52 protein-coding genes (2 of these 52 running past the window's edge) are annotated in these 57,671 nt (G+C 70.4%); 46 read left to right on the forward strand and 6 right to left on the reverse strand.

Annotation, left to right across the window (positions count from 1 at the left end; translation table 11 throughout):
• Positions 1–364 carry the 5' portion of a peptidylprolyl isomerase gene (locus AOM04_RS09615; protein WP_062464568.1) on the reverse strand. It extends 443 nt beyond the left edge of the window, so only the first 364 of its 807 coding nucleotides appear in the window; the start codon lies at positions 362–364; its stop codon lies beyond the left edge, outside the window.
• Positions 365–432: 68 nt separating this feature from the next.
• On the opposite strand from AOM04_RS09615, the gene hisS reads away from it, so the two are divergent.
• Complete coding sequence (gene hisS, locus AOM04_RS09620) at positions 433–1,797, forward strand: histidine--tRNA ligase (RefSeq protein ID WP_062464569.1); 1,365 nt, start codon at positions 433–435, stop codon at positions 1,795–1,797.
• 56 nt (positions 1,798–1,853) lie between these two features.
• Positions 1,854–3,629, forward strand: coding sequence for an aspartate--tRNA ligase (gene aspS / locus AOM04_RS09625; protein WP_062464570.1), 1,776 nt, complete (start codon positions 1,854–1,856; stop codon positions 3,627–3,629).
• Between the two features lie 173 nt (positions 3,630–3,802).
• On the opposite strand, the gene AOM04_RS09630 is transcribed toward aspS, so the two are convergent.
• A complete protein-coding gene (locus AOM04_RS09630) occupies positions 3,803–4,717 on the reverse strand; it encodes an EamA family transporter (protein WP_062464571.1) in 915 nt (304 codons plus the stop codon).
• A gap of 71 nt (positions 4,718–4,788) precedes the next feature.
• Here AOM04_RS09630 and AOM04_RS09635 point away from each other — a divergent pair, with 71 nt between their 5' ends.
• The gene (locus tag AOM04_RS09635; protein WP_062464572.1) at positions 4,789–5,682 is read left to right on the forward strand and encodes a LysR family transcriptional regulator; all 894 of its coding nucleotides are present in this window, start codon (positions 4,789–4,791) and stop codon (positions 5,680–5,682) included.
• Positions 5,683–5,695: 13 nt separating this feature from the next.
• Here AOM04_RS09635 and AOM04_RS09640 read toward each other — a convergent pair whose 3' ends face one another.
• On the reverse strand, positions 5,696–7,954 hold the full coding sequence (locus tag AOM04_RS09640; protein WP_062464573.1) for an MMPL family transporter: 2,259 nt from the start codon (positions 7,952–7,954) through the stop codon (positions 5,696–5,698).
• A gap of 145 nt (positions 7,955–8,099) precedes the next feature.
• On the opposite strand from AOM04_RS09640, the gene AOM04_RS09645 reads away from it, so the two are divergent.
• Both AOM04_RS09645 and AOM04_RS09650 read left to right on the forward strand, forming a co-directional pair.
• Positions 8,100–9,644 carry an S-layer homology domain-containing protein gene (locus AOM04_RS09645; RefSeq protein ID WP_062464574.1) on the forward strand — a complete coding sequence of 515 codons (1,545 nt, stop codon included), beginning with the start codon at positions 8,100–8,102 and terminating at the stop codon, positions 9,642–9,644.
• A 55-nt stretch (positions 9,645–9,699) separates the two neighbouring features.
• Complete coding sequence (locus AOM04_RS09650; protein WP_062464575.1) at positions 9,700–11,028, forward strand: replication-associated recombination protein A; 1,329 nt, start codon at positions 9,700–9,702, stop codon at positions 11,026–11,028.
• 54 nt (positions 11,029–11,082) lie between these two features.
• On the opposite strand, the gene AOM04_RS09655 is transcribed toward AOM04_RS09650, so the two are convergent.
• Positions 11,083–11,376 carry a DUF4287 domain-containing protein gene (locus AOM04_RS09655; protein WP_062464576.1) on the reverse strand — a complete coding sequence of 98 codons (294 nt, stop codon included), beginning with the start codon at positions 11,374–11,376 and terminating at the stop codon, positions 11,083–11,085.
• Positions 11,377–11,749: 373 nt separating this feature from the next.
• Between AOM04_RS09655 and rpsD the strand changes: the two genes are divergently transcribed.
• The 19 genes from rpsD (at position 11,750) to aroB (ending at position 32,448) form a co-directional block, all read left to right on the forward strand.
• The gene (gene rpsD, locus AOM04_RS09660; RefSeq protein WP_062464577.1) at positions 11,750–12,376 is read left to right on the forward strand and encodes a 30S ribosomal protein S4; all 627 of its coding nucleotides are present in this window, start codon (positions 11,750–11,752) and stop codon (positions 12,374–12,376) included.
• A 153-nt stretch (positions 12,377–12,529) separates the two neighbouring features.
• Complete coding sequence (gene alaS, locus AOM04_RS09665) at positions 12,530–15,202, forward strand: alanine--tRNA ligase (RefSeq protein ID WP_062464578.1); 2,673 nt, start codon at positions 12,530–12,532, stop codon at positions 15,200–15,202.
• A gap of 43 nt (positions 15,203–15,245) precedes the next feature.
• Complete coding sequence (gene ruvX, locus AOM04_RS09670; RefSeq protein WP_439645069.1) at positions 15,246–15,662, forward strand: Holliday junction resolvase RuvX; 417 nt, start codon at positions 15,246–15,248, stop codon at positions 15,660–15,662.
• Positions 15,655–16,788, forward strand: a complete 1,134-nt coding sequence (gene mltG, locus AOM04_RS09675; RefSeq protein ID WP_062464580.1) for an endolytic transglycosylase MltG — start codon at positions 15,655–15,657, stop codon at positions 16,786–16,788. The genes ruvX and mltG overlap by 8 nt, the downstream gene beginning before the upstream one ends.
• Positions 16,789–16,792: 4 nt before the next feature.
• Positions 16,793–17,638: a shikimate dehydrogenase gene (locus tag AOM04_RS09680; RefSeq protein ID WP_228373679.1), complete on the forward strand. Its 846-nt coding sequence runs from the start codon at positions 16,793–16,795 to the stop codon at positions 17,636–17,638.
• A gap of 75 nt (positions 17,639–17,713) precedes the next feature.
• Positions 17,714–19,372 (forward strand): GspE/PulE family protein, encoded by a 1,659-nt coding sequence (locus tag AOM04_RS09685; RefSeq protein WP_062464581.1) that lies wholly within the window; start codon positions 17,714–17,716, stop codon positions 19,370–19,372.
• 333 nt (positions 19,373–19,705) lie between these two features.
• Positions 19,706–21,106 carry a type IV pilus twitching motility protein PilT gene (locus AOM04_RS09690; protein ID WP_228373680.1) on the forward strand — a complete coding sequence of 467 codons (1,401 nt, stop codon included), beginning with the start codon at positions 19,706–19,708 and terminating at the stop codon, positions 21,104–21,106.
• Positions 21,107–21,120: 14 nt separating this feature from the next.
• Positions 21,121–22,365 (forward strand): type II secretion system F family protein, encoded by a 1,245-nt coding sequence (locus tag AOM04_RS09695; protein ID WP_062464583.1) that lies wholly within the window; start codon positions 21,121–21,123, stop codon positions 22,363–22,365.
• Between the two features lie 98 nt (positions 22,366–22,463).
• A complete protein-coding gene (locus AOM04_RS09700; RefSeq protein WP_062464584.1) occupies positions 22,464–22,907 on the forward strand; it encodes a prepilin-type N-terminal cleavage/methylation domain-containing protein in 444 nt (147 codons plus the stop codon).
• 102 nt (positions 22,908–23,009) lie between these two features.
• Complete coding sequence (locus AOM04_RS09705; RefSeq protein WP_169816435.1) at positions 23,010–23,462, forward strand: type IV pilus modification PilV family protein; 453 nt, start codon at positions 23,010–23,012, stop codon at positions 23,460–23,462.
• Positions 23,462–24,082: a pilus assembly FimT family protein gene (locus AOM04_RS09710; RefSeq protein ID WP_062464586.1), complete on the forward strand. Its 621-nt coding sequence runs from the start codon at positions 23,462–23,464 to the stop codon at positions 24,080–24,082. The genes AOM04_RS09705 and AOM04_RS09710 overlap by 1 nt, the downstream gene beginning before the upstream one ends.
• Positions 24,083–24,088: 6 nt before the next feature.
• On the forward strand, positions 24,089–25,963 hold the full coding sequence (locus AOM04_RS09715) for a polymer-forming cytoskeletal protein (RefSeq protein WP_062464587.1): 1,875 nt from the start codon (positions 24,089–24,091) through the stop codon (positions 25,961–25,963).
• A 10-nt stretch (positions 25,964–25,973) separates the two neighbouring features.
• Positions 25,974–26,759 carry a prepilin peptidase gene (locus tag AOM04_RS09720; RefSeq protein ID WP_082104562.1) on the forward strand — a complete coding sequence of 262 codons (786 nt, stop codon included), beginning with the start codon at positions 25,974–25,976 and terminating at the stop codon, positions 26,757–26,759.
• Positions 26,760–26,818: 59 nt separating this feature from the next.
• The gene (gene pilM / locus AOM04_RS09725) at positions 26,819–27,877 is read left to right on the forward strand and encodes a type IV pilus assembly protein PilM (protein ID WP_062464589.1); all 1,059 of its coding nucleotides are present in this window, start codon (positions 26,819–26,821) and stop codon (positions 27,875–27,877) included.
• Positions 27,874–28,635 carry a hypothetical protein gene (locus AOM04_RS09730; RefSeq protein WP_062464590.1) on the forward strand — a complete coding sequence of 254 codons (762 nt, stop codon included), beginning with the start codon at positions 27,874–27,876 and terminating at the stop codon, positions 28,633–28,635. Before pilM ends, AOM04_RS09730 begins: the two co-directional genes overlap by 4 nt.
• A gap of 1 nt (position 28,636) precedes the next feature.
• Positions 28,637–29,527 (forward strand): hypothetical protein, encoded by an 891-nt coding sequence (locus AOM04_RS09735; RefSeq protein WP_062464591.1) that lies wholly within the window; start codon positions 28,637–28,639, stop codon positions 29,525–29,527.
• 109 nt (positions 29,528–29,636) lie between these two features.
• On the forward strand, positions 29,637–30,821 hold the full coding sequence (gene aroC, locus AOM04_RS09740; RefSeq protein WP_062464592.1) for a chorismate synthase: 1,185 nt from the start codon (positions 29,637–29,639) through the stop codon (positions 30,819–30,821).
• Entirely contained in the window at positions 30,821–31,345 is a 525-nt protein-coding gene (locus AOM04_RS09745) for a shikimate kinase (RefSeq protein ID WP_062464593.1), read from the forward strand. The genes aroC and AOM04_RS09745 overlap by 1 nt, the downstream gene beginning before the upstream one ends.
• Positions 31,342–32,448, forward strand: a complete 1,107-nt coding sequence (gene aroB / locus AOM04_RS09750; RefSeq protein WP_062464594.1) for a 3-dehydroquinate synthase — start codon at positions 31,342–31,344, stop codon at positions 32,446–32,448. Before AOM04_RS09745 ends, aroB begins: the two co-directional genes overlap by 4 nt.
• On the opposite strand, the gene AOM04_RS09755 is transcribed toward aroB, so the two are convergent.
• Complete coding sequence (locus AOM04_RS09755; RefSeq protein WP_156160686.1) at positions 32,438–34,279, reverse strand: hypothetical protein; 1,842 nt, start codon at positions 34,277–34,279, stop codon at positions 32,438–32,440. The genes aroB and AOM04_RS09755 overlap by 11 nt on opposite strands.
• Positions 34,280–34,492: 213 nt before the next feature.
• Between AOM04_RS09755 and aroQ the strand changes: the two genes are divergently transcribed.
• Genes aroQ through nusB form a run of 3 tightly spaced genes read left to right on the forward strand, consistent with a single transcriptional unit; the run spans position 34,493 to position 35,964 of the window.
• Complete coding sequence (gene aroQ, locus AOM04_RS09760) at positions 34,493–34,933, forward strand: type II 3-dehydroquinate dehydratase (protein ID WP_062464596.1); 441 nt, start codon at positions 34,493–34,495, stop codon at positions 34,931–34,933.
• A 45-nt stretch (positions 34,934–34,978) separates the two neighbouring features.
• Positions 34,979–35,542, forward strand: coding sequence for an elongation factor P (efp, locus tag AOM04_RS09765; RefSeq protein WP_062464597.1), 564 nt, complete (start codon positions 34,979–34,981; stop codon positions 35,540–35,542).
• Complete coding sequence (gene nusB / locus AOM04_RS09770) at positions 35,542–35,964, forward strand: transcription antitermination factor NusB (protein WP_062464598.1); 423 nt, start codon at positions 35,542–35,544, stop codon at positions 35,962–35,964. Before efp ends, nusB begins: the two co-directional genes overlap by 1 nt.
• A 347-nt stretch (positions 35,965–36,311) precedes the next feature.
• Here the strand turns inward: nusB and AOM04_RS09775 are convergent, their stop codons facing one another.
• The gene (locus AOM04_RS09775) at positions 36,312–36,875 is read right to left on the reverse strand and encodes a hypothetical protein (RefSeq protein WP_062464599.1); all 564 of its coding nucleotides are present in this window, start codon (positions 36,873–36,875) and stop codon (positions 36,312–36,314) included.
• Positions 36,876–37,113: 238 nt separating this feature from the next.
• On the opposite strand from AOM04_RS09775, the gene AOM04_RS09780 reads away from it, so the two are divergent.
• From AOM04_RS09780 to ribD, 19 genes are all read left to right on the forward strand, one after another.
• Positions 37,114–38,493: an HNH endonuclease signature motif containing protein gene (locus AOM04_RS09780; protein ID WP_062464600.1), complete on the forward strand. Its 1,380-nt coding sequence runs from the start codon at positions 37,114–37,116 to the stop codon at positions 38,491–38,493.
• Positions 38,494–38,603: 110 nt separating this feature from the next.
• Entirely contained in the window at positions 38,604–39,131 is a 528-nt protein-coding gene (pyrR, locus tag AOM04_RS09785) for a bifunctional pyr operon transcriptional regulator/uracil phosphoribosyltransferase PyrR (RefSeq protein ID WP_062464873.1), read from the forward strand.
• Between the two features lie 2 nt (positions 39,132–39,133).
• On the forward strand, positions 39,134–40,093 hold the full coding sequence (locus AOM04_RS09790; RefSeq protein WP_062464874.1) for an aspartate carbamoyltransferase catalytic subunit: 960 nt from the start codon (positions 39,134–39,136) through the stop codon (positions 40,091–40,093).
• On the forward strand, positions 40,090–41,394 hold the full coding sequence (locus AOM04_RS09795) for a dihydroorotase (protein ID WP_062464601.1): 1,305 nt from the start codon (positions 40,090–40,092) through the stop codon (positions 41,392–41,394). Before AOM04_RS09790 ends, AOM04_RS09795 begins: the two co-directional genes overlap by 4 nt.
• Positions 41,391–42,518, forward strand: coding sequence for a glutamine-hydrolyzing carbamoyl-phosphate synthase small subunit (gene carA / locus AOM04_RS09800; RefSeq protein WP_062464602.1), 1,128 nt, complete (start codon positions 41,391–41,393; stop codon positions 42,516–42,518). Before AOM04_RS09795 ends, carA begins: the two co-directional genes overlap by 4 nt.
• The gene (gene carB, locus AOM04_RS09805; RefSeq protein WP_062464603.1) at positions 42,511–45,807 is read left to right on the forward strand and encodes a carbamoyl-phosphate synthase large subunit; all 3,297 of its coding nucleotides are present in this window, start codon (positions 42,511–42,513) and stop codon (positions 45,805–45,807) included. The genes carA and carB overlap by 8 nt, the downstream gene beginning before the upstream one ends.
• Positions 45,808–45,941: 134 nt before the next feature.
• Entirely contained in the window at positions 45,942–46,781 is an 840-nt protein-coding gene (pyrF, locus tag AOM04_RS09810; protein WP_062464604.1) for an orotidine-5'-phosphate decarboxylase, read from the forward strand.
• A gap of 27 nt (positions 46,782–46,808) precedes the next feature.
• Positions 46,809–47,123, forward strand: a complete 315-nt coding sequence (gene mihF / locus AOM04_RS14580) for an integration host factor, actinobacterial type (RefSeq protein ID WP_062464605.1) — start codon at positions 46,809–46,811, stop codon at positions 47,121–47,123.
• Positions 47,120–47,674 (forward strand): guanylate kinase, encoded by a 555-nt coding sequence (gene gmk / locus AOM04_RS14585; RefSeq protein WP_062464606.1) that lies wholly within the window; start codon positions 47,120–47,122, stop codon positions 47,672–47,674. The genes mihF and gmk overlap by 4 nt, the downstream gene beginning before the upstream one ends.
• A gap of 37 nt (positions 47,675–47,711) precedes the next feature.
• The gene (gene rpoZ / locus AOM04_RS09825) at positions 47,712–47,987 is read left to right on the forward strand and encodes a DNA-directed RNA polymerase subunit omega (protein WP_062464607.1); all 276 of its coding nucleotides are present in this window, start codon (positions 47,712–47,714) and stop codon (positions 47,985–47,987) included.
• A gap of 4 nt (positions 47,988–47,991) precedes the next feature.
• Entirely contained in the window at positions 47,992–49,215 is a 1,224-nt protein-coding gene (gene coaBC, locus AOM04_RS09830; protein ID WP_062464608.1) for a bifunctional phosphopantothenoylcysteine decarboxylase/phosphopantothenate--cysteine ligase CoaBC, read from the forward strand.
• A 10-nt stretch (positions 49,216–49,225) separates the two neighbouring features.
• Positions 49,226–50,395 carry a methionine adenosyltransferase gene (gene metK / locus AOM04_RS09835; protein ID WP_062464609.1) on the forward strand — a complete coding sequence of 390 codons (1,170 nt, stop codon included), beginning with the start codon at positions 49,226–49,228 and terminating at the stop codon, positions 50,393–50,395.
• 23 nt (positions 50,396–50,418) lie between these two features.
• Complete coding sequence (locus AOM04_RS09840; RefSeq protein WP_156160688.1) at positions 50,419–52,362, forward strand: primosomal protein N' family DNA-binding protein; 1,944 nt, start codon at positions 50,419–50,421, stop codon at positions 52,360–52,362.
• 17 nt (positions 52,363–52,379) lie between these two features.
• Positions 52,380–53,315, forward strand: coding sequence for a methionyl-tRNA formyltransferase (gene fmt, locus AOM04_RS09845; RefSeq protein ID WP_062464611.1), 936 nt, complete (start codon positions 52,380–52,382; stop codon positions 53,313–53,315).
• A complete protein-coding gene (locus tag AOM04_RS09850) occupies positions 53,312–54,643 on the forward strand; it encodes an RsmB/NOP family class I SAM-dependent RNA methyltransferase (protein ID WP_062464612.1) in 1,332 nt (443 codons plus the stop codon). Before fmt ends, AOM04_RS09850 begins: the two co-directional genes overlap by 4 nt.
• A gap of 36 nt (positions 54,644–54,679) precedes the next feature.
• Complete coding sequence (locus tag AOM04_RS09855) at positions 54,680–55,657, forward strand: acetylxylan esterase (protein ID WP_062464613.1); 978 nt, start codon at positions 54,680–54,682, stop codon at positions 55,655–55,657.
• A 1-nt stretch (position 55,658) separates the two neighbouring features.
• Positions 55,659–56,879: an AGE family epimerase/isomerase gene (locus AOM04_RS09860; RefSeq protein WP_062464614.1), complete on the forward strand. Its 1,221-nt coding sequence runs from the start codon at positions 55,659–55,661 to the stop codon at positions 56,877–56,879.
• 20 nt (positions 56,880–56,899) lie between these two features.
• On the forward strand, positions 56,900–57,565 hold the full coding sequence (gene rpe, locus AOM04_RS09865; RefSeq protein WP_062464615.1) for a ribulose-phosphate 3-epimerase: 666 nt from the start codon (positions 56,900–56,902) through the stop codon (positions 57,563–57,565).
• Positions 57,558–57,671, forward strand: the 5' end (the start) of a protein-coding gene (ribD, locus tag AOM04_RS09870) for a bifunctional diaminohydroxyphosphoribosylaminopyrimidine deaminase/5-amino-6-(5-phosphoribosylamino)uracil reductase RibD (RefSeq protein ID WP_062464616.1). 897 nt of this gene lie beyond the right edge of the window; only the first 114 of its 1,011 coding nucleotides appear in the window; the start codon lies at positions 57,558–57,560; the stop codon falls past the right edge of the window. Before rpe ends, ribD begins: the two co-directional genes overlap by 8 nt.

Consider the following 57,671-nt stretch of genomic DNA (forward strand, 5'->3'; position numbering starts at 1 on the left):
GCGTCAGCTCGAGGTCGCCCTGGTTGGTCGCGATGGTCGCGTCCCAGGTGCGGTCCGCGGCGTAGGACGGGTCCGGCGGCGCCGGCGACGCGGCCCAGCCGGACGCGACGGTCACGCCGTAGTCGTCGCTCGCGCTCGGCGTGGGGGTGGACGATGCGGCGGCCGCGCCCGCGTCGGACGTCCTGTTCGCGTGCATCGCCGCGAGCAGCACGGCGAGCCCGCCGCCCAGCACCAGCGCGACGGTCAGCACGATCGCCGTGATGCGGATGACGCGCTCACGGTGGCGCTGCTTGGCGGCGATCCTTCCCTCGTACGCGTGCTGCTTCCGCGCCGCGTTCGCCTTGGCCTGCTTCTTGGTCGTCATCGGGCCTTCCTCGTCCGGGCGATGTGCCAGGTCAGTCTAGGTGGGCGGCATGCGGAACAATGGCGGGCATGGCACGCGTGCAACCCCTCTCCGGATTCCCCGAATGGACCCCGCAGGAGCGCCTCGTCGAGGCGCATGTGATCGGCACCCTCCGCGAGGTGTTCGCGCTGCATGGCTTCGGCGAGATCGAGACGCGCGTGGTCGAGCCCGTCGAGCGCCTCGCGGGCGACTCGGACGCGTCCAAGGAGATCTACGCGATCGGCCGCCTCAACGCCGATCCCGACGCTGACCGCAAGGAGGCCAAGCTGGGCCTCCACTTCGACCTCACGGTGCCGTTCGCGCGCTATGTCGAGGAGAACCAGGGTCGCCTGCAGTTCCCGTTCCGCCGCTACCAGATCCAGAAGGTGTGGCGCGGGGAGCGTCCGCAGGAGGGCCGCTTCCGCGAGTTCTACCAGGCGGACATCGACGTGGTCGGCCGGGACACCCTGCCCGAGCACCTCGAGGCAGAGGTCGCGATCGTGATGGCCCGCGCGCTTCGCGCCCTGCCGCTCCCGCCCGCCCGCATGCACCTCAACAACCGCGGCCTGGTCGAGGGCTTCTACCGGGGCGTCGGCATCGTCGACGTCGCCGGCGCGCTGCGCAGCGTCGACAAGCTCGACAAGATCGGCCCCGACGGCGTGCGCGAGGAGCTCCACGGCAAGGGCGTGAACCCCGAGGCCGTCGACGCGATCCTCGAGCTCGCGGCCATCCAGACCCCGGACGGCTCGTTCGTCGACCTGGTAGAGGCGCTGTGGGACCACAGCCCGATCGTCGAGGGGGCGGACGATGCGCGCGAGCAGTTCGATCGCGGCGCCCGGTCGCTCGCGGCGCTCGTGGACGCGGTCAACGCCGCCGTGCCCGAGACGGCGATCGCGGACCTGCGCATCGCGCGCGGCCTCGACTACTACACGGGCGCCGTCTACGAGACGGTGCTCGAGGGCCACGAGGACCTCGGCTCGATCTGCTCCGGCGGCCGCTACGACTCGCTCGTCGCGGGCGGCGGCTTCCCCGGCGTGGGCATGTCGATCGGCGTGAGCCGCCTCGTGAGCCGCATGCTCGGAGCGGGCCTCGCGACCGCGTCGCGCTCCGTGCCGCAGGCCGTCCTCGTGGCGGTCACCGACGAGGAGCACCGCGCCGCCTCGACTGCGATCGCGGACCGCCTGCGCACGCGCGGCATCCCGACCGAGGTGTCCCCGAACGCCGCCAAGTTCGGCAAGCAGATCCAGTACGCCGACCGCCGCGGCATCCCGTTCGTGTGGTTCCCCGCGGCCGGCGATGGCACCAGCCCTGACGGCGAGGTCAAGGACATCCGCTCGGGCGAGCAGACGCCCGCAGACGCCGACGCCTGGGTGCCCCCGACCGAGGACCTGAACCCGCGCATCGTCCGCGGCTAGACTGAGACCCGCTCTTCACAACCCCGCGCTACCCGCGCGTAAGAAAGGCAAGCAACTTGCTCCGCACGCATCTCGCTGGAAACCTGCGCGCCGCCGACGCCGGCGCCACCGTCACCCTCGCCGGCTGGGTGGGCCGCCGCCGCGATCACGGCGGTGTCGCGTTCATCGACCTGCGTGACGCCTCGGGTCTCGCGCAGATCGTGATCCGCGAGGAGGTCGCGCACGCGCTGCGCACCGAGTACGTCATCCAGGTCACCGGCGAGGTGCGCCTGCGCCCCGAGGGCTCGGCGAACCCGAACATGCCGTCGGGCGAGATCGAGGTGTCCGTCACGGACGTGACGATCCTCAACGAGTCGGCGCCCACGCCGTTCCCGATCGACGAGCACGTCACGGTCGGCGAGGAGGCGCGCCTCAAGCACCGCTACCTGGACCTGCGCCGCCCGCAGCCGCGCGCGAACATCGTGCTGCGCTCCGAGGTGAACAAGGCCGCGCGTCGCGTGCTCGAGCGCAACAGCTTCCTCGAGATCGAGACCCCGACCCTCACGCGCTCCACCCCCGAGGGTGCCCGCGACTTCCTGGTGCCCGCGCGCCTGTCGCCCGGCTCCTGGTACGCGCTCCCGCAGTCGCCGCAGCTGTTCAAGCAGCTGCTCATGGTGGCCGGCATGGAGCGGTACTACCAGATCGCCCGCTGCTACCGCGACGAGGACTTCCGCGCGGACCGCCAGCCCGAGTTCACGCAGCTTGACATCGAGATGAGCTTCGTCGACCAGGACGACGTGATCGCGCTGGGCGAGGAGCTGGTGCGCGAGCTGTGGGCGCTCATCGGCTACGAGGTCCCGCTGCCGATCCCGCGCATCACCTACAACGACGCGATGGCGCGCTTCGGCTCCGACAAGCCCGACCTGCGCTTCGGGCTCGAGCTCACGGAGCTGACCTCCTACTTCAAGGAGACGCCGTTCCGCGTGTTCCAGGCGGAGTACGTCGGCGCGGTCGTCATGCCGGGCGGCGCGTCGCAGCCCCGCAAGACGCTCGACGCGTGGCAGGAGTGGGCCAAGCAGCGCGGCGCCAAGGGCCTCGCGTACGTGCTGGTCCAGGAGGACGGGACGCTCGGCGGCCCCGTCGCCAAGAACCTGTCCGAGTCGGAGCTCGCCGGCCTGGCGGCCGAGGTGGGCGCCAACCCCGGCGACTGCATCTTCTTCGCCGCCGGCAAGACCGGCCCGTCGCGCGCGCTGCTCGGCGCCGCGCGCAACGAGATCGCGCGCCGAGTCGGCCTGATCGACGAGGACCGCTTCGAGTTCTGCTGGGTGGTCGACGCCCCGCTGTTCAAGCCGGTGGACCTCGAGGACGACGACGTCGCCCTCGGCCACTCCGCCTGGACCGCCGTGCACCACGCGTTCACGAGCCCCAAGCCGGAGTTCATGGACACGTTCGACACCGACCCGGGCCCGGCGCTCGCCTACGCCTACGACATCGTCTGCAACGGCAACGAGATCGGCGGCGGCTCGATCCGTATCCACCGCCAGGACGTGCAGCAGCGTGTGTTCAAGGTCATGGGCATCGGTGACGAGGAGGCCCAGGAGAAGTTCGGCTTCCTGCTCGACGCGTTCCGGTTCGGCGCCCCGCCGCACGGCGGCATCGCGCTCGGCTGGGACCGCGTGACGGCGCTGCTGGCGAAGGCGGACTCGATCCGCGACGTCATCGCGTTCCCGAAGTCGGGCGGCGGCTACGACCCGCTGACCGCCGCTCCCGCGCCCATCACGCCGGAGCAGCGCGCCGAGGCCGGCGTCGACTTCGTCGCCGAGGACGAGGCTGAGGAGACCGTCGAGGCGTAAGCCTCCTCACCGTGCGTCGCGAGGGCGGGATCCCTGAGGGGTCCCGCCCTCGTCGCGTCTCCGCCCCTGACCCTGCTCCACACGCCGGATGCAGTTCCGGGCATCTACGTCGAGGTTTGCCGCGCGAGTTGCAGCGAGATGGACGATGCGCGGGCTCGGCGTGTGGGGCACGGTCAGGTGGTCGCGGGCGTGGGCACCGGGTCAGCCGCCGGACGATGAGCGGCGCGGGTCGGCCGTGACGCCCAGAGCACCCCGCCGATCACCAGCGCGCCGCCCGCGAGCTCGAGCCACCCCGGCACCTCGCCGAGCGCCAGCCACGCGGTGACGATCCCCACGACCGGGACCAGCATCGAGAACGGCGCGACGCGTCCCGCGGGGTGGCGGGCCATGAGCCACACCCAGATCCCCGAGCCCAGCAGCGTGCCGAGGAGCACCGTGTACGCGAGCCCGAGCCACGCGGGAACGGCCGCGGCGGTGAAGGCGCTGGTCAACGACGCGCCGATCCGCGCGGGCCCCTCGACCGCGAGCGACAGCGCGAGCATGGGCAGCGGCGGCACCACCGACATCCACAGCACCAGGTGCAGCGGCTTCTCGGCGCGGGCCTGGCGCGAGGCGAGGTTGCCGAACGCCCAGCCCAGCGCCCCGAGGATCACCAGGAGGAACGGGCCGAGCGGCGCGCCCCAGCCGTACGCGAGCCCGACCACCGCGAGGCCGGCGGTCGCGACCGCGACGCCCGCGACCGCGCGCGGGGTCAGCCGCTCCCGCAGCAGCACCGCGCCGAGCACCACCGTGAACGGCGCCGAGGCCTGCAGGACCAGCGACGCGAGCCCGGTGGGGAAGCCCGCGGCCATGCCCAGGTAGAGGCCGAGGAACTGCACGGTCCCGAACCCGAGCCCGTAGCCGATCAGCCACCGCAGCGGCACGTCCGGACGCGGTACCAGGAGCATCGTCGGGATCGCGATGATCGCGAAGCGGAGCGCCACCAGGAACAGGGGAGGGAACTGGGTCAGCGACGCGTGGATCGCGAGGAAGTTGAGCCCCCACAGGATCGCGACGGCGACGGCGAGGAGGGTGTGGCGCAGCGGCATGGCGCCAGCGTGCCAGGGCTCGCAATGAAGGACCAGCGCATCCTGGTGAAGCGACGATGTAGGTTGCCTACATGGAAGTGAGGCATCTGGAGCTGCTGCGCGAGCTGAAGGAGCGCGGCACGCTCGGCGCGGTCGCGGCGGCGACCTACCGGACGCCCTCGGCGTTGTCGCAGCAGTTGCGGACCGCTGAGCGCGAGCTGGGCGTCGCGCTCGTCGAGCCCGCCTCACGCGGGCTCAGGCTCACGTGGGCGGGGGAGATCCTCGCGTCTGGCGCCGACGACGTCCTCGCGGCGCTCGCCCGCGTCCAGGGCGCGCTCGACCAGGGCCGCGGGGAGCCGAGCGGCACCGTGCGCATCGGCACCCTCCCGAGCGCGGGCGCCGCGCTCATCCCCGGGCTCATGGCGGGCCTGGCCGGCACGCACCTGCGCATCGAGCTCGAGGACTTCGACCTCGCCGAGGCCGACTATGCGGGCCGCACCCTCGACCACGACCTCGTGATCGCGCACAGCCTCAGCTCCGATGTCCCCACGGGAGCGGAGGGCCTGTTCTCCCGCGTCGTCGCGCGCGAGCCGATCGACGTCGCGGTGCCCGCCGCGCATCGTCTCGCGTCGCGCGCCTCCCTGACGCCCGAGGACGTCACGGAGGAGCGCTGGATCGCGGTGCCGCGCGGCTTCCCGTTCGCGACGGTGCTCGAGTCGGTGGAGGCGGCGACGGGGGCGACGCTCGAGAGGATCGTGGAGATCCGCGACAACCGGCTGGTCGAGTCGCTCGTGGGCCGGGGGCTCGGGATCGGGCTGCTGCCGCGGTTCTCGACGCCGCCGTCCGACGCGTACCGCCTCATCCCGCTCGCCGGCGTCCGAGCGACGCGGGCGATCGTCGCGATCGGCCGTCCCGACCGTGTCGAGCGGCACGCGGTGCGTGCGGTGCTCGACCGGCTCGCGACGGTGGGGGAGTCGCTCGCGTAGGGACGCCACGCGCTCAGTGATGCAGCCCCATGCGCTCGTGCAGCCGGCGCAACGGCCCCGGCGCCCACCAGTTCCAGTCGCCCAGCAGCGTCATGGTCGCGGGGACCAGGAACATGCGCACCACGGTCGCATCGAGCAGCACCGCGAACGCGAGACCGACGCCGACCTCCTTGATCATCAGCAGGTCGCCCAGCGCGAAGCCGAGGAACACGAGCACGACCACCGCGGCGGCGGAGGTGATGATCCGGCCCGAGCGCTGGAGCCCCTTGCGCACCGCGGCGTCGTTGGGCTCGCCGGCGTCGACGTACTCCTTGACGCGGGAGAGCAGGAACACCTCGTAGTCCATCGCGAGCCCGAACCCGAAGGCCGCGATGATGACGGCCACGTACGTCTCGATGCCGCCGGTCGAGGTGAACCCGAGCGTCCCCTCGAGGTGCCCCTCGCCGAAGATCCACGTCACCACGCCGAGCGTCGCGAGGAGCGACAACGAGTTGATGACGAGGGTCTTGAGCGGCACGAGCAGCGACCCGGTCATGAGGAACAGCAGCACCAGGGTCGCCACCACCACGAGCGCTCCGGCGAGCAGCGCTCCCTCGATGATCGCGGCGAGGAAGTCGATCTGGGTCGCGGCGACACCGCCGACCTCGAGCGCGACCGGCTTCGGCAGCGCGCGGATGTCCTTGACCGCCTGCACGGCGGCAGGCCCCGACGGGTCGGGCGCGTCGAGGCGCACGCCGACGAAGGCCTCGCCGTCGAGGGTCTCGGGCGCGTCGATCTTGCGCACCCCCGACACGGCGGCCACCTTCTCCAGGTAGGCGGTCAGCGCGGACGGATCCGCGAGCGTGTGGATGGTGATCGGCGCCTCGCCCAGGTCGGGGAAGCCCACGCGGAACGCCTCGACGAAGTCGCGCCGCTCGTTGCCCGGCGGCAGCGCCTCGATGTCGGAGTTGCGCAGCTGGATCTGCAGCACGGGGCTCGCGAGCACCAGCAGCAGCAGCGTCGCACCCGTCACCACGAGCCACGGCCGCCGCTGACCCCACCCCGCGAGGCGCGAGAAGGCGCCCTCGTCGCGGTCGACGTTGGACGTCGCGGCGATGATCCGGCGCAGGCCCGGCACCCGCGACAGCACGCTGGGCCCGGTGATGCGCGGCGCGAGCAGGTACAGGACCGCCGGCACGATGGTGAGGGCGGCCACCATCGCCGTGAGCACCACGCCCACGGCGGCGCCGCCCATGCCCTTCATGATGACGGGCTTGAACAGCAGCAGCCCGCCCACCGCGATCGTCACGATCAGCGCCGAGAACGTCACGGTCCGCCCGGCGGTCGCCATCGTGGACTCGATCGCGCGGTCGCGCGTCTCGCGTGGGTCCCCGCCGAGCCGGTGCAGCTCCTCCCGGAACCGCGACACGATGAGCAGCCCGTAGTCGATCGACAGGCCGATCCCGAGCACCGTCACCACGTTGACCGCGCTCTGGTCCAGGTCGAGCAGGTACGAGAATCCGTACAGCACCGCGAGGCCGCCCGCGATCGAGGCGATCGCGCCCGTCAGCGGCGTCGCGGCCGCGAGGAAGCCGCCGAACACGAACACCATCACCAGCAGCGCCGCCGGCAGCGCGATCATCTCCCCGGTGCGGAGGTCGTGCTCGAGCTGTCCTGTGAAGTCGTTGAACACCAGGGGGTTCGAGGACGTGTCGACCACGACGTCGGGGTTGCTGGGGCGCATCTGCTCGACGGCCGCGGCGACGATCCGCGCGACCTCCTGGTGGGTCGCGAGAGGGTCCACCGACCCGAAGTCCGCGAAGCTCACCTGGATGAGGAAGCCCGTGCCGTCCTTGTCCACGAGCGCCTTCGCCTGCGCCTGGGCGTCCGTGCCCGAGGACGATGCGCCGGCCGCCGCCGCGTCGAACGCCGGCCCCGGCACCACCCCGAACGGCGACGCGACGGTGACCACCCGGTCGATCCTGGCGATCCGCGCGGCGGCGTCGGCGACGCCCTGCGCAACCGCCGCATCGTCCATCGAGACGTGGCGGACGTACGAGGTGACGGGCGGGCCCTGGTCCGCCGGCGCGGTGCGCAGCTGGGCCTCGTAGACGGCCCACGAGTCGGAGCCCTCGACCAGCGGCGGGCCCGTGGTGACGCGCTGGAAAAGACCGTCGCCGTTCACGCCGACGGTCGCGAGCGCGTAGAGGCCGAGCGTGCCGACCACCGCGAGCACCACCACGAGGCGCGGTGCTCGCGCGATCAGGCGCCCGACCCGGGCGAATCCCCCCATGCGCCCAGGCTAGGCGCGCCCCCCGACAGCCGGAAGGGGTGCCTCCACAGGCTCGACGGCGCGGAGGGTCGGACGGACACGGATCCTACGAACCGCTACATTCGGGACACGGCGGATCCCGCCGGTGATCAAGGGGAGAGGGTCGATGGCGAGCAGCACGCGTACCTGGAGGGCACGGATCGTCGGGGCGGCGCTCGCCCTGGCCGTGACGGGCACGCTCGCGGTTCCGGCCGCGGCCGCGGAGCCCGTCACCTACGTCGACGCCGCGGACTCGGGTCACGCGGCCGCGATCACGTGGATCGGCGCGCAGGGGATCTTCCCCGGCGACCCCGTCGACGGAGGTCGCGCCTTCCATGGCGGCAAGGCGATCACGCGCGCCGCGATGGCGTCGTGGCTGTACCGCTACGCGGGGGAGCCGGCCTTCGACGCGCCCGCCACCGCGACCTTCAGCGACGTCCCGGCCGGGAGCAAGGGCTCCGTCGCGATCGAGTGGGCGGCCTCCCGCGGCATCATCGACGGGTACGCCGACGGCACGTTCCGTCCCTCGCGCGGCACCACCCGCGACGGCCTCGCCTATGCCCTCAAGCGCCTCACGCGCGGCAGCGTCCCCACGGGCTCCGCGGTCTACGCGGACTCCAAGGACGCGCGGCACCCGGGCGCGGTCGAGTGGGCGGCGTCCGAGGGGCTCGCCGACGGCTGGCTCACCTGGCGCGGCCGCGAGTACCGGCCGTCCCTCGCGGTGACCCGCCAGACGCTCGCGCTGTTCCTCTACCGGCTGTCGCACGACGCGGCCCCCATCACCGCGGTCAAGCGCACCGTCGAGGCGCAGCAGAAGGTGTGGATCACCTACTCGCGCGTCAACCTGCGCAAGGAGCCCACGTGGAGCTCCGCCGTCGTGGTGTCGGGCCTCAAGGGCGCCCCCGGCACGTACCTGGGCAACGCGTGGAACGGCTGGAAGCGCGTGAAGATGGGCGGCATCGTCGGCTGGTCGCCCGCGAAATACCTCACCACCACCCAGCCGACCGCGGCCAAGACCAAGGTGGGCATCAAGCTCTCGCAGCTGTACTTCCGGTCCGGGCCGTCGAACGGCTATTCCGTGGTGACCACGGCCGGACGCGGCACGCGCGGCACGTTCACCGGGGTCATCAAGGGCACGTGGTGGCTCGTCGACATCAACGGCAAGCGCGCCTGGACGCCCGCGACGCACCTCAACACGGTCACGACGTACAACCCCGCCGCGATCCTCAAGGTCGCGCACGGCCAGGTGGGCTACCGCTCGCCCAACTGGAACCACAACAAGTACAACGACTGGCTCGGCGAGTACCGCTCGTGGTGCCACGTGTACGTCGCGTGGGTGTTCGACAAGGCGGGCTTCGCGCAGGGCGTGCCCAAGCGCTCGAAGTTCCAGGAGTGGGTGGGCCTGCTGCGCGACGCCGGCGTGCTCGACACGACCCCGCGCGGGAACATGCAGAAGGGTGACGTGGTCCTGGTCGACTGGTACCCCTACGACGGCCCGACGCACACCGGCATCGTCGACCACGTGGACGGCGAGTACGTGTGGCTCGTCGAGGGCAACACCCCCGACGGCTCGGGGGACCCGACCCGCGGCGTCTTCTACCGCAAGCGCGCGATCGTGGACATCTACGCCGTGTTCGACCCCGACGACTACGCGCGCGTCAACGGCTTCTGACCCCGGGGACGATGCGGTGGCCGGGCCTGTCGGTGGCGGCGCCTACGCTGGGCGCATGGATCTGTTCGACGCGGCTCGCACCGACGCGTCCGGCGTGCCCGAGACGCTGGGCAACGCGCCGCTCGCGGTGCGGATGCGCCCGCGGTCGCTCGACGAGGTGGTCGGCCAGCAGCACCTCCTGACCGAGGGCTCGCCCCTGCGCCGGCTGATCGGGGAGGACGCGCCCGCCACCTCCGTGGTGCTGTGGGGTCCGCCCGGCACCGGCAAGACCACGCTCGCGTACCTCGTGGCCGGCAACAGGCGCTTCGTCGAGCTGTCCGCGGTGACGGCGGGCGTCAAGGACGTGCGCGCCGTGGTCGACGACTCGAAGCGCCGCATCGCGACGGGGGAGCGCGAGACCGTGCTCTTCGTCGACGAGATCCACCGCTTCACGCGCTCCCAGCAGGACGCGCTGCTGCCCGCCGTCGAGAACCGCTGGGTGACGCTCATCGGCGCGACCACCGAGAACCCGTCGTTCTCCGTGGTGGGGCCGCTGCTGTCGCGGTCGCTCCTGCTCGTGCTGCAGCCGCTCGCGGCGCCGGACATCACGGCGCTGCTGGCGCGCGCCGTGTCCGACGCGCGGGGGTTGGGCGGCTCGGTGACCCTGGACGATGCGGCGCGCGACCACATCCTGCGCGTCGCCGGGGCGGACGCCCGCAAGGCGCTCACGCTGCTCGAGTCGATCGCGCAGGCCGCCGGGCCGGGCGGGGTGGTGTCCGCGGAGCTCGCGGAGGCGACGATGGACGCCGCGCTCGTCGCCTACGACAAGTCGGGCGACCAGCACTACGACGTCATCAGCGCCTTCATCAAGTCCGTGCGCGGCTCGGACGTCGACGCCGCGCTGCACTACCTGGCGCGCATGGTGGTGGCGGGGGAGGACCCTCGGTTCATCGCGCGCCGGCTCGTTATCCTCGCCGCGGAGGACATCGGCATGGCGGATCCTCAGGGGCTCGTCATCGCACAGGCGGCCGCGGATGCGGTGAGCTTCATCGGAATGCCGGAGGGGCGCATCGTGCTCGCGGAGGCGACCACGTACCTGGCGAGCGCGCCGAAGTCGAACCGGTCGTACCGCGCCATCGACGCCGCGATCGCGGACGTGCGCGCGGGCAAGGCCGGCGTGGTGCCCGAGCACCTGCGCGACGCGCACTACGCGGGAGCTGAACGGTTGGGGCATGGGCAGGCGTACGTGTACGCGCACGACGCCCCGCACGGCGTGGCCGCCCAGGAGTACCTGCCCGAGTCGCTGCGCGGCTCGCGGTACTACGAGCCCACCGAGCACGGCTACGAGCGCACCCTCACCGAACGGCTGCGCACCATCCGGGGGATGCTGGGGCGGCGGGACTGAGCGGTAAGGCGCGGCGGGCGTGTCGCCGCGGCGCGAACCAGCTCGCCAGCGGCCTCACCAGTCCGCGGGCATCGAGTCCTTGCCGTCGAGCCACAGGCGGTCCGACGGGTCCGAGTGGGTGCCGCCCGAGTTCACGTGCTTGTCCGAGATCTGCGGGCCCTTGGTGATGACGTGGACCATCGCCATGGCGTGGCCGCGGCCCAGGCCGTAGTCGTCGCGCAGCCACTCCACGATCGGTGTCGCCTTGGTGTCGGGCCCGAAGCCCTTCTCGGTCGCGAGGTCGAGCAGCTGGCGCGGCGTGAGGCCGGTCTTGGTCTCGACCGCGTCGAGGTACGCCTGGAAGGACATGGGTGCACCGTAGGCAGCCGCCGCGCGGCGGGGCAAGAGGAGTTGAGGACAACTTTGAGCACCAGCACCGGAGACACCCATGGAAGTTGGTGCGGATCCTCAAACTTATCGGGGGAGCGCCGTGGGGCTCTGGGCGGGCGACAATGGTCTACCCATGCGGAGCGAGGATCCTCGAAAAGCGACCAAGGCCTACCCATTTCGGGAGGGCCGGCCGGCGGGCACGCCAGGGGCACGCCGGTCCTACCCCGACCAGCACCCACCTGCTATCCTTGTTCAGCCCTCGCGGACGGTTGGCTGCTGTCGCCGCGAACTCAGCAAATAACGATCATTTCTCCGGTCGCATCCGCGCGCCCGGGGAGCTGTGAAGGAAATCATGACCTCTGTTCAGAAGGCACGTCGCCAGGTTCGCCTGTCGCGCAGCCTCGGCATCGCCCTGACGCCGAAGGCTGTCAAGCACTTCGAGAAGCGCCCGTACCCCCCGGGCGAGCACGGCCGCACCGCCCGCCGCAAGGAGAGCGACTACGCCGTCCGCCTGCGCGAGAAGCAGCGTCTTCGCGCGCAGTACGGTCTCCGCGAGAAGCAGATGACCTCGACCTACGCCGAGGCGAAGAAGGAGTCCGGTCTGACCGGTGAGGCCTTCGTCGAGCTTCTGGAGATGCGTCTCGACGCGCTCGTGCTGCGTGCGGGCTTCGCGCGCACCATCCTTCAGGCGCGTCAGTCGGTCCTGCACCGCCACATCCTCGTGGACGGCAAGATCGTCGACCGCCCGTCGTTCCGTGTGAAGCCGGGCCAGACCATCCAGGTCAAGCCCAAGGCCGTCACCATGGAGCCCTACATGGCTGCCGCCGCCGGCGCGCACCGTGACGTGCTCCCGCAGGTGCCCGAGTACCTCAACGTCACGCTTGAGAAGCTCACCGCGACGCTCGTCCGTCGTCCGAAGCGCGCCGAGGTCCCCGTGACCTGCGACGTGCAGCTGGTCGTCGAGTACTACGCTCGCTAAGGCGCACCCGCGGGGCCCGCAAGGGCTCCGCTAGCAGTGGCCGCGGTGCGCCGCCCTCCGGGGTGGTGCACCGCGGCTTTTTCTGCACGATGCAGTGCGGGCCGGGCGCGTCCAGCGCCGGCCCCCGGACACGAGAAGGACCAAGAACCAAGCATGCAGACCTCTGAGATCGCCACGCGGTGGGTCGACTACTTCGCGAAGAACGACCACCACATCGCGCCGAGCGCCTCGCTCGTGTCGCCCGATCCGTCGCTGCTGTTCACGGTCGCCGGCATGGTGCCGTTCATCCCGTACATCATCGGGACCGACACCTCGCCGCACCCGCGCATCGCCTCCGTCCAGAAGTGCATCCGCACCAAGGACATCGAGGAGGTCGGCAAGACCACCCGCCACGGCACGTTCTTCCAGATGCTGGGCAACTTCTCGTTCGGCGACTACTTCAAGGAAGGCGCCATCAACCTCGCCGCGGAGTTCCTCACGGGACCCGAGAGCGAGGGCAAGATGGGCTTCGACCTCGACCGGTTCTGGGTGACCATCTGGAACGAGGACGACGAGGCCTTCAGCCACCTCACCAACGTCGGCGTCGACCCCGCGCGCATCGTCAAGCTGACGCGCGAGGAGAACTTCTGGGACACGGGCCAGCCGGGTCCCGCCGGCCCGTGCGCCGAGTGGCACTTCGACCGCGGCCCCGAGTTCGGCCCCGAGGCCGTGGGCGGCACCGTGGACCCGGGCGGCGACCGCTACCTCGAGGTGTGGAACCTGGTGTTCGACCAGTTCCTGCGCGGCGAGGGCGCCGGCAAGGACTACCCGCTCATCCGTGAGCTCGACCAGAAGGCCATCGACACCGGCGCCGGTCTCGAGCGCCTCGCGTACCTCAAGCAGGGCGTGTCCAACATGTACGAGATCGACGAGGTGTTCCCGGTCATCGCGAAGGCGCAGGAGCTCTCGGGCCGCACCTACGGCGCGGATGCGACCGACGACGTGCGGATGCGCTACCTCGCGGACCACGTGCGCTCGTCGCTCATGCTCATCAACGACGGCGTCACCCCCGGCAACGAGGGCCGCGGCTACGTGCTGCGCCGCCTCATCCGCCGCTCGGTGCGCGCGATGAAGCTCATGGGCGTCGACGACCGCTCCATGCCGGAGCTGCTGCCGGTCTCGCTCGACGCGATGAAGGCGTCGTACCCCGAGCTCGAGGCCAACCGTGCGCGCATCGAGGCCGTCGCCTATGCCGAGGAGGACGCGTTCCGTCGCACCCTCGCGTCCGGCACCACGATCTTCGACGTCGCCGTGTCCAAGGCCAAGGACGCCGGTTCCACGGCGCTGTCGGGCTCCGACGCGTTCGAGCTGCACGACACGTACGGCTTCCCGATCGACATCACCCTCGAGATGGCGGCCGAGCAGGGCATCCAGGTGGACGAGGCGCGCTTCCGCGACCTCATGAAGGAGCAGAAGGAGCGCGCCCGGGCCGATGCGAAGGCCAAGAAGGGCGGCCACGCGGACGTCGGCGTCTACAACGGCATCAAGGAGGAGCGCGGGCTCACCGAGTTCCGCGCCTACCAGGAGCTCACCACCGCCACCGAGATCACCGCGATCCTCAAGGACGGCGTGACCGTCCCGGTCGCGTCCGAGGGAGAGACCGTCGAGGTCGTCCTCCCGCAGACCCCGTTCTACGCGGAGTCGGGTGGCCAGGAGGCGGACTCCGGCGAGATCCGCTCCGCTCACGGCACCCTGCGCGTCATCGACGTGCAGCGCCCCGTCAAGGGCCTGATCGTCCACACCTGCCAGGTGGTCGAGGGCCAGGTCGCGCAGGGCGACCAGGTCTCCGCCGAGGTCGACCCCGAGTGGCGCCTCGGCGCCCGCCAGGCGCACTCCGGCACGCACCTGCTGCACGCCGCGCTGCGCGAGGTGCTCGGCCCCGACGCGCTCCAGTCCGGCTCGTACAACAAGCCCGGCTACCTGCGCCTCGACTTCTCGTGGCCCTCGGCGCTGTCGCACGAGACCCGCTCGGAGATCGAGGAGGTCACCAACCGTGCCATCCGCGCCGACCTGGGCGTGAGCGCGCAGCACATGACCCTGCCCGAGGCGAAGGCCTGGGGCGCGGTCGCGCTGTTCGGCGAGACCTACGACGAGACGGTGCGCGTCATCGAGATCGGCGGCCCCTGGTCGCGCGAGCTCTGCGGCGGCACGCACGTCGAGCACTCGAGCCAGGTGGGCATGGTCGCCGTGTCGACCGAGTCCTCCGTGGGCTCCGGCTCGCGCCGCATCGAGGCCTTCGTGGGCATCGAGGCGTTCCAGAAGCTCGCGGCCGAGCGGGCGCTCGTGTCCGAGCTCACCACCACGCTCAAGGTGCAGCCGGGCGAGCTCCGCGGCCGCATCGAGAACGTGCTCGAGCGCCTCGCCGACGCGGAGAAGCAGCTCAAGGGCTACCGCCAGCAGGCGATGCAGCACGCCGCCGGCTCCCTCGTGGACGCCGCGGCCGACGTCGCCGGCGTGCGCGTGGTCGCCGTCCAGTCGCACGATGCGGCCGAGGCGGACGACCTCCGCACGCTCGTCACCGACGTGCGCGCCCGCCTGGGCGAGTCCACCCCCGCGGTGGTCGCCGTCGCGGCGGAGATCGGCGGCCGCCCGCAGATCGTGATCGGCACGAATGCCGGGGCGCGCGACGCGGGGCTGAAGGCCGGAGACCTGGTGAAGGTCGCATCGTCCATCCTGGGCGGCGGTGGCGGCGGCAAGCCGGACCTCGCGCAGGGCGGCGGCCAGGACGCCTCCAAGATCGCGGACGCCCTCGCGGCCGTCACCTCGACCGTGGCGGCGCGTGGATAGGGGCGCACGCCTCGGGGTCGACGTCGGCACCGTCCGCATCGGCGTGGCGGCGTCCGACCCCGACGGCCTCATGGCATTCCCCGTCGACACCGTGCAACGCGGCGACGGGGACGTCGAGGCCGTCGCGGCCCTCGCCGAGGAGCGCGCATGCATCCGCGTGTTCGTCGGGCTGCCGCGCAAGCTGTCGGGGAGCGAGGGCAGCAGCGCGGAGGACGCGCGCGCCTTCGCGGCCCGGCTCGCGGAACTGACCTCCGCGGACGTTCGTTTGATCGACGAGCGCTTCTCGACCGCCACCGCATCCCAGGCGATGCGGAGCGCGGGACGTAGTGCCAAGAAGCAGCGACAGGTGATCGACCAGGCGGCCGCCGTCGTGATCCTGGAGAACGCCTTGGACGTTGACAGGAACGGTAACCTCGGGGCAGTGACCATCGAGGTTCCGCGCAAGGGGAATGATGACTGACCTTTTCGAGGCCGAGGCGACCAGCACCACGTCTCTTGACCTGCGCCGCCTCCAGCGGCAGAAGCGACGCGCCGCGCGCCGGCGCATGACGCTGCTCGTCACCGCGGTGGCCGTCGTGCTGCTCGCGATCGGCGGCTCGATCGCGCTGAACTTCATCAAGGGGATCGAGACCAGCGGGTCCTCCACGGCGGCGGACTACGACGGCCCGGGCCAGGGCAACGTCCAGGTCATCATCGAGCCCGGCGCGTCCGGTGCGGACATCGCCGCGACGCTGTACGACGCGGGCGTCATCGCGTCCAAGCAGGCGTTCATCGCCGCCGCGAACGACAACCCCGACTCGACGTCGATCACCGCGGGCTACTACTTCATGCACAAGGAGATGAAGGCGGAGTACGCGGTCGACGCGCTGCTCGACCCGGCCAACCGGGACGTGCGCTCCATCACCATCCCCGAGGGCAAGACGCTCGACTACTACTACGAGAAGATCGCCAACCTCACCGGTAGCAGCAAGGACGACGTGAAGGCGGCCGCGAAGGACACCGAGGCGCTCGGCCTGCCCGCCGAGGCGAACGGCAACCTCGAGGGCTGGCTGTTCCCGTCGACCTACGAGTTCAACCCCGGCGTCACCCCGCAGGAGGTGATGACCAAGATGATCGCGCAGACCGTCAAGGTGCTCGACGACTACGGCGTCGCCCCCGAGGACCGCGAGCGGATCCTCACCGTGGCGTCGCTCGTGGAGCGCGAGGCGAAGCTGGACGAGGACCGTCCCAAGATCGCGTCGGTCATCTACAACCGCCTCGACGCGGACATGAAGCTGGGGCTCGACTCGACCGTGAAGTACCTCTCGCCGTCGGACGGCGTGTGGACCACGGACGAGGAGCGCAACATCGACTCCCCGTATAACACGTACCTGTACAAGGGCCTCCCGCCCGGCCCCATCGCGGGTCCCGGCGAGGCGTCGATCAAGGCGGCCGTCAAGCCGGCCCAGACCGACTTCCTGTTCTTCGTGACCGTCAACCTCGACACGGGCGAGACGCTGTACGCCAAGGACTACCCGACGCACCAGGCGAACGTGGCGAAGCTGCAGGAGTGGTACGCAGCGCACTCCGACTCGTCCGGCAACTGATCCCGTGAGCGGCGTGACCGGCATGCGCCGGGCGGGCGTGCTCGGCCACCCCATCGGGCACTCGCTGTCGCCGGTGCTGCACCGGGCGGCGTACGCCTCTCTTGGTCTCGAGTGGTCGTATGACGCGTACGACGTTCCGTCCGGTTCTCTCGCCTCCTTCCTGGCGGGGATGGACGATGCGTGGGCCGGGTTGTCGTTGACCATGCCGCTCAAGGTCGAGGCGCTGCCGCTCATGGACTTCACCGAGTCCATGGCCAAGCTGGTCGGCGCGATCAACACGGTGCTGGTGCAGTCCGTGGGCGGCGGCCGCCAGCTCGTGGGCGCCAACACGGACGTCTGGGGCATCCAGGCGGCGTTCCGTGAGGCCGGGGTGTCCTCGGCCGGCTCGGGGCTGATCATCGGTGGGGGAGCGACGGCGACCTCCGCGATGGCGGCGCTCGGCGCGCTCGGCGTGACCGCTCCCTACGTGGCCGTGCGGTCGCGCGGGCGTGCGGGCGGGCTGCTGCGCGCCGCCACCAAGATGGGGGTGACGCCGCGGTTCATCGACCTCGCGGACGTCGCGACGCTCGCTCCGTCGCTCGACGTCGCCGTGTCCACCGTGCCGGCGGACGCCGGGGCGACCCTCGCATCGTCCCTGGTCACCGTGCGTGAGGGCGCGGCGCTGCTCGACGCGATCTACGACCCGCTGGTGACGCCGCTCGGGGCCGCGTGGGCCGCGCGGGGCGGGACGCGGATCGGCGGCGAGCGCATGCTGCTGCACCAGGCGGGGGAGCAGGTGCGCCTCATGACCGGTCATGACGCGCCGCTCGACGCGATGGGCGCCGCGCTCGACACGACACTCCGGAGGTAGCCGCTTCAGTTCCTCGATGTTCTGCCGATGGTACTTTCGGCACGAATTTCCATCGAGGGTCATGAGGGGGCGCCGGTGAAGCAGCTGGGAACCATCCTGCTGGAGGGCGGCGCGCTCAGCGAGGAGCAGCTCGTCGAGGCGATCGACGCGCAGCAGGAGCGGGGCCAGTCGCTCGGCCGCACGCTCGTCGAGATGGGGTACATCTCCGAGGGGCAGCTGGTGCGCGCGCTCGCCGCGCAGGTGGGCATGGATTTCATCGAGCTCGCCGACTATCCCGTCGACCGCGCGGCCGTCGCGCTGGTGCCGGGCGCCGTCTGCCGGCGCCACATGGTGCTGCCGGTCGAGGTCGGGGACGGCCTGATCAAGGTCGCGATGTCCAACCCGGGCAACGTGGTCGCGGTCGACGACATCTCCACCATCACGCGCATGCGGGTCATCCCGGTGGTCGCGGCGCACGACGACGTCGCCAACGCGATCGACAGGTACTGCCGCTCCGACGCGGAGATGGAGGACCTGCAGGAGCACATCGAGACCGATGTGGACGTGGCGGACGAGGACCTGTCCTCGGCGGCGGACGACGACGCGCCCATCGTGCGGTTCGTCAACCTGCTCATCACGCAGGCCGTGCAGGACCGCGCGTCCGACATCCACATCGAGCCGGCCGAGCACGACTTCCGGGTGCGGTACCGCATCGACGGCGTGCTCCACGAGATGCAGCGCGGCCCCAAGGCGATCCAGGGCGGCGTGATCTCGCGCCTGAAGATCATGTCGGACATCGACATCGCGGAGCGACGCAAGCCGCAGGACGGCCGCCTGTCCGTCAACCACCAGGGCCGCAAGATCGACCTCCGTGTCGCGACGCTGCCGACGGTGTGGGGCGAGAAGGTCGTCATGCGTATCCTCGACAACTCGACGGCGAGGCTCGCGCTCGAGGACCTGGGCATCCGCGAGCGGAACCAGGCGATCTACTCCGAGGCGTACACCAAGCCCTACGGCATGATCCTGGTCACCGGCCCGACGGGTTCGGGCAAGTCGACCACGCTGTACGCGACGCTCAACCAGATCTCGCGGCCCGAGGTCAACGTCATCACGGTCGAGGACCCTGTCGAGTACCGCATCCCCGGCATCAACCAGGTGCAGGTCAACCCGAAGGCGGGACTGACGTTCGCGGCCGCGCTGCGGTCCATCCTGCGTGCCGACCCGGACGTGGTGCTCGTCGGCGAGGTCCGTGACGGCGAGACCGCGCAGATCGCGATCGAGGCGGCGCTCACCGGTCACCTGGTGCTGTCGACGCTGCACACCAACGACGCGCCGTCCGCGATGACGCGACTCATCGAGATGGACATCGAGCCGTTCCTCGTGGGGTCCGCGATCGACTGCGTGGTCGCCCAGCGACTCGCGCGCCGGCTGTGCGACCACTGCTGCGTGGAGCAGACCGTGAACGCCTCCGATCTGCCGCCGGCGATCAAGTGGGGGAGCGGCGCCGTGCCGACCATCATGCGGCCCGAGGGCTGCCAGCGGTGCTCCAACACGGGCTACCGCGGGCGCGTGGCGCTGCACGAGATCATGCCGATCAACGAGGAGATCGAGCGGCTGACGGTGGCGCGAGCTTCCTCGGCGGAGATCGGCCACGCGGCCGTGGACGCGGGCATGGAGACGCTCATCCAGGATGGGTGGGCGAAGGTGCTCGAGGGAACCACGTCCCTTGAAGAGCTTCTCCGAGTTGTGAAATAAGCCACATCTCTACAGACACGCCACGTATCTACCGATATTTCTATGCGAAGGACCCGCTAGATTGCGGTTCCAGTTGAGGGAGGACAAGTGAACGAGTTCACTCCGGGCGCAGAGCCCTGGCGGCCGACGCCGCCGCCCGCGGCTCCGGTCGCCGGCGCTGAGGGTGCTGGTTCCGTGGCTCCTTCCACGCCTGGTGCCGGGGTTCCTTCGACGCCGGCCGCAGGCGTTCCCGCGGCCGCTCAGACGGTGCCGTCCCTCTCGCCTCAGGGTCCTCCCGCGGCGCCCATCCTCCCGACTGGTCCGTCGCTGCACAGCGAGCCTCACAGCTCGGCCGTGCGCCGCGCATCGTTCCTCGACGAGCGTCGGCCGCTGGCGGCGCAGGCTTCGGGTGCTCCTGGCCCGGCCCCCGCGCCTGTCTCCGCGCCGGCTCCCGTCGGAGCGCCGGTGGCGTCCGGTGCACCGACCACGACGCAGACGCTCGACGCCGCCGCGGCCTTTGCGGCCGCTGCGCAGGAGCACCTAGGTGCCGGCGCCTCGTTCATGCCGGCGCCCGAGAAGGAGCCCGAGGCACCGAAGAAGCCCGAACCGCCGCAGGCGAAGCCAGCCGCACAGGTGACGCCGGGGCGCAACCGCATCGGCGCGAACAACGAGCGCCAGGATGGCGACCTCGACATCAACAATGCGCTGCGCGCGATGTTGAAGACCGGCGCTTCCGACCTTCACCTGACCACTGGCGTGCCGCCGATGGTTCGCCTCGATGGTGGCCTCACCCCGCTCGAGGGGTTCGCGCAGCTCAACCCGGAGAGCCTTCACCGCTCGCTGTTCGGCATCCTGACCCAGGCCCAGCGCGAGCAGTTCGAGGAGGAGCTCGAGCTCGACTTCTCGTACTCGGTGGTCGGCGAGGCGCGCTTCCGCGTCAACCTGTACCGCCAGCGCGACTCGCTTGGTGCGGCGTTCCGTGTCATTCCTTACGAGATCAAGCCGCTCGAGGCGCTCGGCATCCCCGAGGTCGTGGGCAAGTTCGCCCAGCTGCCGCGTGGTCTGGTGTTGGTGACTGGGCCGACCGGATCGGGCAAGTCGACGACGCTTGCGTCGCTCGTCGACCTCGCGAACCGCTCGCGCAGCGCGCACATCATGACCGTCGAGGACCCGATCGAGTTCCTCCACCGTCACAAGCGCTCGATCGTGAACCAGCGCGAGGTGGGCGCGGACACGCGGTCCTTCGCCAAGGCGCTCAAGCACGTGCTACGTCAGGACCCGGACATCATCCTTATCGGTGAGATGCGTGACATCGAGACGATCTCCGTCGCGCTCACCGCCGCGGAAACCGGACACCTCGTGTTCGCGACGCTGCACACGCAGTCCGCGCCGCAGACGATGGACCGCATCATCGACGTGTTCCCGCCCGAGCAGCAGGGTCAGGTCCGCTCGCAGCTCGCCGCAGCGATCCAGGGCGTGATGTGCCAGACCCTGCTGAAGCGTGCGGACGGACCCGGCCGGGCGGTCGCGGTCGAGGTCATGGTCGCGACCCCGGGTATCCGCAACCTCATCCGTGAGGGCAAGACCCACCAGATCTTCACGTCGATGCAGGGCGGCGCGTCGCAGGGTATGCAGACCATGGACTACCACCTGGCTGAGCTGGTCAAGTCCGGCAAGGTCACCTACGAGAACGCCGTCGAGATGGCGCAGTCCTTCGAAGAGTTCAACCGCCTCTGCGGTCGGCACGGCCGGTAGCGGGGGAGGGCATCATGGCAGCTGCCGCCGCAACCGCGGTCAAGAAGTTCGCGTACGAGGCGCGGGACGGTTCGGGCAAGGTGCGCAAGGACACGATGGAGGCGCCGAACTCGCAGGCGGTCGCGGCTCGCCTTCGCGAGCGTGGGTTCACGGTGCTTCAGGTCGAGGAGGCCGGTGGCACCGGCCTCAATATGGAGCTCACGATCCCCGGCCTCGGGGAGAAGATCGGTCTCAAGGACATCGCCATCATGTCGCGTCAGCTCGCGACGATGATCGGCGCAGGTCTCTCGTTGATTCGCGCGATGACGATCCTCACGGAGCAGACCGAGAACAAGGCGTTGCAAAAAGTGTTGTCGGAGGTCCGCACCGATGTCGAGACAGGTAAGGCGTTCTCGGTGGCGCTTGCGCGACACCCGCAGGTGTTCCCTCCTCTCATGATCAACATGGTGAAGGCCGGCGAGATCGGCGGATTCCTCGACCAAGTGCTCGTCTCGATCGCCGAGAACTTCGAGACCGAGGTGGCGCTCCGCGGAAAGATCAAGTCCGCAATGACGTATCCGGTTGTGGTTTTCTTCATCGCGGTGCTCGCCGTGACGGCGATGCTCCTCTTCATCGTTCCCGTGTTCGCAGACATGTTCAAGAATCTCGGTGGCGAGTTGCCGCTGCCGACGCAGATCTTGGTGTCACTTTCCGCAATCCTCAAGGTTGGCGCCGTGCCCTTCGCGATCGCAATCTTCGTTGGCGCAGTGTGGTGGAAGAAGAACAAGAACCGGCTTGAGGTGCGCAATAGGGTCGAACCGGTCTACCTCAAGCTTCCGGTATTTGGTGGGTTGATCCAGAAGATTGCGGTGTCGCGTTTCACACGCAACTTTGGCGCGATGGTGCGATCTGGTGTTCCGATTCTCCAGGCGCTCGACATCGTCGGACAGGCGTCGGGCAATATCGTGATCGAGCGCGCGACTAAGGACGTGCAGGACTCAGTGCGCCGTGGTGAGTCTCTCGCGGGCCCGCTCGCAAAGCACACCGTATTCCCGCCGATGGTCGTCCAGATGATCGCCGTGGGTGAGGACACGGGCGCACTGGACACGATGCTGGACAAGATCGCCGACTTCTACGACCAGGAGGTCGAGTCGACGACTGAGCAGCTCACGAGCCTCATCGAGCCCCTGATGATCGCCTTCCTCGGCACGATCATCGGTGGCATGGTCATCGCACTTTATATGCCGATCTTCAAGGTCTTCGACCTGATCGGCTCGTGACAGAGTCTTCCGTTCGGCTAGCCGAACGGCAGGTGAGCGGGGTCTGAGGGCCTCACTCATTTCAACCAATAGAGAAGACAGTGAAAGGCAGGAGCGAAATGATCGCTCGCATTCAGCAGGCCATGGCCAAGAAGGACGACAAGGGCTTCACCCTCGTCGAGCTTCTTGTCGTCATCATCATCATCGGCATCCTTGCCGCGATTGCCATCCCCCTTTACCTCAACCAGCAGAACAAGGCGAAGGACTCGGCGGCCGAGGCAGACCTCAACACGCTTCGCACCGCCGTGGTCTCTGCGATGACGGAAAACCCGCAGGCGACGGCCGTGACCGTTACCGGTTCCGGCCAGGTCGTGACGATCAAGGTCACCGCGACGCCGGCCGTTGCGGACACCACGGTGAACCTTTCGCCTGGCAATGTCCTCGGCACCACCAACACCGTGAGCATTCCCAACGCGACGGTAACGCTGTCCGTCAAGTCGCCCACCGGCACCACGTTCTCGATGGACGAGACTGGCAAGGTCACCACGACTCCGTCGGCGTAGCTCTCGGATTTCGAGTTCGCGACCAGCTGACGTGGACGGGGTCCCGTGTTCGTCACGGGGCCCCGTCTGCTCGGCCAATTGTTGGTACGAAGGGGGTGCGTTTTGAGCAAGCGCGACAACGATCGGGGCTTCAGCCTCACCGAGGTTATGGTCGCCATGGTTATCCTCCTGATCGTGATGACCGCCATGATCAGTGCGCTCATTCTTGCCCTTACGAAGACTTCGGCCGCAGCCACAAGGGCGACCGCCGCAGAGGCGGTGCAGGCTCGTATTGAGGACGCGCGATCCAACGCCGCCTCGGGCTCGTGCACCGTAATGCAGGGCGTGGTTACTAAGACCACGGTCGTGTACGACGGCCGCAAGGTGCCGATCACCATTAAGGGCGCGGTAGCGCAGCCGAACGGCGATTCGTGCAAGGTTGCGGCGGCAGGCGATGATGGCGATCCCGCTCAAATTCTTCGCGTGACCGTCACCGCGACCACGACAGTGGCTGGCCTAAACAATCCCCTCGCGCAGACGACCACCGACCTATTCATGAAGTACGAGGCCCCGTGATGAACCGCCTTCGCGACGACGATGATGGCTTTACTCTCGCAGAGCTGATCGCATACATGGTGGTACTCGGGATCCTCATGACGATGGCATCGATGATCTTCCTACAGATCATCGAGAATGAGCGTTACGTGCGCGCGACGGCGCAGGCCAACAACACCGCTCAGATTCTCTACAAGGCCGCCGAGTACGACTTGCGCAACGCGAAGACCGCGCGCGTGCTCTGGGACGGCCAGCTTCTTCTTCTCTCGACGCGACAGGCGTCTACGGCGGCGGACGACAACGGTGTCTGCGTTGCCTACTTCTTCGACACCGCGAAGCAGGAGGTGCGCCGCAGCAGCAGCCTGGCGTCCACCAACACGATGGCTGCGCGCGATGCCGCGTCGCTTACGGCTCTTCGGTCTCTCACCGCGAACTGGACCATCTACGGCGACGATACGGCCCCGATCATCTCTGGATCGACCGGTCTTCCAGTGTTCTCGCCGGCCAATGTGGTCGTGACATCGCCCGGCTCGGTGACCGTGTCGCTCCGCTTCGAGACTTTCAAAAACCGCAAGCCCGTCGAGTTCGCGAAGACCATCGCGCTCCGGCCTCAGCCCGATCTCACGAAGATCTGCTTCTAGGAAGGCATGACCATGGCACGCACGCGACTGCAGAGCCGCCACGACGACGCCGGCGTGGCGCTCGTTATGGTGCTCGGAATCGTATCGGTCAGCGTCATTCTGCTCACGACGTTGGCGCTGACGACCATCTTCACGCTGAAGACGACGGCCCGGACCAAGGCAGAGATGGCGGTTCTCGCCTCCGCCGATGCGGGCATCGACTTCGTGTTCGGCCAACTCGACGGTAAGACGTTCGCACAGCTGTCGACGGTGTGCTCGCCTGCCTACAACTACCTGGTCAACAATGACACGGTTACGGTGAAGACGCTTTACACCCTCGACGATGGCACGAAGACGAACTGCCCCAGCGCGACCGACATCGTGACGGTCCTCCGTGTGACTTCCACCGCAGTTTCCGGCAACAAGACGCTTGACGGTCCGCTCAAGCGCACGGTGGTGGCTACTTTCGCCACCACCCCGCCGTCGGCAACGCTTGACAAGGCGATCTTCTCCGACGCCTCGCTCGACCTGATCAACAACACGCAGGTCGTCGAGAGCGCGCCCGGCGTTCTCGACGCGAACGTGTACTCCAACGGTCAGATCACGATCCGCACTCAGGTGAACGTCGACGGCCAGATCTACTCGGCGACCGGCGACGTGACGGTCGACAACAAGTCTTTGCTGAAGGGCACGTTGTGGGCGGCGGGTCGTGTCACGCTCGCGACCCAGGCAACTGTGCAGGGCGATGTCTACTCGGCAAGCCCGCTCGTCAGCACGTCGACGCCCGCCGTGAGCTTGGACTCGTCCAACACGATTGTGACGGGCGACGTGCTGGCGAACGGCACGATTGTCTCGCAGGGCCGCACGGGTAACTCGGGCGGCATTCTGGGGATTGCGTTCTCCCGTGTCGGGCAGGTTCTGCTCCAGAACGATGCAACCGTGGGAGGCAGCATCTACGCCGGTGGCAACATCACGCTTGCGAAGTCGACGGTCGGCGGCGATGTGATCTCGACCGGCGGAGACGTCGTCGCAAGCGGGACGCCGAACTTGGTTGCTGGCAAGGTCGTGGCCAAGGGCGCGGTGCCGGCAACCAGCTACTTCTCTACTCCGAAGCCCACCAGCCTCACCGGAAACACGGCCTCAGATTTCCCCACGGGAACCGCGATCAATCCTTCCACCACGCAGTTCCAGGCTGGTGTCGGTTATCCCTACCTCATTGTTGCCCCGAAGCGTGAAAGTCTCCCGAAGGACGGCATGGCGCTCGCCGACATCAAGGCATGGCCCGGCTGGACGCTTGACCCGTCCACGTCGTGCGACAGCAGCGATCCGATGAACTTCATCCGGGACAACCCGAATGGCATCACGGGTCCGCGGATGATCGTGTTCACCTGCGCCTCGGGGAAGCCGGTCAATATCGATGGCACTGGAAATAAGACGATTACTCTTTCAAACGATCTTGCGCTCGTATCAACTACGGGTTTCTATCAGACGAACAATGTGACCTACACGGGTACCAACGCTACTGATCCGTGGACGCTCTTCTGGCTTGTGCCGTCCGACTCGCTCGGCGTGGATTGGAAGCCGGCAGCGGTCTCGGGGCAGTACTACCCGGTGTGCACGACGACGCCGACCGACTCGAAGAACCTGTATTGGGACCAGATGAAGGTCACCAAGCTCGTGTGGTTCTCCTACACGCCGTGCACCGTCGAGTTCAAGAACGGCAACAACCTGACCGGTAATACGGACCCTATGACTGGCCAGATCTACGCGGGCGCGTTCAAGGCCGGCGCTGCGACGAAGATCCAGATGACGAAGGTCGCGATCCCGTCGCTCGGTGGAGACCCGCTCCCGACCGATCCTGCGGCCGTGCGTTTGACCTCCCGATTCGACCTGCGCGACTGAGATCCGCTCGATGACAACGATCTTCATCGTCGGCGCCGTGCTTGCCGGGCTCGCGCTGGGCTCCTTCGCGAACGTGCTGATCTACCGGGTGCCTCAGGGGCTCTCGATCGTCCGCCCACCCAGCGCATGCCCACGCTGTGGTCACGAGATTCGAGCACGCCACAACGTGCCAGTTCTCGGTTGGATCTGGCTGAAGGGACGATGCGCGGACTGCTCGGCGCCGATCAGCCCGCGATATCCGTTGGTTGAGTTCGCCATGGGGGCGACGTTCGGCATCGTGACCTGGCTCACCGGCCCGGGAGCCAACACCGTCGTACTGCTCACGCTGGTCTTCTACGGTCTGGTGCTCGCGGCGATCGACCTGGAAACCCGACGGCTCCCGAATCCACTGACGGCGGCCTTCGCGATCACGTTGGCTGTTGTCGTCCTCGCTACGGCCGTCGCGACAGGGGACTGGTCGGACGCGCTTCGCTCAGTCATCGGTGCGGTGGCGTTGGGTCTGCTTTACGGGATCGCCTTTGTCGCGTATCCGAAGGGCATGGGTTTCGGCGACGTCAAGCTCGCGCCGTCGCTTGGCGCGGTGCTCGGCTTCCTCGGGTGGCCCCAGCTGATCGTCGGGGCCTTTGCCGCATTCATCTGGGGAGCGGTGGCGGGAGTCATCGCGATGCGCCGCGCACGGAAGTCGCGAGGCGTAGCGATTCCCTTCGGCCCATGGATGGTGGTGGGTGCTCTGACCGGGGTGGTCGTGGGCGTACCCGTGGCCACGTGGTACCTCGATGTGGTGCTGGTGCAGTAGCACTTGAGCAGCTTCGGCCATCGGCCGATAAGGAATGAAGTAGTAGAGGAGGGAACGCTGTGGGTACAAGAACTGTCGCGATCGACATCGGTGCTTCGGCAGTCCGTGTTGCCGAGATCGAGCTTGGCAACGGGGCAGATCCGCGCGATGGCGCGACGTTGCACGCGTTTGGCGAGGCGGCCGTGCCCGCTGGCGTCATGCGAGACGACGAGATCCTCGAGCCGGCGACTCTGAGCGCCGTCGTCAAGGAGGCCTGGGCCGCCGCGAAGCCGTCAACCAAGCACGTGACTTTGGGCTTGGGCCTCCCTTCGGTCGTGGTCCGCGAGGTCGACATCCCGGCGCAGCCGATGGACAAGGTGCGCGAATCGCTCGCCTTCCACGTCCAGGATCAGCTGCCCATGGCTGCCGACGAGGCCATCCTCGACTTCTATCCCACTCAGGAGATCGAGGCACAGGGTGGTGCCACGCTTCGGGGCCTGCTGGTCGCTGCGCCCAGGTCGGTGGTGCGCGACATCGTCGAGGTCATCGACCGGGCAGGACTGTCTGTCGCGTGCGTCGATCTGTCGGCCTTCGGCATCTGGCGGGCGGGGTGCCGGGACAACTTCACGAGCGCGAATGTCGCCTTCGTCAACGTCGGCGCCTCGACCACCACGGTGGTCGTGTCGCACGCGGGTGCGCCGCGCATCGTCCGTGCTCTCTCCCAGGGAAGCCACGATGCGAATCGCGCTCTCGAGTCCGCTCTGCGGGGTACCCCGGTCAACGCCGAGGCGCTCAAGCGTGAGGTCGGCATGGATCTCAACGTCGGCGCGGACAAGCGCGGACTCGCGGAGGCTTCCGCGCATGCGATCTCGCCGATGATCGAGGCGGTACGCAACACGCTCGTGTACTTCGCCAGCAGCAATCCCGGAGGTGCGCTGCAGCAGGTGGTGCTTACCGGCGGTGGCAGCCAGATGCGCGGATTGGGCCAGGCGCTGGCGAGTGCGACGCGCCTGCCGGTCATGATCGGGGATCCGCTCTCGGGTCTTCGGATCGGGAAGAAGGTGCAGCTCGGCGGCGCCGAGACGCGGACCGCGGAGCTCGCGACGGTGATCGGGCTCGCGATGAGGAGTGCAAAGTGAATGCGGTTGCGGAAAGGTACGGAGCGTCCACGCTCGCGGGTGTCAACCTCATCCCTCGGGAGATCGCCGCACGTAGGACGATGCGCGCGGTTCAGTTCGGCGCGGTCGTGGCGATCCTGATCGCCATCGCCGGCGTTGGCCTGCTGTTCGCCGGCGCCGCATTCGCGAAGATGTCCGCCTCCGACGAGCGCGACACCGCTGCCCAGGACGAGAGTGCTGCCGTCGCCGCACGCGACGCGAAGGCGGGTGTGTTCACCGACGTCCAGGTGCGCGAGCAGGAGGAGTACACGCTTGCACAGATCGGCTACTCCGAGATCGCGTACTCGCAGTTGACGGCGTCTGTGCAGGCCGTGTTCGACGCGGACACGGGCCTCGATGGGTTCACGATCCAGGGTCCCAGTGCCTCCGGGACGGTCGCGGGCTCCGGGGATACGAGCATCTATCCCAATGGCGTGGGAACCATCCAGATCACCGCTCGCGCGACCACCCAGCAGAAGGCGACGGAGCTCATCGCCAAGCTCGAGGCCGTGCCCGGACTCGCGGCCGTGCGCGGCACCAGCGAGGCCTTCGCGGTCGATGGCGCGGACACGTATTACGGCGTTTCGGTCACCGGTGTGATCACGGCGAACCTGTTCACCGGTCGCCTGATGCCGACGGATGGGATCTCGCAGGCAAACGAGCTGATGATGTCCTCAGTCGAGCCCAGCCCTGAGCCGAGCGCGTCTGCCTCGGCCACGACCCAGTCTCAGGAGGGCTGACATGCTGAACTCTCGCTACGCCCCCGTCATTGCCTTGGCGGTACTCGGCATCGTCCTTGTTGCGGTGCTGGGGTGGTTCCTGGCGATCAAGCCCCAGTTCGACGAGAGGGACTCCCTCAAGTCTCAGACGGCCACCATTCGCGGCAACATCGATCAGGTCAACATGGCCTCCGCGAAGATCGATGAGTATGCGGCTCAGCTCCAGGGTGACGATTCGGTCGCCAAGGAGATCGCGCTCAACGCGCCCTCGGAGCTCGATCTGCCGGCGTTCCGCGCGCGCCTCTGGAAGGCTTTCAACGACACGAAGATCGAGCTCGTGTCGTACTCCCAGGGCGGCGAGACGCTTCTGCCGCCGCTTGAGGTGGACCCATCCGCTCTCGTGGCATCGCAGGTCGCGGCCCTGTTCCAGACCGGGCCCGTGTCGGCGGCCTCGTCGGTGGTCCCGGACCCCGCAGCGACGGCAGCCGCAACGGGAACGGACGGAGCGGCTGACCCGACGGCGGTCGTCGGTACCGATGGTTGGGCGCCCGCGGTCACCGCCCCGACAGAGTCGACGCTCGCGAGCGCTCAGGTGTTCAAGGTGCCGTTCACCCTTGTCGTGGCTGGCTCGCCGCAAGAGACCTACGACTTCCTCGCGTTCATGTCAGATCCCGATCAGCCCGTCTTCGAGGTGGAGGCGATCACGCAGACTGCGCGTCCGTCAGGGTCCGGCACGATTCCTGGCGTGTCCGACGCCAAGGACGGCGACGTGTCGACGACCATCACCGGGTCGCTGTTCGTGTACAACCCGACGCTCGAGCTGCACGACCAGGAGCTCGGCAAGGGGGCCAAGACGCCGGGTGAGTCGGCGTTCCACAAGCCGCCGAACTCGCCAGCTCAGCCGGGTGCCTGAACCAGCACGCCGTTAGCGGGGTGGCTGCTCTCACGAGCGGCCACCCCGTTCCGCTGTTTCTGCATCTCACCATCCGGACGGACCGTCCACTCGTGGAAGAATGACGCCCATGCTTCGATGGCTCACCGCAGGCGAATCCCATGGTCCCGCCCTTGTCGGCACGCTCGAGGGCCTCCCGGCCGGCGTCGAGATCACCAGCAGCGAGATCCAGGCCGCGCTCGCCCGACGCCGCCTTGGCGCCGGCCGCGGCGCGCGCATGCAGTTCGAGCAGGACCAGGTCACCATCCTCGGCGGCGTGCGCCACGGCCTCAGCCAGGGCGGTCCCGTCGCCGTCATGGTGGGCAACACGGAGTGGCCCAAGTGGGAGACCGTGATGTCCGCGGACCCGGTCGACGCCGAGGAGCTCACCGGTGCCCGTGCCGCGGCCCTCACCCGCCCGCGCCCCGGGCACGCAGATCTCGTCGGCATGACCAAGTACGGCTTCGACGACGCCCGCCCCGTGCTCGAGCGCGCCTCCGCCCGCGAGACCGCGGCCCGTGTCGCGCTCGGCCAGGTCGCCGAGAACTTCCTCGAGCAGGCCGCCGGCATCCGCCTCGTCGCGCACACGGTTCAGGTGGGCCCCGTCGTGGTCCCCGACGACGCGCCGCTGCCGCCCGCCGACGCGACGCCCGCGCTCGACGCGGACCCAATCCGCTGCTTCCACGCCGCGACCTCCGCCGCCATGCTGGCCGAGATCGACGACTGCCAGAAGGCCGGCGACACCCTCGGCGGCGTCGTCGAAGTGGTCGCCTACGGCGTCCCCGTCGGCGTCGGCAGCCACGTTCACTGGGACCGCCGCCTCGACGCGCGCCTCGCGGCCGCCCTCATGGGCATCCAGGCCATCAAGGGCGTCGAGGTCGGCGACGGCTTCCGCACCGCCGCGCGTCGCGGATCCGAGGCTCACGATGAGATCGAGTACGGCCAGGACGGCGTCACCCGTCGCACCAACCGCGCAGGCGGCGTCGAGGGTGGCATGACCAACGGCGAGCCGCTGCGTGTACGCGCGGCCATGAAGCCCATCAGCACCGTGCCGCGTGCGCTCGACACCATCGACACCGCGACGGGGGAGGCCGCCAAGGCCATCCACCAGCGCTCAGACGTGTGCGCTGTCGCGCCCGCTGCCGTGGTCGCTCAGGCGATGGTCGCGCTCACGCTCGCGGACTCGCTGCTCGAGAAGTTCGGCGGCGACTCCGTCGCCGAGGTGCGCCGCAACATCGAGTCCTACGTCGCCGCGATCCCGGAGCACCTGCGCTGATGGGCCCGCGTGCGGTCTTGATCGGTCCTCCGGGCTCGGGCAAGTCGACAGTCGGCGCGGAGCTCGCGTCCCTGTGGGGTGTCGCTCGCCGCGACACCGACACCGACATCGAGCAGCGCGCGGGGAAGTCCATTCCCGACGTCTTCCTCGAGGACGGCGAGTCGCGCTTCCGCGAGATCGAGCGCGAGGCGGTGGCCGATGCGCTGGCCGAGCACGATGGCGTCCTCGCCCTGGGCGGGGGGGCGATCCTCGCCGAGGGGACGCAGGCGCTCCTCGAGGCCTACGCGTCGGCGGGCGGCACGGTCGTCTTCCTCGACGTGAGCCTCGCCGCCGCCGCGCCGCGCGTGGGCCTCAACGCCTCGCGGCCGCTGCTCGTGGGCAACCCGCGCGCGCAGTGGGTCGCGCTCATGGACGCGCGCCGGCCCATCTACGAGCGGCTCGCGACCGTCTCGATCCTCACCGACAAGTCGACGCCGCCCGAGGTGGCCGCGCAGATCGACGCCGCCGCAAAGGAGCGCGCATGACCGTCCACCGCACCATCGAGGTCGCCACCGCCGCCCCCTACACGGTGACGGTGGGGGAGAACGTTCTCGACGACGTGGCCGCGTCCGTCCCCGCCACGGCGACGCGCGTGCTGGTGGTGACGGCCGCGCCCCTGCGCCGGCACGTCGACAACCTCAAGGCGTTGCTCGACGCGCGCGGCCTCACGGTCGTCATCGCCGAGGTTCCCGACGCCGAAGAGGGCAAGACCGCCGAGGTGCTCGCCTTCTGCTGGGGCGTGCTGGGGAAGTCCGACTTCACCCGCAGCGACATCGTCATCGGGTTCGGCGGGGGAGCGGTCACGGACCTCGCGGGCTTCGTCGCCGCCACCTGGCTGCGCGGCGTCGGGGTCATCCAGGTCCCCACCACGCTGCTCGCGATGGTCGATGCGGCGGTCGGCGGCAAGACGGGCATCAACACCACCGAGGGCAAGAACCTCGTCGGCGCGTTCCACGAGCCGATGTCCGTGTGGTGCGACGTGCGCGCGCTCGACACGCTGCCGCGCTACGACCTGGTCGCCGGCCTTGCCGAGGTGGTCAAGTGCGGCTTCATCAGGGACGCCGGGATCCTGGCCATCGTTGAGGACAACCTCGCGCTCCTCAAGGGCGGTGGCACCGATGCGGCCATCGACGCGGAGACACGGGGGGTCCTGCTCGAGCTCATCGCGCGCGCGATCCAGGTCAAGGCCGACGTGGTCGCCGCGGACCTCAAGGAGTCCTTCCTCCGCGAGATCCTCAATTACGGCCACACGTTCGGCCACGCGATCGAGTACACGGAGCGCTACCAGTGGCGCCATGGCTCGGCCGTGTCCGTGGGCATGGTGTTCGCCGCCGAGCTCGCGCACCTCGCGGGCCGGCTCTCCGAGCAGGACGTCGAGCGCCATCGCACGATCCTGTCCGGGCTCGGCCTGCCGACCACGTACCCCGGCCACCGTTGGGACGCCCTGTACACGGCGATGAAGCGCGACAAGAAGACCCGCGGCGACCTGCTGCGCTTCGTCGTGCTTCAAGGCATCGGCAACCCGGTGCGTCTCGAGGGCCCCGACCCGGCGCTCGTCCAGGGCGCCTACGCGGCCATCAGCTCGTAGGCGCCGCGAGCTCGAACCTCATCTCGGTGAGGTCGGCCGGCGTACAGAGAGCGCGGGCAGCCGCCTCGAGATCGGGGTCGGCCGTGACGACGGTCACGGTCTCGCGATGCGCCGCACCGATCTGGCAGAGTCGGTCGACGCCGTCGTCCTGTCGATTCCGCAGCGACGCCCGCTCCGCCGTGTTGAAGGCGAGATGCCGGTCCTCCTCGTCGATCGTCAGGAGGTAACGAACGTGCGTGTCCCACGGGATGTCGAGATTCCAGGGAATTCGGACGCCGTTCGTCTCGTCGGCGTACGTCACGCCGCGGTCGTACACCGCAGCGTCAGGGCCGAAGTAATCGCCTGCGACGACGAGCATCGGCGCCGGCCTCCATCGTTCGATGAGCGGGTTGAGCGGGGCGATGACGGCGAGGACCGCCGCTGTCAGCGAACCGACGAAGGCGAGCCCGCTCGGCAGCGACCCCGGCCGTCGTGAGATGGTTCCGAGCACCATCCCGATCACCACAGGCAGGATCGCCACCGTGGCCATCTGGAGGTATCGCGACGGGTAGTACTCGAGCTCGCCGCCGAACCCTCCACGCGCGAGGAACAGCGGAGCGCCGCCGACAAGCAGGCCCATCGCGACGAGAGTCGGGACCCCACGCTGTGCTTTCCGCGGGCCCAGCGCCGCCAGGATGAACACCATTCCGAACAGCGTGGCCGTCAGACCGTACGAGTACGGCGCCGGCAAGTAGGTCGGCACCGTGGCAGCGTGGGCGCGACCCGCCGATCCGCCGTCGGCAAGCTGGAGGAACTGCTGCCCGACGATGACCATCGCGGACCACACGAAGAACACCGAGGCCGCCGCAGGCCAGGCCAGCACGCGCCGGCCGTTCTCGGCCACATCGACGCGAACCTCGCGCCAATGGCGAACAGTGACCAGCAGTGCCAGCAGCCCGGGCACCGCGGCGAACGGTGTCCACACCAGCATGAGTACCGTCGTCGCCAGCACGAGCCCCGCGAATGCCTGCCGCGGTGACACCCTCGAACGCAGCGCGATCGCCGCAGAAGCGAGCACCACGGCGACGACGATGCTCCCGTTGATCTGTCCGCGAAAGAGGAAGAAGCCCGTGGCTGGGCCCGCGAGCAGCGCGCCGGAGGCCAGGGCGGCCGCGGTGACGGCCGGCCATGCGCGCGTGCCCCCGAATGAGCGTGCGATCTCCGCCGCAAACGTGCCGGCGAGGAAGCATCCCACCATGATCATGATCGTCCAGTGCGCGGAGTGCGCGGCGATCTCCGCCGCGAGCTCGCCGCCGCTGCCGTCGAGCGGTGTTCCGAATGAGATCAGCGACGTGCTCAGCGCATGCTCAAGCGGGCGGGGATTGCTGTTGTAGAGGAGAGGGAATCCGTTGTAGTCGGCAAAGTGGCGGACCGCCCACAGGTCGACGGTCGAGTCGTCCAGCACGCCCCATGAACGGGCCGATGACCCACCCTTCAGGCGAGCGATGACAAGCCCCGTCGCCCATGCGACAGCGCCGAGGCTCGCTGCGACGGCCACGGAAGTCTCAGCGCGCAGTTGCGACACCTGAGGCTCGCGCCGGGGCCCCAGCAGCCCGACGAGGAGGGCCGCGCCGTACGCGACGGCGACGACCATCGGGAAGGGCACCGGCGTCGCGGGCGTCAGGGTCATCAGGATGAACGTGCCGGACACGCCGATCACTGCGGACAGGGCTAGGGCAGCGCCGGTCCCCCATCGAGGGGCGAGGCGCCAGGTCCAGGTCGCGAGGCTCAGTGCGGCAAGGCAGGCGGGGGAGAGTCCCCACCACAGCGTGGCGACCACGAAGATGGTCACCGCGACGATGGCTGTGGCGGACCTCCAAGCGTTGCGCACGCGGCCGTTCCCGAGGGACGTGGGCGTCGTCGGAGCGTGTGGAGGCGCGTCTAGCATGCCCAGATGCTAGGGGAGGCGTGCACCAAGCCAACTGTCGCCACCCCGGCGACCCCGGCATCGTCCACCGCGCGTGCCAACCCGGCCACCGCATCGTTCCCCGATACGCTACGGACCATGAACGTCCTGGTGGTCAACGGTCCCAACCTGCGCAGGCTCGGCACGCGCGAGCCCGAGAAGTACGGCACCACCACCCATGACGAGCTCGCCGTCCTGGTGACCCAGTGGGGCGCCGACCTCCAGCTCGACGTCGAGGTGCGCCAGTCGGACAACGAGGCCGACCTGGTCCACTGGATGCACGAGGCCGTCGACGCCGGATGGCACGTGGTCCTCAACCCGGCCGCGTTCACGCACTACTCGTACGCCCTGCGGGACGCGTGCGCGCTCGTGAGCGCCGCCAGCCTCGCGCTGGTCGAGGTGCACCTCACCAACCCACACTCGCGTGAGGAGTTCCGCCACACGAGCGTCATCAGCGGCGTCGCGACGGGCACCATCGCGGGCTTCGGGGTCGAGGGGTACCGGCTGGCGCTCGAGGCGGTCGCACGCCGCGTCGGCTAGAATCGTCTGCGGACTAATCCCAGATACTTTGGTAAGGACACCCCTGTGGCGACTTCGAACGACATCAAGAACGGCTCCGTGCTCAACCTCGACGGCAACCTCTGGTCCGTCATCGAGTTCCAGCACGTGAAGCCCGGCAAGGGCGGCGCGTTCGTCCGCACCAAGCTGAAGAACGTGCTCACCGGCAAGGTTGTCGACAAGACCTTCAACGCGGGCGCCAAGGTCGAGTTCGAGACCGTCGACCGCCGCGACATGCAGTACCTGTACTTCGACGGCACGTCCTACATCTTCATGGACCCGCAGACCTTCGACCAGATCCCGGTCTCCGAGGCCGTCATGGGCGACGCGACCGACTACCTGCTCGAGAACGAGTCCGCGGTCATCGGCTCCAACAACGGCAACCCGATCTTCCTCGAGCTCCCGGGCTCCGTGGTCCTCGAGGTCACGTACACCGAGCCGGGCCTCCAGGGCGACCGCTCGTCGGGCGGCACCAAGCCCGCGACGCTCCAGACCGGCAAGGAGATCCAGGTCCCGCTCTTCCTCGAGGTCGGCACCAAGGTCAAGGTCAACACCTCGACCGGCGAGTACCAGTCTCGCGTCAACGACTAGTGGCCGCCCGCACCAAGGCTCGCAAGCGCGCGCTCGACGTCCTCTTCGAGGCCGACCAGCGCGGCACCAACGTGCTGTCCGCGCTGGAGACGCGCCTCCAGGACTCCGGCCAGCAGACCCCGCTGCCGGCGTACTCGGAGGAGATCGTCCGCGGCGTCGTGCAGTGGTGGGTCGAGCTCAACACGATCATCCAGGACGCGTCGCCCGAGTGGACGCTGCCGCGCATGCCCGCCGTGGACCGCGCGCTGCTGCGCATCGGCGCGTGGGAGATCCTGTGCAACGACGAGGTCGACGTCGCGGTCGCAATCGACGAGGCCGTGTCGCTTGCCGCGGATCTGTCGACCGATGACTCGCCGTCGTTCATCAACGGCGTGCTCGGGACCATCGCTCGCGAGGCGCCTGCGCTGAACGCGGGGGAGTAGCTGACAGCGCAAGCCGGTAGGGCCGCATCCGCCTCTCCGGGCGCTGCGGCCCTACCGGCTTGCGCCCTGCGGCTTGCATGGCCGTCCCACAGTCTGTCGTAGTTGTGCTCGACTTCCGAGCTGACTACCTTCGACCGACGCGCCTGGCGTGTTCGTCCTGAGCGGCTTCGGTCGCCGCGCGCGTGTCGACGCTGAGGGCCCCTTGGGGTCCCGATGAGCCGTTCTTCCGCGCAGGTGGACGGCGGTGTTCTTTACTTGTCGGCGCTTGGCACTTCGACCGTTGACGTTGGCCCGCCGCGAGTGTGCGCGCAAGTGAGTCGGCTGTCTCGCGGGTCGGCCGGCGGTAGTCACGAGGGAATCCACTTTGCGGCTTGCATAATGCGCTCGGCATAGGTCATGCCCCGCGCAGCACCTGCGAAAAAGCCTCCTGTGGCAGCGCGCGCGTAGTCCATGGCTGAAGCCTTGTTCGATGACTCAGCAAAAACCGCGAGGCTGATCTCCGTGACCTTCGCCATTGCCTTCGCCGCGGCCTGAGGATCTGTTGACTCGTGCGAGAACATCACGCCGATCATCCACTTTCGGTTCAAGGTGTCCGGATCGAGAAGTTCGAGCAACGCGCCGTCTCCGTACCTCTCTTTCGTCGCGTTGTCCGCGCATGCGAACCAGGTTGGTTGCAGCCTGCGCAACACCTTCTCAATCTGGAGCTTCGTGAGGTTGTCGATAATGACGTCGAACTGGTGGTCCCAGCACGTCACCGCCGCTCCAACGTTCTCGTCAACCCTGATCAGGTAGACGGGGACCCAGGCGCTCTCGACCGCGACCTTGGCCTCCGTGTAGGCACTGGTTCGGCGCCAGGCAATTCCGTCGACGACCTCCGTTGTAGGTGCGGTCGCATTTGCGAAGTGCTCCACAGTTCACCTCCGGAACCACGTTGTTCGGGGTACGGGGCGTTCCCCCCAACACAAATGGTGCCCTCTGACAGGGGGCTTCGCGCGCGATGCGGCCGCGCGGCACAAGCGCGAATCGGGCGAACCTGATAAGTGCCGGACCGTATTGCCGGCCATGGGTACAGCGGCGACTCGGTGACCCCTGTGGATATCCGCCCGATTTGTCCGCTTCGGTGTCTGAGGTCGGTGATGGACTAGTGCCATGCCCGACACAACCACCTCCGATCCGCTCGACGCGCTGCGCACGCGCGTCGAGGCTTCGGATGGGCTGCCCGATTGGGACGCGGTCGCGCTCATGCGCGAGGCCGTCGGCCAACGCCGCGAGTCCGACCTCGTGGTCGCGCAGATGGCCGCCAAGCTCGCCGTGCGGTCCGGTCCCGGCCGCGCGGGGCTCGCGAGCCGCCGCGGCTTCAAGGGCATCGACCAGCTCATCGCCTCGGAGACCGGCGGCACCGTCACCGAGGCCGAGCGCCTGCGGATCATGGGCACGGCCCTCTACGGCACAGCGGACGATGCGCCGGGCGGAGCCTCCGTCCTACCTCACCTCGCTTACGAGGCGCGCGAGGGCCGGCTGAGCCCGGACAAGTTCGTGCTGCTGCGCGAGGTCCTGATGAGGCATCCCGACGCCCGGGACATGGATGGCCTCCCGGTGGACGATGCCGTACGGGCCACCCCGCTCGGTCGCCGGTCCCTGGCACGGGTGGAGAGGATGGCGGTCGACAAGGCCGTCATCTCGCCTCTCCGGACGGTGCGCTCGCTGGCCGTGCAGCTCGAGGCGGGACTCACCCCGCCGCCGGTGGGTGAAGAGCAATACGAGGAGCTCCATCGCGCGCGGACGGCCTCGGTGCGCGAGGAGGCCAACGGGATGTTCCGCGTCACCGCGCTGCTCGACCCGTTGACCGCCGCGCCGCTGCTTACCGCGCTCGACGGCTACATGAGCAAGCAGTTTCGCGCTGCGGTCGATGACGAACCGGCCGACCAACCCACGCCCGGTCAGATGCGCGCGGACGGGCTCAGCTGGCTCGGACGCCACGCGAACGGATGCCGCCAGCCCCACGACGCCGTCAAGACCACTGTCAACATCCGCATCACCCTCGAGGACTTCGCGTCCGGCACCGGCCACGGCGAGGTCGACGGCATCAGCCGCCCGCTCCCGGGGAGCCTGCTGCGCTGGTACGCGGCGGATGCCGAGATCGTCTGCACGGTCCTGGGCAGGTTCGGCCAGGTGCTCGAGCACGGGCACGCGAAGCGGCTGTTCACGGTCGGCCAGCGCAAGGCGATCGCGCAGCGCGACCGGGGATGCGCGTGGTGCGGCGCCCCGCCCAGCCACTGCGACGTCCACCACATCGTCTACTGGATCAACGGCGGCCGCACCGACCTTGAGAACGGGATCATGCTCTGCGTGACGTGCCATCACTGGATCCACCGGGACGGATGGGCCATCAGGTTCCGCCAGGGCAGCCCCGAGTTCCTCCCGCCGGCATCGATCGACCCCGATCGGCGCCCCCGCGCCGGCTATCAGGCACGCATCAGGCTGAACGATGCGGAGCTGGTCGAGGCGAGCCGCGCCGGACCACCCTGACACGCCGCCGCGACCCGCGGCCGTCCGGTAGGGTGTCACACGCAACCCAGACATCCTTTAATGCCGTCCAGTGAGGCGGGGAAGGGGGTCGCCAGGTGACTGGCACCATCATGGGCGCGGCCGACGTGTCGCGCGCCCTCACACGCATCGCCCACGAGATCGTGGAGCGCAACGACGGCGCCGCCGACGTGGTCCTCATGGGTATCCCGTCCCGCGGACTGCCCCTCGCGCATCGTCTCGCGCAGCGCATCGCGGAGATCGAGCCCGGCTTCGACGCCGAGGCCGCCACCGGCGCCCTGGACATCACCATGTACCGGGACGACCTGTTCAAGAACCCGACCCGCACTATCGGCACCACCACGGTCCCCGCGGTCGGCATCGACGACGCGGTCGTGGTCCTGGTGGACGACGTGTTCCACACCGGCCGCACCATCCGCGCCGCCCTCGACGCCATCCGCGACCTGGGCCGCCCCCGCGCCGTCCAGCTCGCGACGCTGGTCGACCGCGGCCACCGGGAGCTGCCCATCCGCGCCGACTTCGTGGGCAAGAACATCCCCACCGCCCGCTCCGAGCGCGTCGACGTGCGCGTCGAGGAGATCGACGGCGAGGACGCCGTGGTCCTCAGGAAGGGGGAGTGACGATGCGCCACCTCCTGTCTACCAAGGACCTCACCAAGTCCGACGCGATCCTCATCCTCGACACCGCCGCCCAGATGGCCGCCACCCAGGAGCGCGAGGTCCGCAAGCTCCCCACCCTGCGCGGCAAGACGGTCGTCAACCTCTTCTTCGAGGACTCGACCCGCACCCGCATCTCCTTCGAGGCCGCCGCCAAGCGCCTCAGCGCGGACGTCATCAACTTCTCCGCCAAGGGCAGCTCCGTGTCAAAGGGCGAGTCCCTTAAGGACACCGCCCTCACCCTCCAGGCTATGGGCGCCGACGCGGTCGTGGTCCGCCACTGGGCCTCCGGCGCCGCCTACCAGCTCGCCCACGGCGGCTGGCTCCACGGCAGCGTCCTCAACGCGGGCGACGGCACCCACCAGCACCCCACCCAGTCGCTGCTGGACGCCTTCACCATCCGCAAGCACCTGGTCACCAGCCCGCTCGGAGCGGACCTGAACGGCCTCACCGTCGCGATCGTCGGTGACGTGCTCCACAGCCGCGTCGCCCGCTCCAACGTGCACCTGCTGCACACGCTGGGCGCGAAGGTGGTCCTGGTCGCCCCGGCCACCCTGGTCCCGGTCGGCATCGACCCCTGGCCGTGCGACGTGGTCCACACCCTCGACGAGGCGATCGAGTCATACGACATCGACGCCCTCATGATGCTGCGTGTCCAGCGTGAGCGCATGACCGGCGGCGGCTCGGCGTTCTTCCCCAGCCCCGCCGAGTACACCCGCATCTACGGCCTCGACGGCGACCGCCTGCGCCGCCTGCCCGACCACGCCATCGTCATGCACCCCGGCCCCATGAACCGGGGCCTCGAGATCTCGGCCGAGGCCGCCGACTCGCCCCGCTCCGTCATCGTGGAGCAGGTCGCGAACGGCGTCGCCGTCCGCATGGCCGCCCTGTACCTTCTGCTCGCCGGAGAGGAGGCAGCTCAGTGAGCCGCCCCATCGTCATCAAGAACGCGTCGCTGTACGGCGACACCACCGCCAGCCTCCTCATCGAGGACGGCGTGATCACCGCAGTCGGGGACGTAGAAACCCCGGACGATGCGGTGGTCGTCGAGGCGGACGGCCTCGTCGCCCTCCCGGGCCTCGTGGACCTCCACACCCACCTGCGCGAGCCCGGCCGCGAGGACGCCGAGACCATCGAGACCGGCTCCCGCGCCGCCGCCCGCGGCGGCTGGACCGCCGTCCACGCGATGGCCAACACCAACCCCGTCGCGGACACCGCCGGCGTGGTCGAGCAGGTCTACAGCCGCGGCCAGGAGATCGGCCTGTGCGACGTGTTCCCCGTGGGCGCCGTCACCGTGGGCCTCAAGGGCGAGCACCTGTCCGAGATGGGCGCGATGGCCAGCTCCAAGGCCCGCGTCCGCCTGTTCTCCGACGACGGCGTGTGCGTCTACGACCCGGTCATCATGCGCCGCGCGCTCGAGTACGTGAAGACGTTCGACGGCGCCGTGGTCCAGCACGCGCAGGACCTGCGCCTGACCGAGGGCGCCCAGATGCACGAGGGCGAGGTGTCGGCGGAGCTCGGCCTCGCGGGCTGGCCCGCCGTCGCCGAGGAGTCGATCGTCGCCCGCGACGCCCTCCTCGCCGAGCACGTCGGCTCGCGCGTCCACGTCCAGCACCTCAGCACGGCCGGCTCGGTCGAGATCGTGCGCTGGGCCAAGGACCGCGCCATCCAGGTCACCGCCGAGGCGACCCCGCACCACCTGCTCCTCACCGACGAGTCCGCGCGCACCTACGACCCGCTGTTCAAGGTCAACCCGCCGCTGCGCACCCAGGCGGACGTCGACGCCCTCCGCCAGGCGGTCGCCGACGGCACCATCGACATCATCGCCACCGACCACGCCCCCCACGCATCCGAGGACAAGGACTGCGAGTGGGCGTCCGCCTCGTTCGGCATGCTCGGCCTCGAGACCGCGCTCGGCGTCATCCAGAAGGTGCTCGTCGACACCGGCGCCTGCACGTGGCGCGACGTCGCCCGCCTCATGTCCGAGGCGCCCGCGCGCATCGGCCAGGTGGACGACCGCCACGGCCGCCCGCTCGCCGAGGGCGAGCCCGCCAACATCACGCTCGTCGACCCCAACGCCGCCTGGACGGTCGAGGCCGACCAGCTGGCCTCCCGCGCCCGCAACACCCCGTACGGTGGGATCGAGCTTCCCGGCCGCGCCGTCGCGACGTTCCTGCGCGGCGTCCCCACCCACGTCGACCCCACCCTGGAAGGAGCGTTCGCGTGACCGCAGCGAACCGTGCCGTCCTCGTCCTCGAGGACGGGCAGACGTTCGAGGGCCGCGCCTACGGCGCGGTCGGCGAGACGCTCGGCGAGATCGTCTTCAACACCGGCATGACCGGCTACCAGGAGACCCTCACCGACCCGAGCTATCACAAGCAGATCGTCGTGATGACGGCGCCGCACATCGGCAACACCGGCGTCAACGACGAGGACGACGAGTCGCGCCGGTACTGGGTCGCCGGCTACGTGGTCCGCGACCCCGCACGCCGCCCCTCGAACTGGCGCGCGCAGCGCAGCCTCGACGAGGACCTCGTCGCCCAGGGCGTCGTCGGCATCTCCGGCATCGACACCCGCCAGCTCACCCGCGTCCTCCGCACCGCGGGCGTGATGCGCGCCGGCATCTTCTCCGGGGACGATGCGCTGGCCGGGGACCTCCTGGCGCGCGTCAGGGGGGCGGCGCAGATGAAGGGCGCCCACCTCGCGGACGAGGTCTCGGTCGCCGAGCCCTACGTGGTCGAGCCGGTGGGGGAGCAGGTCGCCCACGTCGTCGCGGTCGACCTCGGCATCAAGGCGATGACCCCGCAGCAGATGGCCCAGCGTGGCATGCGCGTCACCGTGGTGCCCTCGAGCACCCCGGCGGCGGAGATCCTCGCGATGAACCCCGACGGCGTGTTCTTCTCCAACGGCCCCGGCGACCCGGGCGCCGCCGACGCGACCGTGGCGCAGCTGCGCGAGATCCTCGACGCGAAGGTGCCGTTCTTCGGTATCTGCTTCGGCAACCAGATCCTGGGCCGCGCGCTCGGGTACGGCACCTACAAGCTGGCCTTCGGCCACCGCGGCATCAACCAGCCCGTGATGGACCGCACCACCAACAAGGTGGAGGTCACCGCGCACAACCACGGCTTCGCCGTCGACGCGCCGCTCGACGGCGAAAGCGACAGCCCGAACGGCTACGGCAAGGTGCTCGTCAGCCACGTGTGCCTCAACGACGACGTGGTCGAGGGCCTCGAGTGCCGCGACATCCCCGCGTTCTCGGTCCAGTACCACCCCGAGGCCGCGGCCGGTCCGCACGACGCCTCGTACCTCTTCGACCGCTTCCTCGACCTCATGAAGGGCCAGCATGCCTAAGCGCGACGACATCACGAGCGTCCTCGTCATCGGCTCCGGGCCGATCGTCATCGGCCAGGCCTGCGAGTTCGACTACTCCGGCACCCAGGCGTGCCGCGTCCTCAAGTCCGAGGGCATCCGCGTCATCCTCATCAACTCCAACCCGGCCACGATCATGACCGACCCGGAGTTCGCCGACGCCACCTACGTCGAGCCCATCACCACCGAGGTGATCGAGCGCGTCATCGCCAAGGAGCGCCCCGACGCGCTCCTGCCGACGCTCGGCGGCCAGACCGCCCTCAACGCGGCCATCGCCGCCGCGGAGGCCGGCATCCTCGACCGCTACGACGTCGAGCTCATCGGCGCGAACCTCGAGGCCATCAACCTGGGCGAGAACCGCGAGCTGTTCAAGGGCGTCGTGGAGCGCTGCGGCGCCGACTCGGCCCGGTCGCACATCTGCCACACGATGGAGGAGTGCCTCGCCGCGGCGGAGGACCTCCAGTACCCCGTCGTCGTGCGCCCGTCCTTCACCATGGGCGGCCTCGGCTCCGGCTTCGCGTACAACGAGGAGGACCTGCGACGCATCGCCGGCGCGGGCCTGCACTACTCGCCGACGACCGAGGTGCTCCTCGAGGAGTCCATCCTCGGCTGGAAGGAGTTCGAGCTCGAGCTCATGCGCGACAAGGCGGACAACGTCGTCGTGGTCTGCTCGATCGAGAACGTGGACCCCGTGGGCGTCCACACCGGCGACTCCGTCACCGTCGCGCCCGCGCTGACGCTGACCGACCGCGAGTACCAGCGCATGCGCGACGTGGGCATCGCGATCATCCGCGAGGTCGGCGTCGACACCGGCGGCTGCAACGTCCAGTTCGCCATCGAGCCCGACACGGGCCGCCTCATCGTCATCGAGATGAACCCGCGCGTGTCCCGCTCCTCGGCGCTCGCCTCGAAGGCCACCGGCTTCCCGATCGCGAAGATCGCGGCGCGCCTGGCCATCGGCTACACGCTCGACGAGATCCCCAACGACATCACCGGCTCCACCCCGGCGTCCTTCGAGCCCACGCTCGACTACATCGTCGTCAAGGTGCCCCGCTTCGCGTTCGAGAAGTTCCCGGCCGCGGATCCGGTCCTCACCACCACGATGAAGTCCGTCGGCGAGGCCATGAGCCTCGGCCGGTCCTTCACCGAGGCGCTGGGCAAGGCGCTGCGGTCGATCGACAAGAAGGGCATGAACCTCCACTGGGACGGCCCTGTGCCGGCGGGGGAGCAGCTCGAGGAGCTCCTCGCCGAGATCGCGGTCCCCACCGAGAAGCGCTTCATCCAGGTGCAGCAGTGCCTGCGCGCCGTCGAGGCCGGCACCCTCACCCTCGAGGCCGTGTTCGACGCGTGCAAGATCGACCCGTGGTTCCTCGACCAGATCCTGCTGATGAACGAGGTCGCGACCAAGGTCAAGGACGCCGCCACGCTCGACGCCGACCTGCTGCGCGAGGCCAAGGGCCACGGCCTGTCCGACCAGCAGATCGCCGACCTGCGCGGCCTCAAGGTCAACGAGGTCTACCAGATCCGCAAGGCCCTCGGCGTGACCCCGGTCTACAAGACGGTCGACACGTGCGCCGCCGAGTTCGAGGCCCGCACGCCGTACCACTACAGCTCGTACGACGCCGAGACCGAGATCATGCCCCGCGACCGCGAGGCCGTCATCATCCTCGGCTCGGGCCCCAACCGCATCGGCCAGGGCATCGAGTTCGACTACTCGTGCGTGCACGCGGCGCTGACGCTCAAGGACCGCTACGAGACCGTCATGGTCAACTGCAACCCCGAGACCGTCTCCACGGACTACGACACGGCCAACCGCCTCTACTTCGAGCCCCTCACGTTCGAGGACGTGATGGCGGTCTACGAGGCCGAGCTCGCGGCCGGCCCGGTCAAGGGCATGTTCGTGCAGCTGGGCGGCCAGACCCCGCTGTCGCTCGCGCAGCGCCTCGAGGACGCCGGCGTGCCGATCCTGGGCACCAGCCCCGAGGCGATCGACAACGCCGAGGACCGCGCCGCGTTCGGCCGCGTCCTCGACGCCGCCAAGCTCCCCGCGCCCGCCTACGGCACCGCGCACGGCATCGACCAGGCGATCGAGATCGCCGAGGGCATCGGCTACCCGGTCCTGGTCCGCCCGAGCTACGTCCTGGGCGGCCGCGGCATGGAGATCGTCTACGACCGCGCGCAGCTCGAGGACTACGGCACCCGCATGGACTCCATCGGGGACCACGCCACCGACGCGCCGCTGCTCGTGGACCGCTTCCTCGACGACGCGATCGAGATCGACGTCGACGCGCTGTTCGACGGCGAGGAGATGTTCCTCGGCGGCGTGATGGAGCACATCGAGGAGGCCGGCATCCACTCCGGCGACTCGGCGTGCGTGCTGCCGCCGTTCTCCCTGTCGCAGGCCGAGCTCGACCGCATCCGCACCTCGACCGAGGCGCTCGCGCGCGGCATCGGCGTGCGCGGCCTCATGAACGTCCAGTACGCCCTGGTCTCGGACGTCCTCTACGTCCTCGAGGCGAACCCGCGCGCGTCCCGCACCGTGCCGTTCGTCGCCAAGGCCACCGGCATCCCGCTCGCCAAGGCGGCGTCCGAGGTCATGGCCGGCGCCACCATCGCCGAGCTCAAGGCGTCCGGCATGCTTCCCGAGCACGACGCCGCGACCACCGACATGTCCCAGCGCATCGCCGTCAAGGAGGCGGTGCTGCCGTTCAAGCGCTTCCGCACCCACGAGGGCATCGCGGTGGACTCGGTGCTCGGCCCCGAGATGCGCTCCACGGGCGAGGTCATGGGCTTCGACGACACGTTCCCGCTGGCGTTCGCCAAGTCGCAGACCGCGGCCTTCGGCGGCCTGCCCACGGGCGGCAAGGTGTTCGTGTCGACGGCGGACCGCGACAAGCGCTCCATCACGTTCCCGATCGCGCGCCTGCGCCAGCTCGGCTTCGAGATCCTCGCGACCGCGGGCACCGCGCAGGTGCTCCAACGCATGGGCATCCCGTCGACCGTGGTGCGCAAGCACTCCGAGGGCAAGGGCCCGAACGGCGAGCCGACCATCGTGGACGTCATCCACGAGGGCGGCGTGGACCTCATCATCAACACGCCGTCCGGCCAGGGCGCGCGTGCGGACGGCTACGAGATCCGAGCGGCCGCCACCGCGGCCGACATCGCCATCGTGACCACCACGCAGCAGCTCTCGGCGGCGGTCCTCGCCATCGAGGCGCTCCAGGCCGGGCCGTTCGACGTCCTGAGCCTGCAGGACGCGGCGCGCGCCTAGAAGCACAGGCGCGGCGCGCATCGTCCCTTGCGGGGGAACGATGCGCGCCGCCCGGGCGCGCCCGCGCGCCCTTCCAACATCGCAGGTAGAGTGACTACGGCTGCTGAATCGGGCAGCCCATGAGGGAGGTAGGGATGGCGTTCGGCGCCCGTCTCGCGACCGCGATGGACCAGCACGGTCCGCTCTGCGTGGGGATCGACCCCCACCCGGGGCTCCTCGCGGATTGGGGCATGGAGGACACCGCGGATTCGCTGCGAGCGTTCGGCGACGCGGTGCTCGACGCATCCGTGGGCAACGCGGCGGCCGTCAAGCCCAACGCGGCGTTCTTCGAGCGCCACGGCTCCGCCGGCGTCGCGGCCCTCGAGCACGTGCTCGGCCGCGCCCGCGAGCTGGGCATCCTCACGGTGCTCGACGCCAAGCGTGGCGACATCGGGTCGACCATGCAGGGCTACGCCGACTCGTGCCTGCGCCCCGGCGCGCCGCTCGAGTGCGACTCGCTCACCGTCTCGCCGTATCTCGGGTTCGGGTCGCTCGCGCCCGCGCTCGATCTTGCCAAGGAGCACGGCAAGGGGATCTTCGTGCTGGCCCTCACCTCGAACCCCGAGGGTCCCGAGGTCCAGCACGCCGTCACGCCGGACGGCCGAGCCGTCGCGGCCGTGGTCGCCGACTCGGCGGCCGCGCTCAACGAAGGTGCCGACCCGATGGGTGACGTGGGCCTCGTGGTCGGCGCCACCGTGGGGGACGCCGTCCAGCGTCTCGGCATCGATCTCGACCGGGTCAATGGTCCCATCCTGAGCCCCGGAGTGGGTGCTCAAGGGGCGGGACCAGCGGAATTGTCCCTGGTCTTCGGGAACGCGCGCGGTCGCGTGCTCGTCAATCAGTCGAGGGGCGTGCTCAAGGCGGGCCCCGTCGTCGACAAGCTGCGTGAGGCCGTCATCGAGGCCTCGTCCGCAGCCAGGAGCATCCTGCGCTAGGCGCAGGCAGACCGGAAGGGAGAGGCCATGGCCACCCCGGAACTTACCGATGAGCAGCGCGCCGCCGCGCTGGTGAAGGCCACCGCCGTGCGTTCGGCACGTCGTGTCTTCAAGGAGGAGCTGACCCGCGGCGAGATGAGCCTCGCCGAGGCGATCCGCCGCGCCAAGGCGGACGAGGCCCTCGCGGGCATCCGCGTCCGCGACCTCCTGCAGTGCCTGCCGGGCATCGGCCCGAAGCGCGCGCAGATCGTGATGGAGGAGATCGGCATCTCCCTCGCACGCCGCATCCGCGGCCTCGGTCAGCACCAGGTGGAGGCCCTCATCGAGCGCGAGCGTCGATGAGCCGACTCGTCGTCCTTGCCGGCCCCACCGCGGTCGGCAAGGGCACGGTCGTGCGCGCCCTGCGCGACATGGCCCCCGAGGCCTACCTGTCCGTCTCCGCCACCACGCGCGACCCGCGCCCCGGCGAGGTGGACGGGGTGCACTACCACTTCATCGATCGTGAGGACTTCCAGCGTCGCGTCGACGCGGGGGAGTTCCTCGAGCACGCCACCGTGCACGGCCAGAACTGGTACGGCACGCTGCGCGGCCCCGTGGAGGAGAAGCTCGCCGAGGGCGAGCCCGTCCTCCTCGAGATCGACCTCCAGGGCGCCCGGCAGGTCAAGGAGACGATGCCGGACGCCCACTTCGTGTTCCTCGCGCCCCCGTCGTGGGACGAGCTGGTGAGCCGGCTCGTGGGCCGCGGCACCGAGGGCGAGGAGGAGCGCGAGCGTCGCCTCGCGACCGCGCGGGACGAGATGGCGGCGGTCGACGAGTTCGACCAGGTCATCGTGAACGACACCGTGGAGCGGGCCGCGGCCGAGCTCCTGTCGGTGGTGCGAGGAACCCGGTAGACTGCCGGGAGTCTTTTTGAATTTCTGAGGAGTGATTGTGGCCGGAACCGTCGCCAACCCCATCGGCATCACCAACCCGCCGATCGACGAGCTGCTCGACAAGGTCGACTCGAAGTACGCGCTCGTCATCTACGCCTCCAAGCGTGCGCGCCAGATCAACTCGTACTACGAGGCGCTCGGCGAGGGCCACTTCGAGAACGTGGGCCCGCTCGTCGAGGCCGACTCGACCGACAAGCCGCTCTCCGTCGCGCTGCGCGAGCTCAACCAGGGCAACCTCCTCGAGCTCGGCGACGACGCCCCCGAGCAGCAGTAAGCCCGTGCGCGTCCTCCTGGGCGTCACCGGAGGCGTGGCGGCGTACAAGGCCGCCATCGTCCTCAGGCGCCTGAAGGAGGACGGCCACACCGTCCGCGTGGTCCCCACGGCTGCCTCGCTGCAGTTCGTGGGGCGCGCGACGTGGGAGGCGCTGTCGGGGCTGCCCGCCACCTCCGACACCTTCGACAACGTCCCGGCGGTCGAGCACGTGAGGCTCGGCCAGGCCGCGGACGCCGTGCTGGTCGCCCCGGCGACCGCCGACTTCCTCGCGCAGCTCGCCCACGGCGAGGCCCGCGACCTGCTCGGGAACGCGCTGCTCGCGACCCGCGCGCCCGTGATCGTGGCGCCCGCGATGCACACCGAGATGTGGGAGAAGCCCTCCACCCGCGCCAACGTCGCGACGCTCCGCGCGCGCGGCATCACGGTGATCGAGCCCGCCGTCGGCCGCCTCACCGGCCCCGACTCCGGCCCCGGCCGCCTGCCCGAGCCCGACGACATCGTCGCCGCCTTCTACGCCGCGGTGGACGGCGGCCCCTTCCCCGCAGGCGAGACCCCGGCGCGCTGGGGCGACCTCGCCGGCCTGCGCATCGTCATCTCCGCGGGAGGCACCCGAGAGCCCCTCGACGCCGTCCGCTTCCTCGGCAACCGCTCGACCGGCACGCAGGGCCTCGCGCTCGCCGAGGCGGCCCGCGAGCGCGGCGCGGACGTCACCGTGGTCGCGGCGAACGTCACGCTTCCGGTCTCGGAGGGCGTCGCGCGCGTCGACGTCGAGACCTCCGCCGAGCTGTCCGCCGCCGTCAAGGAGGCCGCCGCATCGTCCGACGTGGTCATCATGGCCGCCGCCGTCGCGGACTTCCGCGCGCGCGAGGTCGCGGGCACCAAGATCAAGAAGGACGGCTCGGGCACGCTCACGCTCGAGCTGGTCGAGACCGAGGACGTCCTGCGCGCCCTGGTGGCGCAGGCCGTGCCGGGCCGCACCGTCGTCGGCTTCGCCGCGGAGACCGGGGACGATGCCGGCACCGCTCTCGAGCACGCGCAGGCCAAGGCGTGGCGCAAGCGGGCGGACCTGCTGGTCTTCAACCCCGTGGGGGGCGGGCGCGGGTTCGGGGACGTCCCCAACGAGGTGCTGCTCCTCGACCGCACGGGCGCGGTGCTGGGCGGCGCCTCCGGCACCAAGCTCGCGGTGGCCCACGCGGTGCTCGACTCGGTTGTCAGCGTCCGCCACTAGGCTGACGCGCATGACCGACCTCAGGCTGTTCACCTCCGAGTCCGTGACCGAGGGTCACCCGGACAAGATCTGCGACCAGGTGTCGGACGCCATCCTCGACGAGATGCTCCGTCAGGACCCGCTGTCGCGCGTCGCCGTGGAGACCATGGTGACCACGGGCCTCGTGCACGTCGCGGGCGAGGTCACCACCGAGGCGTACGTCGACATCCCCGGCACCATCCGCGGCGTCGTGCGCGACATCGGCTACACGTCCTCGAGCGTGGGCTTCGACGGCGACTCGTGCGGCGTGTCCGTGTCGATCGGCGAGCAGTCGCCCGACATCTGGATGGGCGTGGGCAACGCCACCGACTCCGACGCACACGAGCTGGGCGCCGGCGACCAGGGCCTGATGTTCGGCTACGCCTGCACCGACACCCCCGAGCTGATGCCGCTGCCCATCCACATGGCGCACGCGCTGACCGCGCGCCTCGCCCAGGTGCGCCGGTCGGGCGAGGTCGCGGGCCTGCGTCCCGACGGGAAGGCCCAGGTGACCATCGGCTACGACGGCGACCGTGCCGTCACCGTCGACACCGTGGTGGTGTCCACCCAGCATGCCGAGGAGGTCGCGACCGCGGACCTCCGCGCCGCCGTCGAGGAGCTCGTGATCGCGCCCGTGCTCGCGCGCTACGACCTCGACTCGGCGGGCCACCGCTCGCTCATCAACCCCACCGGCCGCTTCGAGATCGGCGGCCCCAAGGGCGACGCGGGCCTGACCGGCCGCAAGATCATCGTCGACACGTACGGCGGCATGGCCCGCCACGGCGGCGGCGCGTTCTCGGGCAAGGACCCGTCGAAGGTGGACCGGTCGGCCGCCTACGCGATGCGGTGGGTGGCCAAGAACGTGGTCTCCGCCGGCCTGGCCACGCGCTGCGAGGTGCAGGTCGCCTACGCGATCGGCACCGCCCACCCGGTGGGCCTGTACGTCGAGACGTTCGGCACCGGCACGATCCCCGACGCCCGCATCGCCGCCGCCATCCGCGAGGTCTTCGACCTCCGCCCCGGCGCGATCATCGACGCGCTCGACCTTCGTCGCCCGATTTACCGCCGGACGGCCGCCTACGGCCACTTCGGGCGCGAGCTCGACGGCTTCACGTGGGAGCGCACGGACCGCGCCGCGGACCTGCTCGGCGCGGCGCGGTAGCCGTGGGCCGCACCGTCGCGCGCGTGTGCGTCGACAGCGAGCTGCCCCACCTCGACCGCCCCTTCGACTACGAGGTTCCCGAGAAGCTCGTGGGCGTCGTCGAGGCGGGCTCGCGCGTGCGCGTGCGATTCAGCGGCAGGCTCATCGACGGCGTGGTGACGGGTCTCGCGGACGGCAGCGACTTCGAGGGACGGCTGCTGGAGATCAAGTCGTCGTCGGCGGTGCCGTCGTACACGCCGGACGCGATCGCGTTCGCGGACGCGGTGGCGCGCCGGTACGGCGGCTCGCTGTGGGACGTCCTGCGCCTCATGGCGCCGCCGCGCGTCGCCGGCGTCGAGAAGCGCGACTGGGCCCTCGCGGCCCACGACGGTCAGGCCTTCCACGAGGCCCACGAGAACCTCGCGCCCCACGCCGACCAGGTGTCGCTGCCCGCCGACGCGGTGGTGCGCGGCGCCCGGATCGTGTGGGAGGCCGTGCCGGACCCGGCGCGGCGCCACGGCCTGCCCGTCGAGGCGCTCCTCGCGCCCGCGGCGGCCGTCGCCGCCAAGGGCCTCACCGCGATCGTGATCCTGCCCGACGCGCGCGCCCTCACCGCCGCCGCGGAGGCGCTCACGCGTGCCGGCCTCAGCCGCTGGAGCGCCCGCTCCGGCGGCCACTTCACCGTCCTCCACGCCGACGACGGCCCCGCCGTCCGCTTCGGCTCGTACCTGGCCGCGATGCGCGGCCACGCGCGCATCGTGCTCGGCACGCGGCCCGCCGCGATGCAGCCGGTCCCGAACCTCGGGCTCGTGGTGATGTGGGACGAGGCGTCGAGCGTCTACGAGGACCCTCACGCCCCGTACCCGCACGCCCGCACCCTCGCCGCGATGCGCGCCGACGAGGCCGGCGCCGGCGTCCTGCTCGCCGGCTACGCGCCGTCCGTCGAGGCGATGTCCCTGGTCGCGCACGGGTGGGCCGAGCGCGCCGGGGTCCCGCGCGGCGACGTGCGCACCGGCACCCCGCTCGTGACCGTCGTGGACGATGCGCGGCGCGAGGCCGAGGGAGCGTCCGGCTGGCACTGGATGCCGGCCTCCGTGTGGCGACGCGCGCGCGCCGCGCTCGAGGACGGCCCCGTCGGGATCGTGACGCCGCGTGCGGGCTACGTGCGTGCGACCGCGTGCGCCCGCTGCGGCGAGTGGGCGTCCTGCATCGCGTGCGGCGGGCCGCTGCGGCGCGACTCCGCCACCAGCCCCCTGCACTGCGCCGAATGCGGAGCCGACCACCGCGACTGGCACTGCGCCGAGTGCAACTCGCCCGCCACCAAGCAGCTGCGGCAGGGCGTCGAGCGGATCGCCGAGCAGGTGCGCGCGATGGCGGGGGAGGCCCCCGTCGCGCTGTCCGCCGGCGCGGTCGGGACCCTCGCGGACGGCGAGGTCACCGCGGGCTTCGTGGTCGCGACCCCCGGCGCGCTGCCGGCGGTCGCGGGAGGCTACGCGCGCATCGTCATCGTGGGCGCCGACGTGCCTGCTGGTGGCGCCCTGGGCGCCGAGCTGCAGGCCATGCGGTGGTGGCTCGGCATCGCCGCGCTCGCCCGACCGCGCGGGGACGGGGGAGAGGTGCTGGCCGTGGGTGAGCTGCCGCCCGCCGTGCGCGAGGCGCTCGTGGGCTGGAACGCCGCGGAGGCCGCGTGGGACGCGTACGCCGAGCGGGCCGACCTCGCCCTGCCGCCGTACCGCCGCGCCATCCGCCTGTGGGGCGAGCGCCCCGTCATCACGCTCGCGCTGTCCGAGACCCTCGAGGGGGAGCGCCTCGAGCGCCACCGCGACATCGCGGTCGTCGACGCCGCGGGCGGCGCCATCCTGCTGGTGACCCGCCGGGCCGCCCAGGGGGTCGTGGACGTGCTGCGCCGTCGCCAGCAGGAGTTCTCCAAGGCGGGCGACGGCGAGCTCCGCATGCGGGTGGACGCCCCGCTCGACCCCGTGTCGTAGCCCACTACGATGGTCGGATGCGCCTGATCTTCGCCGGAACGCCCGAGATCGCCGTCCCGACGTTGGCCGCCCTGGAGGGCGCGGGCCACCAGATCGTGGCGGTCCTCACCCAGCCCGACGCCCCCGGCAAGAGGGGCCGCACGCTGCACCCGTCGCCCGTCAAGGAGTACGCGCTCGCGCGCGGCCTCGACGTGTGGACGCCGGAGAAGGCGTCCGCGCCCGAGATCGTCGCGCGCGTGAAGGAGCTCGAGGTCGACGCGGCCGCCGTGGTCGCGTACGGCCAGATCCTCCGCCCCCGCCTGCTCGAGGCGGTCCGCCTCGCGTGGGTGAACCTGCACTTCTCGGTCCTGCCGACGTGGCGCGGGGCCGCCCCCGTCCAGCGCGCCATCATGGCCGGCGACGAGATCACGGGCGCCTCCACCTTCGTCATCGAGAAGGGCCTCGACACCGGGCCGGTGATCGGCACGCTCACCGAGCGCATCCGTCCCACGGACACCGCGGGCGACCTGCTGGACCGGCTCGCCGGGCTCGGCGCGCCGCTCATGGTGCAGTCGCTCGAGCTGCTCGACTCCGGCCAGGCCCGCCCCGCCCCCCAGGGCGACGACGACGTCAGCTACGCCGAGAAGCTCTCGCGGGACGATGCGTACGTCGCCTGGGAGCTGCCCGCCCACGTGGTCGACCGGAGGGTCCGCGGCTGCACGCCGGCACCCGGCGCGTGGACCACGCTGCCCGACGGCTCCGTCGCGAAGCTCGGCTCCGTCTCGCCACGGCCGCGGCGCGCCGGCACCGTGCCCGGCCAGGTGCGGCTCGAGGAGGGCGAGGTGCTGGTCGGCACCGGCACCGACCCCGTCGCGCTCAGCACGATCGCGCCCGCGGGCAAGAAGCCGATGGACGCCGCCGCCTGGTGGCGCGGCGCCCGCCTGGGCGAGGGCGCCCAGCTGGGAGAGGCATGAGCACCGCGCGCGACGTCGCCTACGACTGCGTGATGGCGGTCTCCACCGAGGGCGCCTACGCCAACCTGCTCATGCCGACCCTGCTCGAGCGCGCGCGCCTCGAGGGCCGCGACGCCGGCTTCGCCACCGAGCTCGCCTACGGGACGCTCCGGATGCGCGGCCTCTACGACGCCATCATCGAGCGCGCCGCCGGACGCGACCCCCGCGATCTCGACCCCGAGGTGCGCGTCGCCGTGTGGCTCGGCACCCACCAGCACCTCGCGATGCGGGTGCCCCCGCACGCCGCCGTCAACGAGACCGTCGACCAGGTCCGCCGCGAGCGCGGCGTGGGCGCCTCGAAGTTCGCCAACGCCGTCATGCGGCGCGTGACCGAGCGGGACGCCGCGGAGTGGATGGAGGCCGTCGGCACCACCCTCGCGACGCGCCACTCGCATCCCGCGTGGGTGGTGGAGGAGCTCGAGGCCGCGCTCGCCGCCGACGGCCACGACGGCGAGGTCGCCGCGCTGCTCGAGTCCGACAACTCGCCCGCGCGCGTCACCCTGGTCGCCCGTCCGGGGCTGATCGACCGCGAGGAGCTCATCCAGCAGGCAGGCGGCGAGGCGGGCGAGTACTCGCCCTACGCCGTGGTGCTGCCCGGAGGCCGCCCGGGCGACCTCGAGGCCGTCGCCGAGGGCACCGCCGCCGTCCAGGACGAGGGCAGCCAGGTGGTCGCCGCCGCGCTGGCCGCCGTCCAGCCCATCGAGCCGGGCGAGCGCTGGCTGGACCTGTGCTCCGGCCCCGGCGGCAAGGCGGCCCTGCTGGGCGCGCTCGCCGCCGACGGCGCCGCGACCCTCGACGCCGTCGAGCTCCACCCGCACCGCGCCGCCCTGGTCCGCCAGTCCACGCGCGCCGTGCCGGAGGGCGTCGTCACCGTGCATACCGGGGACGGGACCACGTACGGCGAGAGCGGCGCCTACGACCGCATCGTCCTGGATGCCCCCTGCTCCGGACTCGGTGCCCTCAGGAGGCGCCCCGAGTCCCGCTGGCGCCGTCAGCCCGAGGACCTGCCCGAGCTGGTCGCGCTCCAGAAGGCGCTGCTCGCCAACGCCGAGCGGCTGCTCGCCCCCGGCGGCGTGCTCGCCTACATCACGTGCTCGCCCGTGCTCGCGGAGACCCGCGAGATCGTGGCCGGCAGCACGCTGCGCCAGCGGGACGCCCGCGAGGCCGTCGCGGGGGTCACCGGCACCGAGCCCCGCATGTGGGGCGAGGGTCCCCATGTTCAGCTGTGGACGCACATCCACGGCACGGACGCGATGTTCCTCGCGTTGCTCGAGAAGCCCCTGGCATAGGCCGCGCTACGCTCCCGATGGACCCAAGGAGCGCCGATGCCGTATCAGGACATGTCCCTCGACCAGCTCGAGGCGTACCGGCCCGTGCTCACCGCACCCGCCGACTTCGACGCCCGCTGGGCCGCGACCCTCGCCGAGACGCGCGCGCACCCGCTCGACGTGCGACTCGAGCGGGTCGCGTCGCCGCTGCGCCTCGTGGACGTGTGGGACGTCACCTTCTCGGGCTTCGGCGGGGACCGCATCCGCGCGTGGCTCGTCACCCCGGCGGGCGCCGTCGGCCCGCTGCCGACCATCGTCCAGTTCAACGGCTACGGGGGCGGGCGCGGGATGCCGCACGAGCGGCTGTTCTGGGTCACCGCCGGCTACGCGCACCTGGTGATGGACACGCGCGGCCAGGGCTCGGCGTGGGGCACCGGCGGGCACACGCCGGACGCCTCGGGCGGCGGCGACGCCGCCGCGCCCGCCCACCCGGGATACATGACGCGCGGCATCCTCGACTTCGAGACCTACTACTACCGCCGCGTCTACGCCGATGCCGTGAGGGCCGTCGAGGCGGCACGCAGCCTCGCGGTGGTGGACGATGCGCGGGTCGTGGTCGCCGGCGGCAGCCAGGGCGGCGGGATCGCGATCGCGGCGGCCGGCCTCACGGACGTCGCGGCGGCGCTCGTCGACGTGCCGTTCCTGTGCCACATCGAGCGCGGCATCGACATCGCCGACACCGACCCCTACCAGGAGGTGGCGCGCTACCTGGCCGTGCATCGTCTCCACGAGGACGCGGCCCTCGCGACGCTCGCCTACGTCGACGGCGTCCACCACGCCGCGCGCGCGACCGCGCCGGCGCTGTTCTCCGCCGCGCTGCGCGACCCCACGTGCCCGCCGTCGACGGTGTTCGCGGCGTACCGTGCGTGGGGCGGCGAGGCGGCGATCGAGACCTACCGCTTCAACGGCCACGAGGGCGGCGACGCCTACCAGCAGCTGCGCCAGGCCGCGTTCCTCGAGGAGAGGTGGCGTTGACATGACGATCCCCGGTGACGAGACGTACCTCGCGGAGCAGCGCGCCGACCTCCTGCGCTTCATGACGGGGTCGCGACGCCCCGAGGGCTTCGGCTGGCTCGACGAGCGGGGCGGCGTGGACCTCGCACGCCCCGTGGAGCTGTGGATCACGTGCCGCATGACCCACGTCGCGGCGCTCGGTCTGCTCGCGGACGAGCCTCCCGCGGCCGGCGGGCCCTCGCGCGCCGAGCTGGCGGAGATCGCCGAGCACGGCGTGCGGGCACTGGCGCGCGGCCCGCTCCACGACGCCCAGCACGGCGGCTGGTTCGCGGCCGCGTCCGACGGCGCAGCCGCCGACACCGCGAAGCAGGCGTACGGGCACGCGTTCGTGGTGCTCGCCGCATCGTCCGCCGTCGCGGCGCACGTGCCGGGGGCCGATGCGCTGCTCGCCGACGCGCTCGCCACGTCCCTCACCCGGTTCTGGGACGACGCGGAGGGCCTGTCCGTCGAGGAGTGGGACGCGGCGTGGACCACCCTGGACCCGTACCGCGGGGTCAACGCGAACATGCACACCGTCGAGGCGTACCTGGCGGCCGGCGACGTGACGGGGGACAGGGCGTGGCACGTGCGCGCAGGCCGGATCGCGGCGCGCGTGGCCGGCTGGGCCCGGGACAACGGCTGGCGCATCCCGGAGCACTTCGACGCCGCCTGGACGCCGATGCTCGAGCACCACCGCGACGAGCCGGCCCACCCGTTCCGCCCGTACGGCGCGACCGTCGGGCACGGCCTCGAGTGGGCGCGCCTCATGCTCTCGGTCGACGCGTCGCTCGGCACGGACAACCTCCGTGAGGCGGCGATCGCGCTGTACGACCGCGCCGTCGCCGACGGCTGGGACGTCGACGGCGAGCCCGGATTCGTCTACACCACCGACTGGTCGGGAGCGCCCGTGGTCCGCGAGCGCATGCACTGGGTGCTCGCCGAGGCCGTCAACGCCGCCGAGGCGCTGCGCCAGGTCACCGGCGAGCCCCGCTACGCCGCCGACGCCGCCGCCTGGTGGGGCTACGCCGACGCGTGCTTGGTCGACCACGTCGACGGCTCGTGGCACCACGAGCTCGATCCGTGGAACCGGCCTGCCCGCACCGTCTGGCCGGGAAAGCCGGACGTCTATCACGCCTACCAGGCCGCGCTGCTGCCCGTCCTGCCCCTCGCGCCCTCGTTCGCGAGCGCCCTGGCCGAACGCTGACCCCCACTAGGCTCGTGCCCATGGGCATCCAGATCGCGCCGAGCATCCTCTCCGCGGACTTCGCCAACCTCGAGCGGGACATCGTCGCCGTCAAGGACGCCGATTGGCTCCACGTCGACGTGATGGACGGGCACTTCGTGCCCAACCTCACGCTGGGGCTGCCGGTGGTCGAGCGCATCGCCCAGGTCTCGCCGCTGCCCGTCGACGCGCACCTCATGATCGAGGACCCCGACCGCTGGGCGCCGCGCTACGCCGAGATCGGCGCCGCGTCGGTGACGTTCCACCTCGAGGCCGCCCGCGACCCGCGCACCATCGCGGCAGACCTCCGCTCGCTCGGCGCCCGCGCGAGCTGCGCGATCAAGCCCGGCACCCCCGTCGAGGACGTGCTGCCGCTGCTCGACACGCTCGACATGGTGCTCGTCATGACGGTCGAGCCCGGGTTCGGGGGCCAGGCGTTCATGGCCGACATGATGCCCAAGCTCACCACTCTGCGCGCCGCCGCCGATGCCGCGGGCCGGGACATCTGGCTGCAGGCCGACGGCGGCGTCGCGCGCGACACCATCGCGACCGTGGTCGAGGCGGGTGGCGACGTCCTGGTCGCGGGCTCCGCCATCTACGGTGCCCCGGACCGGGGAGCCGAGATCGAGGCCCTGCGCGCGCTGGGCCAGGCGGCCGTCCATGGATGACGCCGCCCACCTCACCCGCGCCGTCGAGCTCGCCCTGCGCGGCCCGGCGTACGGCCCCAACCCGCGCGTCGGCTGCGTCATCGTGTCGCGCGACGGCGTGGTCCTG

This window comes from Demequina soli (genome assembly GCF_000971195.1).
In the GTDB taxonomy this organism is placed as follows: Bacteria; Actinomycetota; Actinomycetes; order Actinomycetales; family Demequinaceae; genus Demequina; species Demequina soli.

Excerpts from the sequence above, each read along its gene's own strand:
- hisS (WP_062464569.1), top strand. The coding sequence starts at position 433 with ATGGCACGCGTGCAACCCCTCTCCGGATTCCCCGAATGGACCCCGCAG.
- AOM04_RS09630 (WP_062464571.1), bottom strand. The coding sequence starts at position 4,717 with ATGCCGCTGCGCCACACCCTCCTCGCCGTCGCCGTCGCGATCCTGTGG.
- AOM04_RS09635 (WP_062464572.1), top strand. The coding sequence starts at position 4,789 with ATGGAAGTGAGGCATCTGGAGCTGCTGCGCGAGCTGAAGGAGCGCGGC.
- AOM04_RS09640 (WP_062464573.1), bottom strand. The coding sequence starts at position 7,954 with ATGGGGGGATTCGCCCGGGTCGGGCGCCTGATCGCGCGAGCACCGCGC.
- AOM04_RS09645 (WP_062464574.1), top strand. The coding sequence starts at position 8,100 with ATGGCGAGCAGCACGCGTACCTGGAGGGCACGGATCGTCGGGGCGGCG.
- AOM04_RS09650 (WP_062464575.1), top strand. The coding sequence starts at position 9,700 with ATGGATCTGTTCGACGCGGCTCGCACCGACGCGTCCGGCGTGCCCGAG.
- AOM04_RS09655 (WP_062464576.1), bottom strand. The coding sequence starts at position 11,376 with ATGTCCTTCCAGGCGTACCTCGACGCGGTCGAGACCAAGACCGGCCTC.
- rpsD (WP_062464577.1), top strand. The coding sequence starts at position 11,750 with ATGACCTCTGTTCAGAAGGCACGTCGCCAGGTTCGCCTGTCGCGCAGC.
- alaS (WP_062464578.1), top strand. The coding sequence starts at position 12,530 with ATGCAGACCTCTGAGATCGCCACGCGGTGGGTCGACTACTTCGCGAAG.
- mltG (WP_062464580.1), top strand. The coding sequence starts at position 15,655 with ATGACTGACCTTTTCGAGGCCGAGGCGACCAGCACCACGTCTCTTGAC.
- AOM04_RS09695 (WP_062464583.1), top strand. The coding sequence starts at position 21,121 with ATGGCAGCTGCCGCCGCAACCGCGGTCAAGAAGTTCGCGTACGAGGCG.
- AOM04_RS09700 (WP_062464584.1), top strand. The coding sequence starts at position 22,464 with ATGATCGCTCGCATTCAGCAGGCCATGGCCAAGAAGGACGACAAGGGC.
- AOM04_RS09710 (WP_062464586.1), top strand. The coding sequence starts at position 23,462 with ATGAACCGCCTTCGCGACGACGATGATGGCTTTACTCTCGCAGAGCTG.
- AOM04_RS09715 (WP_062464587.1), top strand. The coding sequence starts at position 24,089 with ATGACCATGGCACGCACGCGACTGCAGAGCCGCCACGACGACGCCGGC.
- AOM04_RS09720 (WP_082104562.1), top strand. The coding sequence starts at position 25,974 with ATGACAACGATCTTCATCGTCGGCGCCGTGCTTGCCGGGCTCGCGCTG.
- AOM04_RS09735 (WP_062464591.1), top strand. The coding sequence starts at position 28,637 with ATGCTGAACTCTCGCTACGCCCCCGTCATTGCCTTGGCGGTACTCGGC.
- aroC (WP_062464592.1), top strand. The coding sequence starts at position 29,637 with ATGCTTCGATGGCTCACCGCAGGCGAATCCCATGGTCCCGCCCTTGTC.
- AOM04_RS09745 (WP_062464593.1), top strand. The coding sequence starts at position 30,821 with ATGGGCCCGCGTGCGGTCTTGATCGGTCCTCCGGGCTCGGGCAAGTCG.
- aroB (WP_062464594.1), top strand. The coding sequence starts at position 31,342 with ATGACCGTCCACCGCACCATCGAGGTCGCCACCGCCGCCCCCTACACG.
- aroQ (WP_062464596.1), top strand. The coding sequence starts at position 34,493 with ATGAACGTCCTGGTGGTCAACGGTCCCAACCTGCGCAGGCTCGGCACG.
- AOM04_RS09780 (WP_062464600.1), top strand. The coding sequence starts at position 37,114 with ATGCCCGACACAACCACCTCCGATCCGCTCGACGCGCTGCGCACGCGC.
- pyrR (WP_062464873.1), top strand. The coding sequence starts at position 38,604 with ATGGGCGCGGCCGACGTGTCGCGCGCCCTCACACGCATCGCCCACGAG.
- AOM04_RS09790 (WP_062464874.1), top strand. The coding sequence starts at position 39,134 with ATGCGCCACCTCCTGTCTACCAAGGACCTCACCAAGTCCGACGCGATC.
- carB (WP_062464603.1), top strand. The coding sequence starts at position 42,511 with ATGCCTAAGCGCGACGACATCACGAGCGTCCTCGTCATCGGCTCCGGG.
- pyrF (WP_062464604.1), top strand. The coding sequence starts at position 45,942 with ATGGCGTTCGGCGCCCGTCTCGCGACCGCGATGGACCAGCACGGTCCG.
- mihF (WP_062464605.1), top strand. The coding sequence starts at position 46,809 with ATGGCCACCCCGGAACTTACCGATGAGCAGCGCGCCGCCGCGCTGGTG.
- gmk (WP_062464606.1), top strand. The coding sequence starts at position 47,120 with ATGAGCCGACTCGTCGTCCTTGCCGGCCCCACCGCGGTCGGCAAGGGC.
- metK (WP_062464609.1), top strand. The coding sequence starts at position 49,226 with ATGACCGACCTCAGGCTGTTCACCTCCGAGTCCGTGACCGAGGGTCAC.
- fmt (WP_062464611.1), top strand. The coding sequence starts at position 52,380 with ATGCGCCTGATCTTCGCCGGAACGCCCGAGATCGCCGTCCCGACGTTG.
- AOM04_RS09850 (WP_062464612.1), top strand. The coding sequence starts at position 53,312 with ATGAGCACCGCGCGCGACGTCGCCTACGACTGCGTGATGGCGGTCTCC.
- AOM04_RS09855 (WP_062464613.1), top strand. The coding sequence starts at position 54,680 with ATGCCGTATCAGGACATGTCCCTCGACCAGCTCGAGGCGTACCGGCCC.
- AOM04_RS09860 (WP_062464614.1), top strand. The coding sequence starts at position 55,659 with ATGACGATCCCCGGTGACGAGACGTACCTCGCGGAGCAGCGCGCCGAC.
- rpe (WP_062464615.1), top strand. The coding sequence starts at position 56,900 with ATGGGCATCCAGATCGCGCCGAGCATCCTCTCCGCGGACTTCGCCAAC.